General features: G+C 38.2%; 47 protein-coding genes, 1 other RNA gene and 1 pseudogene (2 of these 49 cut by a window edge). 28 read left to right on the forward strand and 21 right to left on the reverse strand.

Going from position 1 to position 57,671, the window contains the following annotated elements:
* The 13 genes from murD to ligA all read left to right on the forward strand — a co-directional run.
* Positions 1 to 20, forward strand: partial view of a UDP-N-acetylmuramoyl-L-alanine--D-glutamate ligase gene (murD, locus tag ACFIKR_RS04500; protein ID WP_375658999.1) — the final stretch only. It extends 1,375 nt beyond the left edge of the window; the window shows 20 of its 1,395 coding nt (coding positions 1,376–1,395); its start codon lies beyond the left edge, outside the window; the stop codon is at positions 18 to 20.
* A gap of 144 nt (positions 21 to 164) precedes the next feature.
* Complete coding sequence (locus ACFIKR_RS04505; RefSeq protein WP_375659000.1) at positions 165 to 1,319, forward strand: FtsW/RodA/SpoVE family cell cycle protein; 1,155 nt, start codon at positions 165 to 167, stop codon at positions 1,317 to 1,319.
* Complete coding sequence (gene murG, locus ACFIKR_RS04510; protein WP_375659001.1) at positions 1,312 to 2,448, forward strand: undecaprenyldiphospho-muramoylpentapeptide beta-N-acetylglucosaminyltransferase; 1,137 nt, start codon at positions 1,312 to 1,314, stop codon at positions 2,446 to 2,448. The genes ACFIKR_RS04505 and murG overlap by 8 nt, the downstream gene beginning before the upstream one ends.
* Positions 2,432 to 3,859: a UDP-N-acetylmuramate--L-alanine ligase gene (gene murC / locus ACFIKR_RS04515; protein WP_375659002.1), complete on the forward strand. Its 1,428-nt coding sequence runs from the start codon at positions 2,432 to 2,434 to the stop codon at positions 3,857 to 3,859. Before murG ends, murC begins: the two co-directional genes overlap by 17 nt.
* Entirely contained in the window at positions 3,837 to 4,814 is a 978-nt protein-coding gene (murB, locus tag ACFIKR_RS04520; RefSeq protein WP_375636163.1) for a UDP-N-acetylmuramate dehydrogenase, read from the forward strand. Before murC ends, murB begins: the two co-directional genes overlap by 23 nt.
* A 238-nt stretch (positions 4,815 to 5,052) precedes the next feature.
* Complete coding sequence (locus tag ACFIKR_RS04525) at positions 5,053 to 5,973, forward strand: D-alanine--D-alanine ligase (protein WP_375659003.1); 921 nt, start codon at positions 5,053 to 5,055, stop codon at positions 5,971 to 5,973.
* Positions 5,961 to 6,872: a cell division protein FtsQ/DivIB gene (locus ACFIKR_RS04530; RefSeq protein WP_375659004.1), complete on the forward strand. Its 912-nt coding sequence runs from the start codon at positions 5,961 to 5,963 to the stop codon at positions 6,870 to 6,872. Before ACFIKR_RS04525 ends, ACFIKR_RS04530 begins: the two co-directional genes overlap by 13 nt.
* The gene (gene ftsA, locus ACFIKR_RS04535; protein WP_375659005.1) at positions 6,869 to 8,170 is read left to right on the forward strand and encodes a cell division protein FtsA; all 1,302 of its coding nucleotides are present in this window, start codon (positions 6,869 to 6,871) and stop codon (positions 8,168 to 8,170) included. Before ACFIKR_RS04530 ends, ftsA begins: the two co-directional genes overlap by 4 nt.
* Before the next feature lie 63 nt (positions 8,171 to 8,233).
* Positions 8,234 to 10,006, forward strand: a complete 1,773-nt coding sequence (ftsZ, locus tag ACFIKR_RS04540) for a cell division protein FtsZ (protein WP_375659006.1) — start codon at positions 8,234 to 8,236, stop codon at positions 10,004 to 10,006.
* Positions 10,007 to 10,219: 213 nt separating this feature from the next.
* The gene (gene lpxC / locus ACFIKR_RS04545; RefSeq protein WP_375659007.1) at positions 10,220 to 11,104 is read left to right on the forward strand and encodes a UDP-3-O-acyl-N-acetylglucosamine deacetylase; all 885 of its coding nucleotides are present in this window, start codon (positions 10,220 to 10,222) and stop codon (positions 11,102 to 11,104) included.
* Positions 11,105 to 11,262: 158 nt separating this feature from the next.
* Positions 11,263 to 12,156, forward strand: a complete 894-nt coding sequence (locus ACFIKR_RS04550; protein ID WP_375659008.1) for an outer membrane protein assembly factor BamD — start codon at positions 11,263 to 11,265, stop codon at positions 12,154 to 12,156.
* 6 nt (positions 12,157 to 12,162) lie between these two features.
* On the forward strand, positions 12,163 to 13,824 hold the full coding sequence (recN, locus tag ACFIKR_RS04555) for a DNA repair protein RecN (RefSeq protein ID WP_375659009.1): 1,662 nt from the start codon (positions 12,163 to 12,165) through the stop codon (positions 13,822 to 13,824).
* A gap of 110 nt (positions 13,825 to 13,934) precedes the next feature.
* Positions 13,935 to 16,094: an NAD-dependent DNA ligase LigA gene (gene ligA, locus ACFIKR_RS04560; RefSeq protein ID WP_375659010.1), complete on the forward strand. Its 2,160-nt coding sequence runs from the start codon at positions 13,935 to 13,937 to the stop codon at positions 16,092 to 16,094.
* A 600-nt stretch (positions 16,095 to 16,694) separates the two neighbouring features.
* Here the strand turns inward: ligA and ACFIKR_RS04565 are convergent.
* Genes ACFIKR_RS04565 through ACFIKR_RS04575 form a run of 3 tightly spaced genes read right to left on the reverse strand, consistent with a single transcriptional unit; the run spans position 16,695 to position 20,021 of the window.
* Positions 16,695 to 18,521 (reverse strand): aminopeptidase P family protein, encoded by a 1,827-nt coding sequence (locus ACFIKR_RS04565; protein ID WP_375659011.1) that lies wholly within the window; start codon positions 18,519 to 18,521, stop codon positions 16,695 to 16,697.
* A 22-nt stretch (positions 18,522 to 18,543) separates the two neighbouring features.
* Positions 18,544 to 19,413 carry a 50S ribosomal protein L11 methyltransferase gene (locus tag ACFIKR_RS04570; protein WP_375659012.1) on the reverse strand — a complete coding sequence of 290 codons (870 nt, stop codon included), beginning with the start codon at positions 19,411 to 19,413 and terminating at the stop codon, positions 18,544 to 18,546.
* Positions 19,414 to 19,439: 26 nt separating this feature from the next.
* Positions 19,440 to 20,021, reverse strand: coding sequence for an SCO family protein (locus ACFIKR_RS04575; RefSeq protein ID WP_375628977.1), 582 nt, complete (start codon positions 20,019 to 20,021; stop codon positions 19,440 to 19,442).
* A 136-nt stretch (positions 20,022 to 20,157) separates the two neighbouring features.
* On the opposite strand from ACFIKR_RS04575, the gene ACFIKR_RS04580 reads away from it, so the two are divergent.
* The gene (locus ACFIKR_RS04580; RefSeq protein ID WP_375659013.1) at positions 20,158 to 20,790 is read left to right on the forward strand and encodes a DapH/DapD/GlmU-related protein; all 633 of its coding nucleotides are present in this window, start codon (positions 20,158 to 20,160) and stop codon (positions 20,788 to 20,790) included.
* A gap of 53 nt (positions 20,791 to 20,843) precedes the next feature.
* Here ACFIKR_RS04580 and ACFIKR_RS04585 read toward each other — a convergent pair whose 3' ends face one another.
* From ACFIKR_RS04585 to ssrA, 5 genes are all read right to left on the reverse strand, one after another.
* On the reverse strand, positions 20,844 to 23,183 hold the full coding sequence (locus ACFIKR_RS04585; protein ID WP_375659014.1) for an ATP-dependent helicase: 2,340 nt from the start codon (positions 23,181 to 23,183) through the stop codon (positions 20,844 to 20,846).
* Positions 23,184 to 23,304: 121 nt separating this feature from the next.
* Entirely contained in the window at positions 23,305 to 23,556 is a 252-nt protein-coding gene (locus tag ACFIKR_RS04590) for a ribbon-helix-helix domain-containing protein (RefSeq protein ID WP_273788067.1), read from the reverse strand.
* 10 nt (positions 23,557 to 23,566) lie between these two features.
* A complete protein-coding gene (locus tag ACFIKR_RS04595; RefSeq protein WP_375659015.1) occupies positions 23,567 to 23,749 on the reverse strand; it encodes a DUF4169 family protein in 183 nt (60 codons plus the stop codon).
* An 8-nt stretch (positions 23,750 to 23,757) separates the two neighbouring features.
* Positions 23,758 to 24,303 carry an SspB family protein gene (locus ACFIKR_RS04600; RefSeq protein ID WP_375659016.1) on the reverse strand — a complete coding sequence of 182 codons (546 nt, stop codon included), beginning with the start codon at positions 24,301 to 24,303 and terminating at the stop codon, positions 23,758 to 23,760.
* 181 nt (positions 24,304 to 24,484) lie between these two features.
* Positions 24,485 to 24,841, reverse strand: a transfer-messenger RNA (tmRNA) gene (ssrA, locus tag ACFIKR_RS04605).
* Positions 24,842 to 24,937: 96 nt separating this feature from the next.
* On the opposite strand from ssrA, the gene ACFIKR_RS04610 reads away from it, so the two are divergent.
* The gene (locus tag ACFIKR_RS04610) at positions 24,938 to 25,243 is read left to right on the forward strand and encodes a DUF2853 family protein (protein ID WP_375659017.1); all 306 of its coding nucleotides are present in this window, start codon (positions 24,938 to 24,940) and stop codon (positions 25,241 to 25,243) included.
* A 74-nt stretch (positions 25,244 to 25,317) separates the two neighbouring features.
* On the opposite strand, the gene ACFIKR_RS04615 is transcribed toward ACFIKR_RS04610, so the two are convergent.
* From ACFIKR_RS04615 to ACFIKR_RS04625, 3 genes are all read right to left on the reverse strand, one after another.
* Positions 25,318 to 26,625 carry an MFS family transporter gene (locus ACFIKR_RS04615; protein WP_375659018.1) on the reverse strand — a complete coding sequence of 436 codons (1,308 nt, stop codon included), beginning with the start codon at positions 26,623 to 26,625 and terminating at the stop codon, positions 25,318 to 25,320.
* Between the two features lie 675 nt (positions 26,626 to 27,300).
* Positions 27,301 to 28,611: an MFS family transporter gene (locus ACFIKR_RS04620; protein ID WP_375659019.1), complete on the reverse strand. Its 1,311-nt coding sequence runs from the start codon at positions 28,609 to 28,611 to the stop codon at positions 27,301 to 27,303.
* Between the two features lie 606 nt (positions 28,612 to 29,217).
* Entirely contained in the window at positions 29,218 to 30,525 is a 1,308-nt protein-coding gene (locus ACFIKR_RS04625) for an MFS family transporter (RefSeq protein ID WP_375659020.1), read from the reverse strand.
* A gap of 194 nt (positions 30,526 to 30,719) precedes the next feature.
* Between ACFIKR_RS04625 and ACFIKR_RS04630 the strand changes: the two genes are divergently transcribed.
* The 7 genes from ACFIKR_RS04630 (at position 30,720) to ACFIKR_RS04660 (ending at position 39,764) form a co-directional block, all read left to right on the forward strand.
* Complete coding sequence (locus ACFIKR_RS04630) at positions 30,720 to 31,514, forward strand: thymidylate synthase (RefSeq protein ID WP_375659021.1); 795 nt, start codon at positions 30,720 to 30,722, stop codon at positions 31,512 to 31,514.
* Positions 31,511 to 32,020: a dihydrofolate reductase gene (locus tag ACFIKR_RS04635; RefSeq protein WP_375659022.1), complete on the forward strand. Its 510-nt coding sequence runs from the start codon at positions 31,511 to 31,513 to the stop codon at positions 32,018 to 32,020. The genes ACFIKR_RS04630 and ACFIKR_RS04635 overlap by 4 nt, the downstream gene beginning before the upstream one ends.
* Before the next feature lie 112 nt (positions 32,021 to 32,132).
* The gene (gene hflK, locus ACFIKR_RS04640) at positions 32,133 to 33,278 is read left to right on the forward strand and encodes an FtsH protease activity modulator HflK (RefSeq protein ID WP_375659023.1); all 1,146 of its coding nucleotides are present in this window, start codon (positions 32,133 to 32,135) and stop codon (positions 33,276 to 33,278) included.
* A gap of 2 nt (positions 33,279 to 33,280) precedes the next feature.
* Positions 33,281 to 34,216 (forward strand): protease modulator HflC, encoded by a 936-nt coding sequence (hflC, locus tag ACFIKR_RS04645; RefSeq protein ID WP_375636182.1) that lies wholly within the window; start codon positions 33,281 to 33,283, stop codon positions 34,214 to 34,216.
* Between the two features lie 139 nt (positions 34,217 to 34,355).
* A complete protein-coding gene (locus ACFIKR_RS04650) occupies positions 34,356 to 35,882 on the forward strand; it encodes a Do family serine endopeptidase (RefSeq protein WP_375659024.1) in 1,527 nt (508 codons plus the stop codon).
* 939 nt (positions 35,883 to 36,821) lie between these two features.
* Positions 36,822 to 37,694, forward strand: coding sequence for a tRNA (adenosine(37)-N6)-dimethylallyltransferase MiaA (gene miaA / locus ACFIKR_RS04655; protein ID WP_375659025.1), 873 nt, complete (start codon positions 36,822 to 36,824; stop codon positions 37,692 to 37,694).
* Between the two features lie 270 nt (positions 37,695 to 37,964).
* The gene (locus ACFIKR_RS04660) at positions 37,965 to 39,764 is read left to right on the forward strand and encodes an acetolactate synthase 3 large subunit (RefSeq protein ID WP_375659026.1); all 1,800 of its coding nucleotides are present in this window, start codon (positions 37,965 to 37,967) and stop codon (positions 39,762 to 39,764) included.
* Between the two features lie 662 nt (positions 39,765 to 40,426).
* On the opposite strand, the gene ACFIKR_RS04665 is transcribed toward ACFIKR_RS04660, so the two are convergent.
* The 4 genes from ACFIKR_RS04665 to ACFIKR_RS04680 form a co-directional block, all read right to left on the reverse strand.
* The gene (locus ACFIKR_RS04665; protein ID WP_375659027.1) at positions 40,427 to 40,777 is read right to left on the reverse strand and encodes a TauD/TfdA family dioxygenase; all 351 of its coding nucleotides are present in this window, start codon (positions 40,775 to 40,777) and stop codon (positions 40,427 to 40,429) included.
* A complete protein-coding gene (locus tag ACFIKR_RS04670) occupies positions 40,774 to 41,265 on the reverse strand; it encodes a hypothetical protein (RefSeq protein ID WP_375659028.1) in 492 nt (163 codons plus the stop codon). The genes ACFIKR_RS04665 and ACFIKR_RS04670 overlap by 4 nt, the downstream gene beginning before the upstream one ends.
* Before the next feature lie 151 nt (positions 41,266 to 41,416).
* Positions 41,417 to 42,664: an MFS transporter gene (locus ACFIKR_RS04675; protein WP_375659029.1), complete on the reverse strand. Its 1,248-nt coding sequence runs from the start codon at positions 42,662 to 42,664 to the stop codon at positions 41,417 to 41,419.
* A gap of 233 nt (positions 42,665 to 42,897) precedes the next feature.
* Positions 42,898 to 43,824 carry a D-2-hydroxyacid dehydrogenase family protein gene (locus tag ACFIKR_RS04680; RefSeq protein WP_375659030.1) on the reverse strand — a complete coding sequence of 309 codons (927 nt, stop codon included), beginning with the start codon at positions 43,822 to 43,824 and terminating at the stop codon, positions 42,898 to 42,900.
* Between the two features lie 1,038 nt (positions 43,825 to 44,862).
* Between ACFIKR_RS04680 and ACFIKR_RS04685 the strand changes: the two genes are divergently transcribed.
* The 3 genes from ACFIKR_RS04685 (at position 44,863) to ilvC (ending at position 49,016) form a co-directional block, all read left to right on the forward strand.
* Complete coding sequence (locus ACFIKR_RS04685; RefSeq protein WP_375659031.1) at positions 44,863 to 45,984, forward strand: ATP-dependent RecD-like DNA helicase; 1,122 nt, start codon at positions 44,863 to 44,865, stop codon at positions 45,982 to 45,984.
* An 84-nt stretch (positions 45,985 to 46,068) separates the two neighbouring features.
* The gene (locus ACFIKR_RS04690) at positions 46,069 to 46,803 is read left to right on the forward strand and encodes a pyridoxine 5'-phosphate synthase (RefSeq protein WP_375636194.1); all 735 of its coding nucleotides are present in this window, start codon (positions 46,069 to 46,071) and stop codon (positions 46,801 to 46,803) included.
* A gap of 1,193 nt (positions 46,804 to 47,996) precedes the next feature.
* Entirely contained in the window at positions 47,997 to 49,016 is a 1,020-nt protein-coding gene (gene ilvC, locus ACFIKR_RS04695) for a ketol-acid reductoisomerase (protein WP_375659032.1), read from the forward strand.
* A 113-nt stretch (positions 49,017 to 49,129) separates the two neighbouring features.
* Here the strand turns inward: ilvC and ACFIKR_RS04700 are convergent, their stop codons facing one another.
* The 5 genes from ACFIKR_RS04700 to ACFIKR_RS04720 all read right to left on the reverse strand — a co-directional run bounded on the left by ACFIKR_RS04700 (position 49,130) and on the right by ACFIKR_RS04720 (position 54,781).
* Positions 49,130 to 50,521, reverse strand: a complete 1,392-nt coding sequence (locus ACFIKR_RS04700; protein WP_375659033.1) for an amino acid permease — start codon at positions 50,519 to 50,521, stop codon at positions 49,130 to 49,132.
* Between the two features lie 1,007 nt (positions 50,522 to 51,528).
* Positions 51,529 to 52,929, reverse strand: a complete 1,401-nt coding sequence (locus ACFIKR_RS04705) for an amino acid permease (RefSeq protein WP_375659034.1) — start codon at positions 52,927 to 52,929, stop codon at positions 51,529 to 51,531.
* 613 nt (positions 52,930 to 53,542) lie between these two features.
* Positions 53,543 to 53,947: a LysE family translocator gene (locus ACFIKR_RS04710; RefSeq protein WP_375659035.1), complete on the reverse strand. Its 405-nt coding sequence runs from the start codon at positions 53,945 to 53,947 to the stop codon at positions 53,543 to 53,545.
* Positions 53,913 to 54,176 carry a LysE family translocator gene (locus tag ACFIKR_RS04715; protein WP_375659036.1) on the reverse strand — a complete coding sequence of 88 codons (264 nt, stop codon included), beginning with the start codon at positions 54,174 to 54,176 and terminating at the stop codon, positions 53,913 to 53,915. Before ACFIKR_RS04715 ends, ACFIKR_RS04710 begins: the two co-directional genes overlap by 35 nt.
* Entirely contained in the window at positions 54,173 to 54,781 is a 609-nt protein-coding gene (locus ACFIKR_RS04720; protein WP_375659037.1) for a fumarylacetoacetate hydrolase family protein, read from the reverse strand. Before ACFIKR_RS04720 ends, ACFIKR_RS04715 begins: the two co-directional genes overlap by 4 nt.
* Positions 54,782 to 55,235: 454 nt before the next feature.
* Here ACFIKR_RS04720 and ACFIKR_RS04725 point away from each other — a divergent pair.
* Positions 55,236 to 56,360: pseudogene (locus ACFIKR_RS04725) on the forward strand (helicase-related protein); the annotation flags it as partial.
* Between the two features lie 87 nt (positions 56,361 to 56,447).
* Here ACFIKR_RS04725 and ssb read toward each other — a convergent pair.
* Entirely contained in the window at positions 56,448 to 56,891 is a 444-nt protein-coding gene (gene ssb / locus ACFIKR_RS04730; RefSeq protein ID WP_375659038.1) for a single-stranded DNA-binding protein, read from the reverse strand.
* 189 nt (positions 56,892 to 57,080) lie between these two features.
* Here ssb and ACFIKR_RS04735 point away from each other — a divergent pair, with 189 nt between their 5' ends.
* On the forward strand, positions 57,081 to 57,362 hold the full coding sequence (locus ACFIKR_RS04735; protein ID WP_252619286.1) for a type II toxin-antitoxin system RelE/ParE family toxin: 282 nt from the start codon (positions 57,081 to 57,083) through the stop codon (positions 57,360 to 57,362).
* Positions 57,363 to 57,378: 16 nt separating this feature from the next.
* Positions 57,379 to 57,671: the 5' portion of a HigA family addiction module antitoxin gene (locus tag ACFIKR_RS04740; protein WP_375659039.1), read on the forward strand. Its footprint extends 1 nt past the window's final position; only the first 293 of its 294 coding nucleotides appear in the window; the start codon lies at positions 57,379 to 57,381; only part of the stop codon is in view: it crosses the right edge, with 2 bases visible at positions 57,670 to 57,671.

Below are 57,671 nucleotides of genomic sequence, written 5' to 3' on the forward strand. Positions count from 1 at the left end.
TTGTGATGCAGTTACAATAAAAAAATCATCAGTTATAAAAAAATATTTTTGCGTTAAGACTCCAGAATCTTTTTTTGTGTAATTTAGTTTTTAAAGTGTTTGTTAAATAGGCTGGGGAACCATATCACTTTGAGATAATTTATAAAATGGATAAGGTGGATACCATGGTTACGCGTGCAGATAGAGATCCAATTGCTAATTGGTGGTGGACGATTGATCGCTCTATCTTTGCAGCTTGTTTAATTTTAATGGGAATTGGCATTATGCTGTCTTTTGCTGCCAGCCCTATTATTGCAAAAAAAATCGGAATTGCTGATAGTTTTTATTTTGTTCGGTGGCATATCATTTTTAGCATTTCAGCATTTTTTACGATGGTTACCATTTCCTTTTTTTCGCTTTCTAATATTCGTCGTTTATGTGCTCTTTTGCTCATTGTAACGCTTGCTCTTATGGTTGCAACTTTATTTTGGGGTCCAGAATTAAAGGGAGCACGGAGGTGGATTCTACTATTTGGTTTTTCTGTACAGGCTTCAGAATTTATGAAGCCAGCTTTTGTGGTTATGTCCGCTTGGCTTTTTTCAGAACAGATACGCAGGAGGGGAATTCTGGGTTATACGTTAGCGATTCTACTTTATGCCATTTGTTGTGTGCTTCTGGTTTTGCAGCCTGATATTGGACAAACAATTTTAATAAGTGCAACATGGGGGGGGCTGTTTTTTATTGCTGGTGTACCTCTAACCATTATTTTTCTCTTTCTCATTTTAGGCGTTGTAGGAATTATTTTAGCTTATCTTTTTTTGCATCATGTGCGCGAGCGTATCAATGGTTTTTTGACAGGTGAAGGGGATACGTTTCAAGTGGATGTAGGACGTGAGGCTATTTTGAATGGTGGTTGGTTTGGGCAAGGTCCTGGGGAGGGAACAGTAAAACGTATCATTCCTGATAGCCATACAGATTTTGTATTTTCCGTTGCTGCTGAAGAGTATGGTATTATTCTTTGTTTATTAATTATGATGCTTTTTGGCTTTATCGTTATGCGTTCATTGTATATAGCCATGAATACACGTGATTCCTTTATACGTCTTGGTATTACTGGCATAGCAATGATGATTGGCTTTCAATCAGCTATTAATATGGCCGTTAATCTTCACTTAATTCCTCCCAAAGGCATGACATTGCCTTTTATTTCTTATGGTGGTTCTTCGATGGTGGCGATTGCGTTTTCAATGGGCATTTTGCTCAGTTTAACACGTCGTTGGCCAGAAGCACGCCTTTCAGCTTTTTCTTCCTCTTCTGTCTTGGATACCCCTTATGAATGATAAAAAAGTTATTGTTTTGGTGGCTGGTGGTACAGGTGGACATCTTTTTCCTGCTGAAGCTCTTTCTGTTGAATTAAGGCAGCGTGGATATGATGTTCATTTAATAACAGATGAAAGAGCACGCCCTTTTGTTCGCTGCTTTGATGAAGAGCATACACATATCGTTTCATCGGCAACATTTACACGACGCCATCCTTTTGCTCTGATAAAGACGTTTTGGTCTTTGCTAAGGGGTATGGGGCAATCGTTGGCGTTGTTTTATAAATTACGTCCTGTTCTTGTTGGAGGATTTGGAGGGTATCCGAGCTTTCCTCCTCTTTTTATTGCGGCCTTAACGAGGCGTGTAACATTTATTCATGAACAAAATGCTGTTATGGGGCGTGCCAATCGGGTGTTGGCAATTTTTGTGCGTGCAATCGCTGGTGGTTTGTTGTCGCCAAATGGCGCTTATGCTCATAAAATACTTTTGACGGGGAATCCTGTTCGTGAGGCTGTGTTGAAGGCGGCCAAAATTCCTTATCATCCCTCAACTGGTGAAGAGCCATTTCATTTTTTGATTTTTGGAGGTAGCCAAGGGGCTTCTGCTTTTTCACATATTGTTCCAGAAGCTATTGCTTTATTCGATGATAAGAACCGTAAACGTTTACGAATTGTGCAGCAAGTTCGAGGTGAAGCAGAAGGGTTGATCAAAATCTATCGTGATATGGGCGTACAAGCAGAGGTAGCTCCTTTTTTTGATGATATGGCTGAACGTATGGCACATGCCCATTTTATTTTGTCGCGCGCTGGGGCTTCATCTGTTTGTGAGATAGCGGTGATTGGTAGACCTGCTTTGCTTGTTCCCTATCCCCATGCTTTAGATCATGATCAGGCTGCCAATGCAGCTCTGCTTGCTCGTGTAGGTGGTGCGCAAATTGTATCAGAAAAAGATTTAAATGCACAAAAGCTTTTTTCTCTTTTAATGCACGCTTGTTGTGCGCCCCATTTATTAGAAAAACAAGCGCTTGCTGCAAAAAAAGTTGGGCAACCTCATGCAACCCGTTGTCTTGCTGATATGGCTGAATCCTTAATTGCAGGGCGATTGTTGTCAGATATAAAAGAGGAGCTTTTTAATGAAAATGCCACTTGATATAGGCGTTATCCATTTTATCGGAATCGGGGGGATCGGTATGAGTGGAATTGCGGAGGTTTTTTATAATCTTGGCTATAAAGTTCAAGGGTCAGATCAAGTTGAGAGTGCGAATGTTGAACGTTTGCGGAGAAAAGGAATTAACGTTCATATAGATCATTGTGCTGAAAATTTAGGGAATGCAGAGGTTGTTGTTTTTTCTACTGCCGTTAAAAAAACAAATCCTGAGTATATTGCTGCAAAGGAAAGACATTTACCGCTTGTCAGACGTGCAGAAATGCTAGCGGAGCTGATGCGGTTTCGGCGTGCAATTGCGGTGGGTGGTACACATGGTAAAACAACGACCACATCAATGGTCGCAGCTCTCCTTGATGCTGGTCATTTTGATCCAGTGGTGATTAATGGCGGTATTATTAATGCTTATGGTACGAATTCTCGTACAGGAGATGGCGATTGGATGATTGTTGAAGCTGATGAAAGTGATGGTACATTTTTAAAGCTGCCTGCTGATATTGCTGTTATTACTAATATTGACGCTGAGCATTTAGATCATTATGGAAGTTTTGATGCTGTGCGTGAGGCTTTTCGGCAATTCGTAGAAAATGTTCCTTTTTATGGTTTTGCTGTTTTGTGCCTTGATCATCCAGAGGTTCAGTCATTGGCGGGCCGTATTGATGATCGTTGGGTGATCACTTATGGTGCAAATCCACAAGCGGATGTTCGTTTTCTTAATCTTTCGATGGATGGTCAAAAAACGCATTTTGATGTTCTTATTCGCTCACGCAAAACAGGAAGAAAAATTGAGTTGAAAAATTTGCTTTTGCCCATGGCAGGACAGCACAATGTTGCCAATGCAACGGCGGCGATTGCTATTGCGCATGAACTAGGCATTTCAAATGAAGCTATAAAAAGGGGCTTAGCAGAATTTGGCGGAGTAAAACGGCGTTTTACGCGAACAGGAAGTTGGCGGGGCATTGAAATATTTGATGATTATGGACATCATCCTGTTGAAATAAAGGCTGTTTTGCGTGCAGCACGTGAGAGTGCAAAAGGGCGTGTTATTGCGATTGCACAACCCCATCGTTATTCACGTTTGTATCATTTATTTGATGATTTTGCTGCTTGTTTTAATGATGCAGATACAGTGTTGATTACGCCCGTTTATGCGGCTGGTGAAGAGCCTATTGTAGGATTTGGTTCTCAAGAATTGGTAGAGCATATTAAAATGGCGGGTCATCGTGATGTGCGCTTGATACATAGTCTGGAAGATGTCGTGTCTCTTGTCTCAAAATTTGCTCAGGTAGAGGATTATGTTGTTTTTCTTGGTGCTGGCAATATCACACAATGGGCTTGTGCGTTGCCTCATGAGTTAGCGGTATTGGATGGTCATGGTAAATTTTCAGCACATTGACGGTGAGGCGCTATTGGCGCAATTGCAACCGCTGTTGGGTGGCGTGAGAGGCAAACTTACACCTAATGTTGAAATGCGTAAGGTAACGTGGTTTCGCACGGGTGGGTTGGCAGAGCTTTTTTATCAGCCTGTTGATGAACAAGATTTGGCTCTCTTTCTTCAAAATTTGCCTGAATTTGTTCCTGTAACAATTGTCGGTATCGGTTCTAATCTTCTGGTGCGTGATGGGGGCGTTCCTGGTGTTGTGATTCGTCTTTCGCCAAAAAACTTTGGGCAAGTGCAGCAAGTTTCTCCAAAAGGCTTTTTAGTTGGTGCTGGTACGGCGGATAAACATTTAGCTGTTGCCGCTTTAAAGGCAGGAATTGCAGGTTTTCATTTTTATCATGGTATTCCTGGTGCTCTTGGAGGAGCTCTCAAAATGAACGCGGGTGCGAATGGGATTGAAACCGCAGCGCGTGTTGTTGAGGTCTATGCGCTGGATCGTAAAGGGCAACGTCATATCTTGAGTTTGAAAGATATGCATTATTCCTATCGCCATTGTGATATTCCTAAAGATTTTATTTTTACAGCTGCTTTATTGGAAGGAGAACTCGGTAATAAAGATGATATTCGTGCTGCTATGGATGAAGTTTCCCTCCACAGAGAAACAGTACAACCTATTCGTGAAAAGACAGGAGGATCAACGTTCAAAAATCCTGAGAATGGATCTGCGTGGCGCGTGATTGATGAAGCAGGGTGTCGTGGTTTACGGATTGGTGGCGCTCAAATGAGTGAAATGCACTGTAATTTTATGATTAATACAGGGCAAGCAACAGGATATGATCTTGAAGCATTGGGAGAAACAGTGCGTGCGCGTGTTTTTGCAAATTCAGCCCACCTTTTACAGTGGGAAATAGAGCGTATCGGTCAATTTGAGCGTGGTCGAAGTGTTTCTCCTTTTGATCCATTTCATTGATTTATTGTTCACTAAAAAAGTGAAAATAAAAAATTGAGTCATTTCAAAGAGATAATAAAAAATTTCTATTAAGAATCAATAAATTAACAAAGAATCTCTTGCATCAGGCTTTTGAGTCTGATTCATTATGCAAAATGCTAGGTTATTGATTCGCAAGGATAAACCTTGTTTTTTCTGTATGTGGTGCTGATGTATTTTATATAGACTACATATAGTATGCGAAAGAGGGTGATTTATTATGAGAGATAAACATATAGCTGTGTTAATGGGAGGTTTTTCTTCTGAACGGTCTGTAAGTTTATCTTCAGGGGCGGCTTGTGCTGATGTTCTAGAGCTGCAGGGGTATCGCGTGAGCCGCGTGGATGTTGACGCTCATATTGCTTCTGTTCTTGAACAGTTGCAGCCCGATATTGCCTTCAATGCATTGCATGGTCCATTTGGTGAAGATGGCCGGATTCAGGGGATTCTTGAATATTTAAAAATTCCTTATACCCATTCTGGTGTGATGGCATCTGCTTTGGCAATGGATAAGGGACGTGCAAAAATTATCGTTGCAAATGTTGGGGTTTGTGTTGCTCCTTCTCGGATCATGAGTCGTTTTGCTTTGGGACAAACGCATCCCATGGAGCCTCCTTATGTAATTAAACCTGTGTGTGAAGGATCAAGTTTTGGTGTTGTCATTGTCCATGGAAATGAAGCAGCACCGCCGCATAATATTGGGGGAGCTGAGTGGGGGTATGCCGATGAGGTGATGATTGAAAAATATATTCCTGGTCGTGAATTGACTTGTGCTGTTTTGGGGAATGAAGTGCTGGATGTGTGTGAAATTCTTCCCGATAAACACTTTCCATTCTACGATTATGACTCGAAATATAAAACGGGTGGTTCTCTTCACATTTGTCCTGCACAACTTTCACTAAATATTTACCAAAGTGTGCAAAGAATGTCTTTAGCAGCCCATCAGGCGATAGGGTGTCGAGGTGTTAGCCGTTCTGATTTTCGTTTTGATGAGAAAACGGGAGAATTGGTTTGGCTTGAAATTAATACGCAACCCGGTATGACATCGACGTCTCTTCTTCCTGATATTGCAAAAGCGAGCGGCCGTACTTACGGCGATATTGTTCAATGGATGGTGGAGGACGCATCATGTATGCGTTGAATGTTAATAAAACAAATGTTCCGATGGAGGTGCTTTCAGTGCCGGCTTTGCCGCGTCTTTATCGTCGTTTTCTCCGGTTTATGTTTGAGTTTGTTTTTGTCAATATTCATATTCCACGCCATTGCGGTTCTTTTGCTGTTGTATGGTTTTTCTTTGTTACGGCTTTTTATGGACTTGCATCAAGTGGTCAGATGGCTGTGATCGTAAACACAATCATATTGGATAGTAGTTTTGTAGTTACTCAAGTCGATATAAGCGGTAATAAGCGCTTGACAAAGCAGGATATTTTTAAAATTTTAAAACTTGATGTTGCGCCTTCTATATTCACTTTTGATGTTGAAAGAGCACGTTCTCTTTTGGAAAAACAGGCTTGGGTGCAATCGGCTAATGTTCAGAAAATTTATCCCAATAGAATGCGCATTTCCATCGTGGAGCGTGAACCCTATGCTATTTGGCAACATGATAGCATAGTGGATATTGTTGATAATACAGGTCGTGTCATTGTGCCCTTTAAAGGGGAAATTGTTCGGGATTTACCTCTTGTGGTTGGGCAGGGTGCACAAAATGCTGCTAAAGTGTTTATTCAAGCGCTGTCAGTCTATCCGGAAGTATATGATCGCATTCGTGCTTTTGTGCGGGTAGGTGATCGACGTTGGGATCTTGTTTTGGATAATGGAATGCGCGTTATGTTGCCTGAAAATGGTGCCCTTGAAAGGCTTTCTTCTCTTGTTTCGTCCGGTACAATGCAAGATCTTTTATCTCGCGATATTCTCAGTGTTGATTTACGTCTTGCTGATCGAATTACTGTTTCTTTATCAGATGAAACGTTAGAGCGTTATCATGCTACTGTAGAAGAAGAAGAACGTATTTTAAAGGCACGAAAGGCAGGAAACCCATGATGTTGCTTAGATCACATCATCTGGGAGGGCGTAAAACACGTTTTTTAACGGTTCTTGATGTCGGTTCAAGTAAGATTGTTTGTCTTATTGCTTGTTTGCGTCCTTTAAAGCATGCTCACTATTTACATGGTCGTACACATTCTACGGAAATTCTAGGCTTTGGAGTGCAGCGTTCACGCGGTATTAAATCCGGTGTTGTCATGGATATGTTTGCAGCAGAACAATCAATAAGATTGGCTGTTGATGCAGCAGAAAAAATGGCTGGTTTGGTGGTGGATTCAGTGATTGTGAATTTTTCCTCAAGTCGATTACAAAGTGCTTTGATTAATGGAAAAGTTCATTTGAATGGTCGTGAAGTCACCAAGCGTGATATGCGTATGGCCTTTTCAGATGTTTCGCGTAAAGCTTTTGATGCTGAACGTCATGTTATGCACTCAGTTCCAGTTTCTTATGTATTGGATGGAGATAAAGGAATTTCTGATCCTGTCGGAATGGCAGGGGAAACATTTGGTGTTGACGTGCATGTGGTAACAGCTGAAACAGCTTCTTTGCGTAATTTAGAAACTTGTATTAATCGTGCACATTTGAGTGTTGAAGCAATGGTTGCTACTCCCTTTGCAAGTGGTCTTGCTGTCTTGATGAATGATGAGGCGCATTTAGGGGCTGCATGTATTGATTTTGGTGGTGGAACAACAACATTTTCAGTGTTTTTTGAGGGAAAATTTATTCATGCGGATGCTCTTGCTGTTGGGGGGCATCATGTCACTCTTGATGTTGCGCGTGGATTTTCTATGTCTCTAACAGAGGCGGAACGTTTAAAAGTTGTTTATGGTTCAGCACTTTTAACAAGTGCCGATGAGCGGCAAATGATTAATGTAGCAGAAATTGGGAGTGAACAGCGTGAAACTCAGTATCCTCGCGCGGTTCTTGGGCGTATCATTCGTGCGCGTGTTGAAGAAATTTTAGAAATGGTCCGTGATTGTTTAAATCGTTCTGGTTTTGGTCACATCATTGGTAAACGTGTTATTTTGACTGGGGGAGCAAGCCAGTTAACAGGATTGCCAGAAATGGCACGTACTATATTGGGAAGAAATGTTCGTGTCGGGCGGCCTTTAGGTATTTCGAGGCTTCCTTCTCTTGCAAAAGGGGCGGCGTTTACATCTGCTGTTGGGTTGTTAATTTATCCGCAATTGGTGGGTTTTGAAGAAAAAACAATGCAGGCGGCAGGAAATCATTTATCGATGAGCACGCGTGGGTATTTTCAGCGTGTTGGTCAGTGGTTGCGTGAGAGTTTTTAGTTAAGTCTAGTTGGATAAATTTCATCGCTTTGGCTTGCGGTGTCTTATGAGAAGGAAAAGAAAATGACGATTAATCTGCATCGGCCAGATATCGCGGAATTGAAGCCACGCATTACCGTTTTTGGTGTTGGAGGTGGTGGCGGGAATGCCGTGAATAATATGATAAATGCTGGTCTTCAGGGAGTTGACTTTGTTGTTGCAAATACGGATGCACAGGCTTTGGCTATGTCAAAGGCTGAACGTGTTATCCAACTTGGGGCAGCTGTGACAGAAGGTTTGGGTGCTGGTGCTTTACCGGAAGTTGGACAAGCGGCGGCAGAGGAATGTATTGATGAAATTATTGATCATCTTGCAGACTCTCATATGGTTTTCATTACTGCTGGTATGGGGGGAGGAACTGGAACAGGGGCTGCTCCCGTTGTTGCTCGAGCAGCGCGTGAAAAAGGTATTTTGACTGTTGGTGTTGTGACAAAGCCGTTTCAGTTTGAGGGCGCACGTCGTATGAAAACGGCAGAGGCTGGTATTGAAGAGTTACAAAAGTCTGTCGATACATTGATTGTTATTCCCAATCAAAATCTTTTCCGTATTGCAAATGATAAGACAACGTTTGCTGATGCTTTTGCTATGGCTGATCAAGTGCTTTATTCTGGTGTTGCTTCCATTACGGATTTGATGATTAAAGAGGGTTTGATTAACCTTGATTTTGCTGATGTTCGCTCTGTTATGCACGAAATGGGTCGAGCCATGATGGGAACGGGTGAGGCATCTGGTGACGGGCGTGCTTTGGCTGCGGCTGAAGCTGCTATTGCAAACCCATTGTTGGATGATACCTCTATGCGTGGGGCGCGTGGTTTATTGATTTCTATTACGGGTGGTCGTGATATGACTCTTTTTGAGGTTGATGAAGCTGCTAATCGTATTCGTGAAGAAGTGGATGCTGATGCGAATGTGATCTTTGGCGCTATTGATGATGAGTCATTGGAAGGTGTTATTCGTGTTTCTGTGGTTGCCACCGGTATTGATCGTGAAGTTAGTGATGTGGTTCAGTCCTCTCATCCTCAGATTCAAAGGCCTGCTTCTTCAATGCGCAAGAGCGATCCTGGAACGTCACACAGTTCTTTTCATGTTCAGTCATCGCCACTGCGTTCTGAGTCAATGGTAGAAGTGATCGAATCACTTGAAATAGAGAAGGGTAAATCAACCGGAGAACAGTTCCGTCCCAAAAGTCAAATTTTTGCACATCCTACAGAAGCAATGACGACACGAAGTGCGACGAATGCTGTTGCGTATGGTTCAAATGCTGTTCAGGAACAGAGATCAAATGTGCCTCGTATGCAAGTAAGTCGTGGTTCTCAACCGGCTATGACAGCTCCCGTGAGTATGGAGGCAACAGCGCATGTTCTTGATGAGATGACAGGAGTTATGAAGCAAAAAGAAAAGCCAGTGCAACCAAAACAAATGCAACAAATGCAAGCACGCGCTCCAATGCGTATGCCTGAGTTAAAGGATTTTCCTCCTGTTTCTCATGGACAAAGTCAAAGGACATCAGTGACTGATCAAGGTCCTCGTAATCTTTGGCAACGTTTGAAACAGAGTTTGACGCATCGTGAAGAAGCAGAGCCAGAAGCGAGGCTGGAGCCTGCTGTTAGATCGTCTCAGCAGCAAGAGTCTCATGTTTACAATAAAAATTCTCAGGCGCTTTCTCAAGATGCTTCTGTTTATGTTCCACGTCGTTCTGGTGAGCTGCACCCTCAGGTACCACAAGATCAGCGTACTTTTATAAGTGAAGAAGATCAGTTGGAAATACCAGCATTTTTACGTCGTCAGGCAAATTAATTGATGAAAAATGAGGCAAAGTAAGGAATTTTATTACCTCTTTGATGATCAGACAAAATTTATACAGTAAAATATATTGCTGTTTTTTGGATAAAATACTTTGTTTTAAAAAAACCGCTTATTATAAGCGGTTTTTTTTATTATTTACTATGAGTATTTTTTATAGTTTTATAAATTTTGTTAAAAGATGTAAAAGCAATTCAATAAAATAATATGATGAATTTGGTACCAAAATATCAGTCTACTCTTAAAAAAGCAGTAACATTTAAGGGGATTGGCGTTCACAGTGGCTGTTTGTCAGTGGTAAAGGTTTGTCCAGCGGATGTTGGGTGTGGTATTATTTTTAAGCGTTGTGGATTAGATGGAACAGAGAAAATATTTCAAGCCCATGCACCGCAAATAGGAGAAACTGAATTATCAACGGTACTTGGAGATGGAGATGTAAGGGTTGAAACAATTGAACATTTGATGGCAGCAATTACTGCTTATAATTTGGATAATCTTGTTATTGAAGTGTCACATAATGAGATTCCTATTTTGGATGGTTCAGCGTGGCTATATTGCCAAGCTTTTGAAGATGTTGGCATTGTACAGCAAAATGCGTTGCGTTCTTATTTCATCATAAAAAAGCCGTTGCGGGTTGAAGGAGCTCATGGTGTTGCAGAGCTTTTGCCATTCGATGGACGTCGTTTTGATATAACGATTTCTTTTCCTTCTTCTGCTATTGGTAAGCAACATTTCAGTTTTGATCTTACCACACGAGGGTTTAGAGATGATTTGTCACGTGCGCGCACTTTTGGTTTTATCAAAGACGTGGAAAAATTAAGGCTTTCTGGAAAGGCGAGAGGCGCTTCTTTGGAAAATTCTCTTGTTATCGATCTTAATGATAAAATTTTAAATCCCGATGGTCCTTATTGGGAGAATGAGTGTGTTCGGCACAAGATGCTTGATGCGATTGGTGATACTGCTTTGCTTGGGGGGCCTTTTATTGGATTATTTCGTTCTTATTGTAGTGGACATAGAATTAATGCGCAATTGGTGAAGGCTGTTTTGGCAGACGAATCACATTACGAAAAAAGATTTTTAGAGAAAGAGTAAAAAAATTGACAAGATTTTTTTATTGTTTATTTGATTTTTAAGGGGATGATTGACCTAAACTGCTAAATTGGTTATGTGGATTTTAAAGTGATATGGTATAAAACCTTTGGTCACTTGTTTTTGCTACAAGGTGATATTCTGTGGAGGCCGGAAAAACTATGAAAAAATCTCATGTGTGCATTGGAAATATGACATATAGAAAATTTAACATTGTACGCAAGATATTGGGGGTGGTGCTTTTGGGAAGCACCTGTATGTTGGCGGGATGCCTCTTTAAAGAGAAAAATACCCTTGATCCATCTGCTTATGTTTTGAAAATAGAGCCACCAGATGTTTTATATAATCAGGCGCTTGCTAGCCTTGAGAGTGGGAAGCTTGGGGATGCATCGAAGAAGTTTTTGAAGATTGAAAAGCAGTATGCTTATACAGACTGGGGGCGTAAATCTTTGGTCATGGGTGCTTTTACTAATTACCGACTCGGAAAGTATGATGATTCAATTAGTATGGCTCAACGCTATATTACTCTTTATCCAGGGTCGACTGACTCGGCTTATGCGTACTATATTATTGGTCTTTCTTCTTTCCGTCGGATTCCTGATGTTACGCGTGATCAACGTGATACGAAACGTGCTATTGCTGCTATGCAGCTCCTTATAGAGCGTTATCCTAATTCTGAATATGTCAAGGATGCTAAGGATAAAATACGTTTTGGGCGCGAACAGCTGGCTGGCAAAGAAATGCAGATTGGTCGTTATTATGAAGAGGGGCGGCGCTATCTTGCGGCAAGTAGACGGTTTCGTACCGTGGTTGAAGAGTATTCCGATACAAATCAAATTGAAGAAGCGCTTTTCCGCTTGACGGAAGTTAATCTTGCTCTTGGCTTAACGGCGGAAGCGCAGACGGCAGCAGCTATTTTAGGACGTAACTATCCCAAAAGTGAGTGGTATAAATATTCTTATAATCTCTTGCAGAAGAATAAAATATCGCCACGCGAGCATAAATCTTCTTGGATCTCAAATGCTTTAGGTGGTGATAAGAAGAGGGTACGTTGATTCTCTATGCTGGTACAGCTTTCGATTCATAATATTGTTTTGATCGAAACGCTCGATATTCATTTTACGGCGGGGTTGACGGTTTTAACTGGAGAAACAGGTGCGGGGAAGTCTATTCTCCTTGATGCTTTATCACTTGCTCTAGGGGGGCGGGGGGATGCTTCGCTTGTGCGTCATGGTGCTGAGCGCGGGCAGGTCACAGCTGTTTTTGATGTGTCTGTTTCACATCCTGCACGTCAACTTATTCGTGAGAATGGTCTTGATGATGAAGGTGATATTATTTTACGACGTGTGCAATCAAGTGATGGACGCAGCCGTGTTTTTATCAATGATCAGGTGTCTAGTGTTGCATTGATGCGGAGTGTTGGCCGTTTGCTGGTTGAAATCCATGGACAACATGATGATCGTGCGCTTGTTGATGTTGCTACACATCGCCAATTATTAGATGCCTTTGGTGGTCTTGAGGATGAAGTGGAAAATTTGCGTCAGTGTTATTACACATGGCGTGAATTTGAGGAGCGTTTGCAACGGCAGCGTCTTAAAGTAGAGAGTGCTGTACGTGAGGTTGATTATCTTCGTGCGTGTGTAGAAGAGCTTGAAAAGCTTGATTTTAAAGTTGGTGAAGAGGATACTCTTTCTCTTCGTCGTGCCGATATGCTTAAATTAGAAAAAATAGCGACGGATATTAAAGAAGCGGATGATCTTTTAACGGGTCAAAAATCACCGATCCCAGTGCTTTCCAATTTGGTGAGGCGTTTGGAGCGGAAAATTCCTGAAGCACAAGAGCTTATTGCACCAGTGGTGAAATCTATTGATGAGGCATTGCATGCACTTGCAACAGCACAAGAAGGTATTGAGACGGCAATACGAGCATTAGATTTTGAACCTGATGAATTGGAACGGATAGAAGAGCGTCTTTTTTCTCTTCGGGGTTTTGCTCGTAAGTATCAAGTTTCTGCGGATGAATTGGTTCAGTTACGCGATAAGATGGATGCTGAACTAGCTGATTTTGAAGAGGCTCAGACTATATTGACACGTTTTGAAGATGAAGCAAAACAAGCACAAAAAAATTACGATACGTTAGCACAAGCGTTGTCAATAAAACGTCAAGAGGTTGCAAAGCACTTGTCTGAAAGCGTGATGACTGAGTTACCGGCATTAAAATTAGAGAGGGCTGAATTTATTGTTGAAATGCAAAGCGATATCGAAAAGCGGAGTGCAGAGGGATGTGATCGTATTGAATATTGGGTGAGAACAAATCCTGGAACACGTGCTGGACCGATGCTTAGTGTGGCTTCTGGCGGTGAATTGTCTCGTTTTTTGTTGGCATTAAAAGTTGTTTTATCTGATCGAGGATCAGCACCGACGCTAATCTTTGATGAAATTGATACAGGCGTTGGGGGTGCTGTTGCAGCTGCTATTGGGCAACGGTTGCAACGCTTATCAGAACATGTCCAGGTTTTCGCTATTACGCATGCTCCACAAGTCGCATCGAAAGCGCATGGTCATTTTCTTATTTCAAAAATTGAGAGTCATGATAAAAGACGCTTTGTTACTGCTATTCATAAAATGGAAGAGCATGAGCGTGCAGAAGAAATTGCTCGTATGTTGGCAGGAGAACAGATTACTGAAGAAGCGCGTGCAGCGGCTCAAAAGCTTCTAGCATGAAGGTAATTAGTCAGCGATAAAAATACTGGAAAGCTTGTATTTACTGAGATTCACTTTATGAGGAGGCGTGGAGATCCTTGTGGCAGTGCTCGTAATTTGGAATAGATTTTATGAACAAAGATGCAGATAAAAATCTCACAGCTATTGAAGCAGAAAGTGAATTAGAGTGGTTGGCAAAAGAGATTGCACGTCATGATGTGCTTTATAATCGTGATGATCAGCCTGAAATTTCTGATGCAGAATATGATGCTTTGCGCCGCCGTAATGCAGAAATTGAAGCTCTTTTTCCAGAGCTTATTCGTGTTGATTCTCCTTCACATAAAATTGGGGCACCAATTTCTGAAAAGTTTGAAAAATCTGTTCATGCACAGCCAATGCTTTCACTTGATAATGCGTTTAGCTCTGAAGATGTTACTGAATTTGTTGAGCGTATTCGTCGTTTTTTACGGCTTCCAGAAACACAAGTGTTGGAAATAACAGCGGAGCCAAAAATTGATGGTTTATCTTTGTCTTTACGCTATGAAAAGGGGCGGCTTGTGGGGGCGGCAACGCGTGGGGATGGAACTGTCGGTGAAAATGTGACAGCAAATGCCCGAACCATTGCTGATATTCCACAAGTTTTGCAAGGTGATTTTCCTGATATAATTGAGGTGCGTGGTGAAGTTTATATGGGGCGGGAGGATTTCCAAGCACTTAATATCAGCCAACAAGAGAAGGGCAAGTTAACCTTTGCCAATCCTCGAAATGCGGCAGCTGGTTCACTCCGTCAGCTTGATTCACGGATAACCGCTAGCAGAAAGCTTCAATTTTTTGCTTATGCTTGTGGTGAGGTGAGTGAAATATTGGCAGAAAGTCAAATGGAGATGATGAAAAAGCTAAAAGAATATGGCTTTGTTATCAATCCATTAACAAAATCCTTTAAGACGTTAGAAGAAATTATTTCTTATTATCACGATATCGAAGAATGCCGTCATTCTTTAAGCTATGATATTGATGGTATTGTTTATAAGGTTAATGATTTGATGCTCCAAAAGCGCTTGGGGTTTGTTTCTCGTTCGCCGCGTTGGGCAATCGCGCATAAATTTCCAGCAGAAAAAGCGATAGCGCTTTTGAAAGATATTGACATTCAAGTTGGTCGCACGGGAGCTTTGACACCTGTTGCACGTCTTACACCTATTACTGTTGGTGGAGTCGTGGTGACCAATGCTAGTTTGCATAATGAGGATTATATTAAGGGAATTGGTCATAAAGGAGAGCCTATTCGTGAAGGACGTGACATCCGTGTAGGCGATAGCGTGATTGTACAACGTGCTGGTGATGTGATCCCTCAAGTTATTGATGTTATTATTGAAAAACGCCCGAAAGATGCTGCTGTCTTTATTTTTCCTCATTTGTGTCCAGCTTGTGGGAGTCATGCTGTTCGTGAAGTGGGAGAAGCCGTGCGTCGCTGTACAGGGGGGCTTATTTGTCCTGCACAGGCGATTGAGCGTATTCGTCATTTTGTTGCGCGTAATGCTTTTGATATTGAGGGCTTGGGTAAAAAACAGGTAGAGTTTTTTTTCTATGTTCAAGATGAAGCGCTTTGTATTCATACACCAGCCGATATTTTTACTTTAGAACGTCGCCAAGAAAAATCTTTGATACGTTTAGAAAATATAGAAGGTTTTGGTACTGTTTCAGTTCGCAAATTGTATGATGCCATTAATGCACGTCGCGAAATTCCTTTAAGCCGTTTTTTGTTTGCATTGGGGATTCGTCATGTTGGAGAGGTGAATGCACGCCGCCTTGCGCGTACTTATAAAAATTATACAGCTTTTGAAACTGCGGCTATGGGAGCACTTATGCCATGTGATAAGGAAAATGAAAAAGGCAATGAAGCTTGGATGGAGCTTACCAATATCGAAGGAATTGGACCACAGGTAGGGAGCGCAATTGTTGATTTTTATCAAGAAGCGCATAATCGTGAGGTTTTGTCTATTTTACTTGAAGAAGTAACCCCTCTTGATGATGATCCTATCATGACAGCTTCTTCCCCAATAGCGGAGAAGACAATTGTTTTTACAGGAACTTTAGCGCATATGTCACGCGATGAAGCAAAAGCATTGGCAGAGCGATTAGGGGCCAAAACATCTGGTTCACTTTCTAAAAAAACAGATCTTCTTGTTGCAGGACCTGGAGCGGGCTCCAAATTGGCTAAAGCTGAAGAATTAGGTGTTGAGGTTATCGATGAAGAGGCTTGGTTACAGTTGATTGAGGAACATAATGTTTAGAGGGCGTTTTCTAGAAGATGCGTATGCTGTTTGTATGGTTATCTCTCTTACATTTTTGGGGACTGGAATCAAAAAGGGGACAATAGGGGTTGTTTTTTTGCAAAAATAGAGCGCCATATATTTTGATATTTATTAAGTTATTAAAAAACGTTGAATTTAAATATTAAACTTAAACTCTTATGATTAAGAATATACAAGGTTATTATTAGTAAAAGATATACGGTATCACTGTGAATCAAGGTAAAAATTGTAACTAAATATGCAGAATTTTTGAATTTAAACAGTGTAATGAGCTGGTTATAATAGGCGTTTAGAAATGTGACGCGGAGGATTACAAAATATAATGAAAATTTCTATATAGCAGAATAAGGCTATAACTCATGTGAAGATGGTAGAGGATAGTTGATAAGCATTATCTGTTACAAGTATATCCGTTCTGTTTTAGTTTGGGAAAAGCTTTTATCCTATCGGCAAAAAAACTTGAAGTATTTTATAGAAGCATTTTTTGTGATTGCTGATGGTAAATATGCATTTCTCTCTTTAAAAGAGAAGGGTGTAGTGTTTTATAAGAAGCGTTAGAAGATATTTGTGTTGCCTCATTTAAAGGGGCAGTGTTGCCTCTTTTGCCCATTTTTTATCTTCTTCATTTAAGTAAGGTGCATTCATCTGATAAACGCGCGCATGGTAATCATTGAGCCATTGCCGTTCTTCTTGTGTCAAAAGCTCTGGGAGAATGAGTTTTCGATCAATAGGGCAAAGTGTAAGCGTCTCAAACGAAAGCATTTCTATATCCCCGCCATCAATTTTTTGTGCTGGCTTTACAATTATCAAATTTTCAAGACGGATACCAAAAGCACCTTCGCGATAATATCCTGGTTCGTTTGAAAGAATCATACCGGAGATGAGTTCTTGGCATCCTTTGCGGGAAATATTTTGTGGTCCTTCATGAACAGAAAGATAAGACCCAACACCATGACCGGTGCCATGAGCATAATCAAAACCAGCCTTCCACAATGCAATGCGCGCTAGAATATCAATGTCTTGTCCGCGGGTTCCTTTTGGAAAGTAAGCAGTTGAAAGAGCAATCATACCTTTGAGGACAAGCGTGAAACAGCGTTTTTCTTCTTCTCCAATATTCCCAATTGCTACTGTACGTGTGATATCTGTCGTTCCATCACGATATTGTCCACCTGAATCAACAAGATAAAGTTCACCCGCATTGAGTTGTTTATTTGTTTGTGTTGTTACACGATAATGAATAATGGCGCCATTTTCTCCTGCTGCTGAAATTGTATCAAAAGAAAGATCTTTAAGTTCTTCTCCCATTTCTTTTGCTGTATTTATGCGAAATTCTTCTAATTTTTGAGCAGCAGAAATTTCACTTATTGACCCTGGTATTTGTTTATCTAACCAGGAAAAAAAACGGGTTAGGGCAACACCATCGCGTAGATGCGCTTTGCGTGCGCCATTGAGTTCTGTGTCATTTTTAATGGCACGTGGTAGAGCGGCAGGATCGGTAAGTGTGATGAAAGAGCTCTTTTTTTCTTCAATAACAGTTCGTAATTTTTCGCATGTTAGCTGTGGATCTAAGGCAAACACTGTCCCTTTTTGAACATACTCTTTGATCTTTGGAATAAGCTGTTCTGGTTCATATAATTTTGCATAACGTTCCAGATATTGTTTCTGTTCTACACCAAGTTTTTTGCTGTTAATGAATAAGGCTGGTGTTTCTTGGATGGGAATGAAAGCAAAACAAAGGGAAAAAGGTGTGTTGGAAACATCGTTGCCACGTATATTGAATGTCCATGCAATGGAGGAAGGGTCTGTAAAAATAAAAGCATTTGCATGAGTTTTCTGTATATCTTTGTAAATCAAAGCGAGTTTTTCATCCGTATTGCACCCAGCATATTTGAGAGGGTGAATTGATAGGGCAGCTTGTGGCAATGATGGCTGATCATGCCAAAGCAGATCAATGGGATTGGAGTGAATTGCTACAAGTTTTCCACCTGCTTTCATTTCTAATGCGTTTCTCAATGCATCGGTGGCAGTGATGGTGTGGAGCCATGGATCAAAGCCAATAGAAAGTTTTTGACCATTTTTTTCAAGCCATTGTGAGGGAGGGCAAGTTATGAGATCTTCATAATCAAAAATATTAGGATCAGTTTGTTGGCGAACTTGGAGCTTATATCGCCCGTCTGTAAATATGATGGCTTTGTTTTTTAAAATCAGTGCAATCCCAGCTGATCCAGTAAAGCCGGTTAGCCAGCTAAGGCGTTGAGCATGGGGAGGGACATACTCTCCTTGATGTTCATCGCACCGCGGAACAAGAAAACCATCGAGACCAAGGCGGTCTAGTTCTTTACGAAGAGAGGCAATGCGTTCTAGAGCATGGGCTGGATTTGTTGTTGCCTCAAAAGATTGATACATAACGACGTCCTTTTCTTTTCTTTTATTTCAGATGTATCGTAACCCATCCTTGACGGTGGTATGTTTCAATGTGTTTCAGCCCTTGTTTTACATAAGCCTTTAAAACATCTGCATGTTGTTCTTCAAGAATTCCAGAGAGTATCAGTGATCCACCTTTTTGGAGTGCCTTTACCATTTCTTGTGCAAGTGCGATAAGAGGATTGGCAAGGATATTGGCAACAATAAGATCAAAGGGAGCACGTGAAGCAATTTCATCATGGACAAAATCTGTTGCTGTGACAGCTGTGATATATTTTTTTACGCCATTGAGTTGGATATTGTGTTGTGTAACTTGAATAGCGATTGGATCAATATCAGATGCAAGTATAGCAATAGGTTTGAGCATTGCGATGCCGATGGCGAGTATCCCACTGCCAGTACCGAGATCAAGTGCATTTTGGGGATTTTCGTGTTTCATCACTTTGGCAATCATTTCTAAACAACCAGCTGTTGTTCCATGATGTCCGGTGCCAAAAGCTTGATTCGCTTCAATTTCAATAGGCAAAACATTGGCTGGAATGTCGCCTCTATTATGGCTTCCATGAAGGAAAAAAGGACCGGCTTGCACAGGTTTTAGTCCTTCTAGGCTTTTTTGTACCCAATCAATGTTGGGTAAAACTTCCATATTAATTTTATCAGGATCTATAGAAAGGATTTGGGCAAAACGTTTCGAAATATGCTCGTAGTTTTCTTGGTCTACATAGAGTGAAAGTTCATATATAGCATTTTGTTCATCTATCTCTGTAAGAGCAAGAGGATAACCTTCTTCGTCACAGGCTGTTTCTATAAGGGCGTAGAACCGTTCTGCTTCATTTTTAGAAGCAGTATAATAGAGGCGAATTTGTTGCGACATGCTGTTCTTTCTTTTGATCGGCTTTTTTAGTTTAAGATGAGTTTTTTTAACCGTTCAATGGCGATTTCATCTTTTAATTCGCTATCGCTTTCTTTCGTGTCATAACGGATAACACCAGCTAATTTTCCACCTTTTTTGAGTAAAAAAATTGCTGCTGTATGGTTATATGTATAGTTTCCATCTGTTCCAGGGACTTTTTCAGCAACGATGTTAAAGGAATTGACCATTTTATGAACTTTATCAGGATCTCCACTGATCCCAATGATTTTATTGTTAAAATTACTGAGATATTCATGGAGCACTTCTGGTGTATCACGTTCAGGGTCAACAGTAACAAACCATATGCCTAATTTATCGGCATTGGGTCCAAGGGCTGTAAGCCATCGATCAAGATTCATCAATGTCGTAGGGCAGATTTCAGGACACATAGTGAAGCCGAAAAAGACTATTGAAGGCTTGCTTCGAATATCAGCCTCAGTGATATTTTTTCCATTAGAATCAGTGAGTGTAAAATTATCACCTAAAGGCTTATTTGTCAGCGCATCATAAATAAAAATACCTGCAAGAAATATGATTGTCAGCCCCAAGATGCGTATTACATTTTTCATAGTTTGACTCTCTTAGATAGATCTGGAAATTGTAACATCGGCAGGTTTGTTTTGCAATCTCTGTTTCATGGTTGATTTTATTGGCTTGATTGGTATGTCTTTCCATATCTATTGATAAAACATTGGTGAGGGATGCATGAATATTGAGAACGATCTTCGATTTCATGAAAGTGAGCCTCGTATCCATACGACAGCACGGCTGCATGGTTGTAAATTAGGGCGCTATGTGGAAATTAATGAGCGGGTGATTTTACGGGATGTAACCGTTGGAGATTTTTCTTATTTAGAACGTAATAGTGAGGCTATTTATAGCGATATTGGGCGTTTTTGTTCTATTGCATCTCATGTACGGATGAATGCGTTGGAGCATCCTATGGAGCGCGTTTCAACGCATAAAATAACCTATCGTCCAAACGAATATTTTCGTTATATGGCTCTTGATCGTTCTTTTCGCGAAAGGCGTTGTGCAAAACGTGTTATTATTGGGCATGATGTGTGGATTGGATATGGCGCGGTTATTATGCCTGGGGTGACAGTTGGACATGGAGCAATTATTGGTGCTAACGCTGTTATAACGAAAGATGTTATGCCTTATGCGGTTGTCGCTGGTGTTCCTGCTAAACGCTTGCGGATGCGTTTTCCCAATCATGTCATAGAATGCCTTTTGGAGATGGCTTGGTGGGATTGGTCGCTTGATAAAATTTATGATGCATTGCCTGATATGCAAAATTTACCCATTGAAGTCTTTGTTCGCAAATGGAAAGGATAATCAGAATAAAACAAAATGGTCTCTTGTAAAAACTGATCGTGGTTTGCTTTTAGTTAAGCTTTGTTGACAAAATTATCCAGTACACGCTTTTCTCCGGCTTTTTCAAACATTATTGTCAATTTATGATCGTCTATTGCTGTAATATGACCATAACCAAATTTTATGTGAAAAATCCGATCATTGATAGAAAAATCTGATGATGCATGAGAGATTGATTGAGCGATAATTTTCCCTTCAATCGTCTTGTTTTTTTGTGCATTCTTTTGTCTTGCTGTTGCATAGCCAGTATAACAGGAATCGTGATTTTGAAAGGAAGATTTTCCATAACCACCATAAGATGTTTCCATTGCTATGGCTTCTATATGTTCTGCTGGTAATTCATCTAGAAAGCGGGAGGGAATAGTAGATTGCCAAAGTCCATGAATTCTACGATTAGATACAAACCATATATGCAGGTGTTTTTTTGCTCTTGTGAGTCCAACATAAGCAAGACGCCGTTCTTCTTCTAATCCTGAACGTCCACCTTCATCTAATGAGCGCTGATGGGGAAAAAGTCCTTCTTCCCAGCCAGGAAGAAAAACTGTTTCAAATTCAAGCCCTTTGGCTGAATGAAGTGTCATGATGTTGACTGCATCGGTATTTTCACTGTTTTCAGCATCCATAACGAGTGCAACATGTTCCAAAAAACTTTGAAGATTTTCAAATTGTTCCATGGAACGGATCATTTCTTTAAGATTTTCTAGTCGTGTAGGAGCCTCTGGTGAGCGATCTTCTAACCACATGGTTGTATAACCAGAATCATCAAGGATAATCTCGGCAAGTTCTTTATGGGGAGTGTCTTGAAGCATATTTTGCCAGCGGCGGAAGTTTTCAATAAGGCTTCGTAACGCGCTGCGTGCCTTAGGCTTTAACTCATCTGTTTCAATGATGTCAGCGGCTGCAGAAAAGAGAGGAACAGCACGTGCTCGCGCACTCTCATAAAGAATGCGCAGGGTTGCATCGCCTATGCCGCGTTTCGGTGTATTAATAACACGCTCAAAAGCTAAATCATCAGCAGGTTGGACAACAACGCGTAAATAAGCCATAGCATCTCGTATTTCCATTCGTTCATAAAAACGAGGACCACCAATGACGCGGTAGTTAAGACCAAGCGTTACAAAGCGATCTTCAAATTCACGCATTTGGAATGATGCACGCACCAATATAGCCATATGATTTAATGCATGACCTGTTTGTTGTGCTTGTTCAATTTCTTCTCCGATGGCACGGGCCTCTTCTTGCGAATCCCATGCTGAATGAATTTTTACTTTTTCTTCCTCACTCTTTATTTGTGCAGAAAAAAGGACTTTGCCCAGTCTTTCTTCATTATGAGCAATGAGATGGGAGGCGGTTTTAAGAATATGGGATGTTGAGCGATAATTACGTTCTAGACGAATAATTTTGGCAGAAGGAAAATCTTTTTCAAAACGTAATATATTCTCGACTTTTGCACCACGCCATCCATAAATGGATTGATCATCATCGCCAACACAACAAAGATTAACATGTTGACCTTGGGGATGTTGTGCCAAAAGGCGAAGCCAAAGATATTGTGCTGTATTTGTATCTTGGTATTCATCGACAAGAATATAGCGAAATTGAGAATGGTATTCGCGAAGAATATCTGGATTATGTTGGAAGAGAGAGATAGAATGAAGAAGAAGATCGCCAAAATCACAAGCATTAAGATCTTTTAATCGATTTTGATAACTGTGATAAAGTTCGCGTCCCATGCCGTTGCCAAAGGAATGAGCATCACTTTTTGAGATATGTTCTGGTGAAAGTCCTTGATTTTTCCAAGAATCAATCATCATGGCAAGGTTTCGTGCGGGCCAACGCTTATCGTCTAGTCCTTCAGCTTGAATAAGCTGTTTTAAAAGTCGAAGAACATCATCGCTATCGAGAATTGTAAAGTTTCTTTTTAAACCAACAAGCTCTGCGTGACGGCGTAAAATTTTAGCACCAGTGGAGTGAAAAGTTCCAAGCCAAGGCATACCTTCAACAACTCCTCCAATAAGTTCACCAATACGTATTTTCATTTCACGTGCTGCTTTGTTGGTGAAAGTAACAGCAAGTATTTGCTGAGGAGAGGCAAGCCCAGAGCGTAAAATATGAGAAATACGGGTTGTTAAAACGCGCGTTTTTCCTGTACCAGCACCTGCAAGAACTAAAAGAGGTCCCTCAGTATTCATAACAGCTTGTTGCTGTTCTGGATTGAGTTGTTCTAAATAGTCTGTGTTATATGATTTTTGTTCTTTTAGAGTATGGGAGAAAAAACCAGAGCTCTTCTTATCATGGTCTGGAGGGGAATCTTCTTCAAAGAAAGGTATGTTGTGATCAGAAAAATTACTCATTATATCTCTTTTGTAGTCTTTTTTTCATTGAAGTTCTAGATTAAAAAAACTTCTCTTAAAAAAGTCACAACAGCTTCAGTTGAATAAACAAAAAGAGAACGTAAAAAAATAAGCATAAACATTAAAGGCGTTGGGTGAGAACGCTTTGAAGGGCATAAACGCGTAACGAAGCCGAAAGATTGACTTGTTGTGGTCTTTTGCTATCAATATCAGTGATAATAAAGGCTAAAGATTGTCCTTTTTTGCGGGCTATATCTTTTAGAATATCTAAAAATGGCGGTTCTAAAGAGACGCTTGTTGCATGCCCATCAACGCGAACAGATATTTTTCGTGGAATGACTTTTGACCAATCGATAGAATTATTTTCGTGCATTTTTCCACCTTTATTCGTGGTTTCGTAAACGATTTTGATCAAGAAATTTTTGCGTTTTTAAAGATTTTTGTTGCTCAAAAAATTTTTCAGTTTTTGTTCGTCCAAAACGATAACGATTTTGCTCAGCACGAAGAGATTTTTCTGTACGTTTTTTTTGTTTTCGAAATTGGCGAAGATTAATCAATTCAGTCATGAGAAAAATTATTTTTTCCGAAAAGAATCTAAAGAGACAACATCAGCACTTTGTTTTGTGTCGTTATTTGAAGATTCTTTATTTGTACTGAAATTTTGTTCTTTTGTAAGCGTATTTTCTTTTTTTTGTGTTTTTGATAAGGTAATGGGCGTAGTTGAGGTATTTTCTGAATTTTCACTTTCTCCAGAGGTAAGATTTGAGGGCAGATCAAATGCTGCTTCAAATGCTGCTATAGGATCATAAAAGACCTGAATGGAAGTAAAAGGAATCACGAGCTTTTCGGTTATTTCCCTGAAAGAGAGGGTTACTTCGAAAGCTGTTTCTGAAACACTGAGATCTCTAAACTGATGTTGTAAGACGATTGTCATTTGCTCAGGATAGCGATTTTTTAGCCGAGGAGAAATTTTAACGCCTGGAGCATTCGTCAAAAAAGTTATAAAAAAATGATGATTTCCCGGAAGACCTGCTTTGCTAACTTCCGATAAAACTTTACGGATAACTCCACGAAGCGCATCCTGAACGAGAATATCGTAACGGATTTGATCTTTAACCATCGAAGTTTATTCCTTTTATTTCACGTAGCAGAATGGAGCGTATTGATATTGTGTGATAGAATATATTTTAAAATTAGCAGTATTTTATCTACGATGCACCTCAATAAATCGAATAAAAACGAAACTCTATGGTAAATAATGTCTGATAATGTCTGAAAGATCAATCAATAACATTTAAAAAAGTGAAGGCTTCTGTTGCCAGGTGCCTCCGAACCCCGCTTAAACCTGCGACGGTTTAAGGCTTAGTTTGAAACATTCACACTGCATTAAGCAGCGAGACGTGCTTCCGCATAGTTGTCATTTGCAACTACTCATTTAGTCCGATAACGGTGGTACTATGCCGAGTAAAAGAGCAATCTTTACGCCCTTGTCGATCCTATTTCGCCCCCACCAAAGTATAATTTTTGCTTATTATATTTTGGTGGAGGCGCCGGGTACCGCCCCCGGGTCCAATGAGTTTATTTCATTGTCCATTTATTACCATAGCTGGCAAGCCAGCTCTTTAAATATAGATGAAGAACGCTCTTTAGAAAAGGGGGGGTTGTTAATATTTTAAATCCTCTAATTATTTATGAAGCTGTATAACGCGGTTGTAAAATACAGCCGCTAATTCTTGGAGAGGAGATGGAGCAAAATGACCAATGATCTAGCAGATATTAAATTATATGATAAAAATCCCGATGAGGCTGCAATAGAAAGGCTTCATCATCGCTTAGCTCTAGTGATGAAAAAACAGGATGCATCACTTGTTGCTACATCGGACCCAAAGGAGTTAGAACGCGTTGAAAAATGGGTTCAAGATGTATTAGGGGCGGATGAACAGAGGGCTAAAAGGGCTGTGTCAAAAGTTGCAGAAATGATGTCTGGAGATCGCAGAAAAAGTCGTATGACTTTCTATTATTTGGTAGCCAAACAATTAAACGCACTTGATAAAATTTAAACAATTTTAAAATTCAATTTTTGCTCAATAAAAAAAGCCCAAGTAATTGGGCTTTTTTGTTTAGCATAGAAGGTTTAATCTGTTTCGTCTTCTTGAAGATATCCTCCTTTGCTCATATCCGGTATAAAGAGAGTGGCAATGAATGCAATGATCATTATGCCGATTACGTAAAAATAAAAGAGTGATTCATGTCCCATATTTTTTAATCCAAGTGCTACGTATTCGGCAGAACCACCAAATAATGCATTGCCAATAGCATGAGAGAGACCAACTCCCAGTGCTCGTACTGAAGAGGGAAACATTGCTGATTTTACGACACCAGAGATGGATGTATACATGCTCATAATACAGAGTATTCCAATAATGGCTGATAGCGCAATCCATGGATTATGTGCGTGACCGATTATAAGGAGTCCAGGAATTGTAAAGAGAGTAGAGAGTGCACTCCAAAGGATAAGTAAATTTCTTGTCCCAATTTTATCAGCTAGGATCCCAAATATGGGTTGGAGTAATATGAAAATAAAGAGTGCCGCGGTCATTACAGTTGTAGCGGTATGTTTATCAAAACCGGTAGTTGTGATCAGATATTTCTGCATATAAGTCGTACAGGTGTAAAATGTGAGAGATCCTCCAGAGGCGAAGAGAACAATCACAAAAAATGCTTTTGTATGTTTGCTTAGAAGCTCTTTAAGACTCCCAGTGTGTTTTTGAGAGCGGCTTTCTTTAGTGGTTGTTTCATGAAGTGAACGACGTAGATAAAGTACAACAAATGCTCCCAATCCACCAATGGCAAATGGAATACGCCAGCCCCATGTTCTTAATTGGTCTTCCGTTAGATAAAGTGCCAGAATGAATATAATAAAACTGGCTAAAAGTTGACCAGTAATAAGCGTACCAGATTGGAAAGAAGCGAAGAGACCGCGGTGTTTTTTAAGGGAAATTTCGCTTATGTAAGTTGCAGCTGTACCATATTCACCACCTGCTGAAAGTCCCTGCATCATACGGATTAGGAGAAGAAGAATTGCTGCAGTTCTCCCTAAAGTTTCATAAGTGGGAAGTATGGCAATGAGAAAAGAGCCCCCACACATCATAAGAATAGATATGAGCATCGAGTTTTTGCGTCCATAACGATCAGCAATAAAGCCAAAGAGCCAACTTCCAATTGGGCGCATAAGAAAACCAATAAAGAAGATCCCTGCAGTTTTAAAAAATTGGGTAACAACATCGCCATCTGAAGGGAAAAATTGTGGTGCAAAGTAAATAGACGCAAATGAGTAAACGTAAAAATCATACCATTCTACTAGATTCCCTGATGCGCTAGATATGATAGCGAAGATACGTTTTCTTGTATCATGCTGTACTAAAGTTGTTTCATTTTTCATGAAGTGCTCCCCTTTTAAATTTATAGTTGATATTTTCTAACCATAATTGTTTATGATTTCCAGAAAAATTCAATTGTATAATGATTATTTTTATGAAAACTATTTAAAATAAAATACTTTTGCAATTTTAAACTATTTATCTATAGTATAAATAGTTTTTTAATTAATTTAAATAATAAAAATCGTTTTAATAAATTTATAATTAAATACAATAGTATTCTTGATAAGAATTGAGTAAGTTTTTATTATAAGTAATATACATTTAAGTTCATGGAAATTTGTTAAATATAAATTCTATCAATAGATTTATACATTTTTTTGTAATTTAAATATTTTGTAAAAGACTGTTTTATTCTTTTATTAAATAATTTATTTATAGCATTAACTCTGTTTCTGAGTTGCAAGAGGTATCGTTATGAGGACGTGATATAAAAAGGGTAGAAATGAAAAAATCTTATGGTATTTGGGTTTCTCAATTGAGATACAAAATGATAAACAACCATTATAAATCAATATGTTATGGAAGTAATATCTGTATGTCATAGAAAGCATTCGATGACTTTCCATTATTGAGAGTAAGATAATGAAATGGGTTTCATAAATAAAAATTAAGTTTTTGTGTAAATAATGATAAAAAAGCCCACTTTTGTGGGCTTTTTTATCCAAAAAATAAGTTTAATGAAGTTTATTGTCTTTATCGAGATATCCTCCTTTATCTATATCGGGCATAAGGAGAATAGAGATGAGTGCAATGACCATCATACCAACTATGTAAAAAAAGAAAACAGATTCGTATCCCATATTTTTTAATCCAAGCGCTACATATTCAGCAGAACCGCCAAATAGTGCATTCCCAATGGCAAAAGCAAATCCAACACCAATTGCGCGGATTGAGGCTGGGAACAATTCTGCTTTTATGATACCAGCAATGGACGTATAAAAACTCATAACACAGAGTATTCCAATGATAATTAAGAGTGCTGACCATGCATTATGGGCATTCCCAATCATTTTAAGTACAGGAATGGTGCAGATAATGGATAAGGTACTCCAACTAATGAGTGAAGCTCTTGCTCCAATTTTATCGGCTATGGAACCCAAAATGGGTTGGAGTAGCACAAAAATAAAGAGGGCGGCAGTCATTATCGTTGTTGCGGTTTGTCTATCAAAGCCCGTGGTTGTGATCAGATATTTTTGCATATAAGTGGTGTATGTATAAAATGTGAGTGATCCACCAGCTGTAAAGCCAACAACCAAAAAGAAAGCTTTTTTATGATTGCGAAAAAGTTCTCTAAGACTACCGGCATGTTGTTCAGAGCGGCTTTTGTGGGTTGTTGTTTCATGGAGCAAACTACGCAGATAAATTGCAACAATTGCTCCAAAGCCACCAATGACAAAAGGAATACGCCATCCCCACGCTTTTAACTGATCTTCGGTAAGGTAAAGGGATAAAATAAATATTATAAAACTTGCGAGAAGTTGACCTGTGATTGTTGTTGCATATTGAAAAGAAGCAAAGAGCCCACGACGATTTTTGGGTGCAACTTCGCTCATATAAGTTGCTGCTGTACCATATTCACCGCCAACGGAAAGTCCTTGAAACATGCGGACTAAAAGGAGGAGAAATGCTGCTGTTATTCCCAAGGTTTTATAAGTAGGAAGTATGGCAATGAGAAAAGAGCCACCACACATCATAAAAACAGAAATAAGCATTGAGCGTTTACGTCCATAACGATCCGCAATGAATCCAAAGAGCCATGCTCCAATTGGACGCATAAGAAAGCCAAGAAAAAAGATTCCTGCAGTTTTTAACAGTTGTGTAACGATATCTTCATCTTCAGGAAAAAATTGTGATGCAAAATAAACCGATGCAAAGGAGTAAGCATAAAAGTCGTACCATTCTACCAGATTTCCTGATGCACTGGATATGATAGCAAAAATACGTTTCCTTGTATCATGTGGATCTAAAGTTGTTTGATTATTCATGAAGTATTCCCCTTTTAGATCTATAACTTTTCTTCTCTTTGAAGTTGTTTACAGTTTAAGCCATAAAAATTCAATTATATTGCGATGTTTCTTAAAAAAAAGGGGGGTGGAAACAGCTTATTTTCATGATGTTTGCAGTTTTTATTTTTGTCATAGAACAAAACGGTGCTCATATTTATAGGAAGGTATGTTTTGATTTTTTACTGTATCTTTAACGGTGTCATTGATCATTCAGATCAGAAAGGGGTGTTGAGAGAGGATTAATTGGTGATAATAGATGCGGTTTAATTTCTATTATTAGACAAATAAGGAAGCGATGTTTTGCTTATTTTTGATAAAGAAAAGAGGACCTTAATTAAAACAGGTCTGATGTTTTTAAAGCTAAGTATACTGGATTTATTGGGATCATGAAAAATATACGGTCGTGACGTGGGATAATTTATTCATCATGATTCATATCAAAGAAGAGGGGATCGCTCCTTTATGATACGAGAGATGCTTATGATATGAAAGGCGAGTCTACAATAGATTGTAAATATTGATTTTACAGTATTATCATAATCAAGAAGCCCGAAAAATCGGGATTCTTGATTTAGTTTAGAAAATTTAATGGATACTATCACCTTGAAGATAGCCCTCTTTTCGAGCATCGGGCATTAAGAGAACAGAAATGAATGCAATAATCATCATGCCAGTTATATAAAAATAGAAGACAGATTCATATCCAAGATCTTTTAATCCAAGCGCGACATATTCAGCAGAACCGCCAAACAGTGCGTTGGCAATAGCATAAGAGAGTCCAACTCCTATTGCTCGTACTGAAGCGGGAAACATTTCTGATTTTACAATGCCAGAGATGGACGTGTAAAAGCTCATAATGCAGAGCATTCCAATAATAACTGATAAAGCAATCCATGTACTATCAGTATTACCAATCACATTAAGTCCAGGAATGGTAAAGATAATAGATAAGACACTCCAAATAAGGAGTGAAGTTCTTGTTCCAATTTTATCAGCCATAAAACCAAATGCAGGTTGAAGTAACATGAAAACAAAGAGTGCAGCAGTCATCACAGTTGTGGCTGTATGTTTATCAAAGCCGGTGGTTGTAATCAGATATTTCTGCATGTAAGTCGTATAGGTGTAGAATGTGAGCGATCCTCCAGCGGTAAAGCCGATAACTAGAAAAAAAGCTTTTCGGTGGTTGGTTAGAAGTCCCCTAATACTACCAGCTTGTGCACTAGAGCGACTTTCTTTGGTCGTTGTCTCATGGAGCGTGCGGCGTAGATAAATCGCAACAATCGCTCCTAGTCCACCAATGGCAAATGGAATACGCCAACCCCATGCTTTTAGCTGATCTTCGGTGAGGTAAAGCGCTAGAATGAATATAACAAGACTGGCTAGAAGTTGACCACCAATCAGTGTGGTGTATTGGAAAGAGCTAAAAAATCCTCGGCGATTTTTGAGGGCGATTTCGCTCATATAAGTTGCTGTTGTACCATATTCACCACCGACAGAAAGCCCTTGAAGCATTCTGAGTAAAAGTAAAAGAATTCCTGCTGCTACTCCAATGGTTTCGTAGGTAGGAAGTAGGGCGATTAAGAACGAACCACCACACATCATAAAAACAGAGATAAGCATTGAGCGTTTGCGTCCGTAACGATCGGCAATGAAGCCAAAAAGCCATCCACCGATTGGGCGCATAAGAAACCCAATAGCAAAGACACCAGCAGCCATTAAAAGTTGTGTAACGACATTGCCGTCTGAGGGAAAAAATTGTGATGCAAAGTAAATGGACGTAAAGGAATAAACATAAAAGTCATACCATTCTACTAGATTACCTGATGCACTGGACACGATAGCCCAGATACGTTTTCTTGTATCATGTGGTGCTAAAGTTGGTTCATTCTCCATAAATTTATCCCTTTTATGATCATACCTAACTTGTTTCTTTTAAAATTTATTTACGATTTGATTCATCAAAATGCAATCGTATAATAATGATTTCCTATAAAAGATGTTTGGGAGGAGGATTTTTTTGAATTGTATTTTTATAAATTTTGAAGTTTCTATTTCCTGTAACGTTAAGAATCAACCATAATATTTATATGAAAATCTATCTTGATCTTTTATCGCATGTTTTAAATAACGGCATTGATCGTACAGATCGAACCGGTGTGGGGACACGATCAATTTTTGGGTATCAAATGCGGTTTGATTTGCAGGCTGGCTTTCCTCTGTTAACAACGAAGAAATTGCATTTGCGCTCGATCATTTATGAGCTTTTGTGGTTTTTGAGAGGTGATACAAATATTGCATGGTTGAAGGAACATGGTGTATCAATTTGGGATGAGTGGGCTGATGAGAAAGGGAATCTTGGTCCTATTTATGGTTATCAGTGGCGCTCTTGGCCTGCTCCCGATGGACGGCATATTGATCAAATCAGTCATCTTTTGGCGATGATTAAAGCAACGCCTGATTCTCGTCGCTTAATTGTATCTGCTTGGAACCCCGCACTGATAGAGGAGATGGCTTTGCCTCCTTGTCATTGTTTTTTTCAATTTTATGTTGCTGATGGGAAGCTATCCTGTCAGCTTTATCAGCGTTCAGCAGATATTTTCTTAGGTGTTCCGTTTAATATTGCTTCCTATGCGTTGTTGACGATGATGATTGCCCAAGTAAGCGGACTTAAAGCAGGAGACTTTATTCATACTCTGGGAGATGCCCATCTTTATTCTAATCATTTTGAACAGGCAAAATATCAATTGTCTCGTATACCAAATGCTTTGCCATGTATGCACATAAATTCAGCGGTAACAGATCTTTTTTCTTTTCAATTTGAGGATTTTGAGTTGCTTAATTATGAAGCGCAGCCACATATCAAGGCACCGGTAGCAATATGACGATTTCCATTTGTTTAATTGCTGCTGTTGCAGAAAATGGGGTTATCGGTCGTGAAGGTGCGATGCCTTGGCATTTATCCACGGATTTGCAACGCTTTAAGGCTTTGACTTTTGGTAGCCCCATTATTATGGGGCGAAAAACTTGGGATTCTCTTGGGCGTCCTTTACCAGGGCGTACAAATATCGTCATTACGCGTGATTGTACCTTTGGTGCAGAAGGGGCTGTTGTTGTCCACTCTTTATCGCAAGCTTGTTCCATCGCAAAAAGTGTGGCTTCTCAAAATGGTGCAGATGCAGTTTTTATTATTGGGGGTGGTGAAATTTTTCAACAAGGGTTGCACATGGCTGATAAAATATTTCTTACAGAAGTTTTAGCTTCTATAGAAGGTGATAGTTTTTTTCCTGTTTTTGACAAAGAAAAGTGGACTACTGTAGAAACACAAGATATTCCAAAAGGAGAAAAAGATAGTCATCCGACACGTTTTGTGGTTTATGAACGAAAATAATCATAAGTAAAAAGAACCTGTCAGTTGTATTGTAATGAGATAAGAGAATCCCTATAAGATCCAAGTGAATGGTTGGTATTTGAATGAATGGTAGTCAGTTAAAGAGGTGATAATGCCCTGGACAAATCAAAATGGTGGTGGCCCGTGGAGTGGCGATAAAAACAAGAACAGTGGTGACAAAAAAACATCGGCTAAGAATCTTTTTGGTTCTGGTGGCAATAATGGTGGCGAAAATGGTCCCAATCTTGATGATATTTTACGTAAAGGGAAGGATCAGTTTAAACAATTTAGTAGAGGGGGGATTGTTGTTTTGTTCCTTCTACTTGCTGTGTGTTTTTTGCTCTATCAATCACTTTATATTGTCCAACAAAATGAGCAAGCAGTGGAATTGCGCTTTGGTGTGCCTAAGGCGGGAATTATCGGTGATGGATTGCATTTTCACTTTTGGCCAATTGAGACCTATATGAAAGTGCCTTTAACTGAAAAAACAATTGCAATTGGTGGACAGACTGGACAGAGACAACAAAGTGAAGGTTTGATGCTGTCTAGTGATCAAAATATTGTTAATGTCAATTTTTCTGTTTACTATCGCATTTCACATCCAGGACAATTTTTATTCAATGTGAATGATCAAGAAGGGACAGTTCGTCAGGTTGCTGAAAGTGCAATGCGCGAGGTTATTGGTTCCAGACCTGTTGATGATGTTTTACGCGATAAAAAAGAGGAAGTTGCTAACGATGTGCGAAAGATTATCCAGTTGACTGTAGATAAATATCAACTCGGTGTCGAAATAAGTCGTGTGTCTATCAGTGAAGCTGCTCCTCCGACAAAGGTTGCTGCTGCGTTTAATTCTGTTCAACAAGCGGAGCAGGAACGTGGAAGAATGATTGAAGAAGGAAATCGTGTGCGTTTTAAGAAGATTGGTTTAGCAAATGGTGAAGCTTCACGTACAAGGGAAATCGCAAAAGGTGAAAAAGCACAAATGGTTGAAGAGGCACGCGGGCGTGCTGAACGTTTTCAAGCCATAGCCCGTGAGTCGGCAATATCACCAGAGGCTGCGCGTTATCGTCTTTATATGGAAACGATGGGGCGTATTTTCTCTTCACCAAATAAATTGGTTCTTGATCAAATTAATTCTCCAGCGGTGCCTTATCTTCCTTTGAACGAATTGCTGCGTAACAATTTATCAGAAAAAGCAAAAGCGAAATCAGCACGTTCGACATCGCTCTTGGATGCTCATATTTCTGGAGGACGCTAATAATGCAGCAGTCTCGTTTTTTGTTTATTTTTAGTACCATAATGTTTCTTTTGATCATTTTGTGGATGTCACTTTTTATTGTCTATCCTCGTCAACAAGTGGCAATTAAGCGTTTTGGTCAAATCGTTAAGGTCGAATCTAATCCTGGAATTTATTCGAAAATGCCCTTTGTGGATAAGATGATTGTGGTGGATAATCGTTTGTTGCGTTATGATGTTCCTACGCAATCGGTACAAGTTCGTGGGGGTGCTTATTACGAAGTGGATGCGTTCTTTATTTATCGTATTACGGATCCTAAATTGTTTTTACAGCGTATTGCTTCAGGGCGTCCGCAAATTGCGGCACGTGAAAATCTTGCACCACGGTTTATTGACGCTTTGCGTGCTGTTTATGGTAAGCGAGAATTTAAAGCTGCCTTATCGGATGAACGAGGCGCAATGATGGCTGAGGTGCAACGGCAATTTTCTATAGATGCAGGTTCGCTGGGTATTACGATTGTTGATGTGCGTATTCGAAAAACCGATTTAACGGATGCTGTTTCAGAAGATGTTTATCGACAAATGGCTGCTGAACGGGAGGCTGTTGCGGAAAATATCCGGGCTCGTGGTCAACAAGAACGAGATCGTATTGTGGCAGAAGCAAATCGTGAATATGAGGAAATTGTGGCAGCCGCAAAGCGTGATGCTGAAATTACTCGCGGTGAAGGACAAGCCGAAAGTATTCGCATTTTATTAAATGCGCGGGAAGCTAATCCATCTTTTTACGATTTTTGGTTAGCGATGGAACAGTATAAGAATTTAGAAAGAGTTTCGATGGTTATTTCACCAAATGAGGATTTCTTTTTTTATTTTCAAAATCCCCTGCAAGTAAAGAAAAAGCTTTCATCAACAATGAGTCCTAGTTTGAGCAAAACTGATTCAAAGTCTGGTGGAGAATAGATATATACTATTTCATATGAGAAGTATGCTCTATAGCTGCTTTTTTATGATGAATGTAAATGTAAGAGAATGTTAAGCCATACTGATTTTGTATAATAAATTGAGTAAGGCTCTTTGCAGCTTTGGTTAAAGGCATGTCATGGATAGAAGTATCGTGAGTAGAAATACGTTTTTGAAGTCTTTTATCACAAGAGTTGTTTTGTGTGTGATTTTGTTTTTATCAGAATCAGTGAATTTGTCTTGGGGCGCAGAGACAAACAAGACATTGCTTTCTGTTCCTGATTTAGCTTCTGAGCTTTTGGAGACGGTTGTGAATATTTCTACGGCACAGACTGTTGAAGGAACCGAACAGGATGAACATACTTCGGTACCCGTTATTCCCAAAGATTCATTGCTGGAGGAATATTTTAATGACTTTTTTACACCCAAAGATGGTCAAAAAAATAGTCAATTTCAAAAGGTGCGTTCTTTGGGGTCTGGTTTTGTGATTGATGCACAAAAAGGGATTATTGTTACAAATTATCATGTTATTGCTGATGCTGATGATATTGAAGTTAATTTTACGGATGGTACAAAACTCAAGGCGAAGCTTCTTGGCAAGGATAGCAAAACTGATTTGGCACTACTTCAAGTGGATGCGGGACGTAAAAAATTAAAAGCTGTGCGTTTTGGCGACTCAGAAAAAGCACGTATTGGTGATTGGGTTATGGCTATTGGTAATCCTTATGGTTTTGGTGGAAGTGTAACGGTTGGTATTATTTCTGCACGTAACCGTGATCTTAATGCTGGTCCCTATGATAATTTTATTCAAACAGATGCAGCAATTAATCGGGGCAATTCTGGTGGTCCGTTATTTGATAGAAATGGTGAAGTCATTGGCATTAATACAGCAATTGTTTCACCTTCTGGAGGATCTATCGGTATTGGGTTTGCTATTCCATCGGATATGGCCCTTTCTGTTATTAATCAATTGCGTGATTTTGGAGAAATAAGGCGTGGTTGGTTGGCTATCCGTATTCAGCCGGTAACAGAGGATATTGCAAAAAGTTTAAAATTGGACAATGCTGTAGGAGCATTGGTGGCTGGTAAAATAGAACAGACAGAAGAAAATAATGTAGATAATAGCCAGTTACAAACTGGAGATGTTATTCTTTCCTTTGGTAATTTCAAAATTAAGCATGCACGTGATTTGCCGCGTTTAGTTGCAGAAAGTTCAGAAGGAAAAGTGGTGGATGTTACTGTTTTACGGAATGGGCAAGAAAAAACAGTAAAAGTTAAGCTTGGACGTTTGATTGAAACAGATGCAAATGAAGATATAGAAGAAGAAGTTGATGATAAAAAAGACAATAATCTGTCCAAAAGCGTGACAATGCAATTTATGGGAATGACGCTATCTGAATTGACAGAGGATTTGCGTCATCGTTATTCAATTTCAGATAAACTTCGAGGACTAGTGATAACATTTGTTGCACAAAATAGCGCAGCGGATAAAAAGCGTATTCGCGTTGGTGAAGTCATTATTGATATCAATCAGAGTGCTATCACAACAATCGATGAAGCTAAAAAACGTATTCATAAATTACGTGAAGCCGGACGCAAAAATGCTCTATTCATCGTAGCGCGCCCAGATGGAGAGTTACGGTTCGTAACGCTTCTAATGGATTGATACCCCAATAAATTGAGGCTTAAAAATTAATTTTTTGTTTTTTATCAGCCTTAGTATATGGGATACTTTGTAGCTCAGCTATGTGATGTCCAATATTTCTCAAGTTCATTTTACGACAAAGAGCATGGATTGTATAACATAAAATCCGTTGGGCAGCTCTATTTTTGCATTAAATAAAAGTATAGGTTGGTACCATAATAGATTTGCTAGTTCTCAATATTGCAACAGCCTAGGCTTTGAAGTGCTGCATAAGAGATCACTGTCTTGTGTTTAAGTCAATTTTTATTTCTGCTTTTGATGCACAAGTGAATGGTATTGATATGGCACTCTATGAGAAGGATAAAAATGAGAAAATCTTATGATATTGGGAGCTCTTATTCAGGTTGCAAAACGCTCAATTATTATAAATAAAGGGTGCAATTATTATTATAAATAATGTTTTATCTAGTGAGACTTTTAGCACTTTGTGATTGTGCTTTGTGTGCTATAGAGAGCGTTTTTTTCACTTCAGTTTGAAAAAAATTATCCTAGAGAAAAATCATATCAGACTAAATTCGTTATATATATTTATACCTTTCTTGGTGATGGATGAAAAAATAGTTATAAAAAAGAGAGCGTGAAGGAGACAATTTCTGAATCTCTTATTATAAATCAGAGTAGCATGCTGTTTTTATAGGAAAAAATAAAGCTGTTTGATTGTATAGGTTAAGCTCAGTATTATTTTCATAAATGATGACAAAGAATATGTTTATTTTTAATGGACTAACGGACAGGATGATTATGGCTGTAGTTTATTATTGAATTATGATAGCAGAAATGCTTGGAAATTCCTTTGGTGTCGTTATTAAGTCCATTTTTTCTTTTTTTTATAAGTTTCATAGGGGGCTCTGGGGGGGCTGTGTGTTGCAATAAGTTATTGATTGGGAGAAATTGTTATTCATGACACAGAGAACAGTTACATTAATAGCGGGACCAACGGCAAGCGGGAAGTCAGAACTTGCCTTACAAATGGCTCAAGAAAAAAATGCTCTCATTATTAACACTGATTCAATGCAGGTTTATGATGTTTTAAATATTTTAACGGCACGGCCTACGGAGGCTGATACTGCGATTGTTCCGCATTATCTTTATGGTCATGTGAGTCCTACTTTGAATTATTCAGTAAGGCAATGGTTGTGTGATGTCGAGAAGCTATTGGCTACTTTTTCTTTAAGATCAGTTATTTTTGTTGGTGGAACAGGACTTTATTTTCGTGCTCTTTTAGAGGGGATTTCGGAAATCCCTCATGTTCCGGATGTTGTGCGGCAGAAGTGGCGACTTCGGCTTGATAAAGAGGGACCTGAAAGTCTTTATCGCCAGTTGTTGCAGATTGATGCTGTTGTTGCTGAAAAAATTTCTTCGCACGATAGACAGCGTATTGTCCGTGCTTTGGAAGTTTATGATGCAACCGGTAAGACGCTCAGTTGGTGGCAAAAACAAAAAACAATACCTCTCATTGTGCCGAATTTCACCGAAAAAATTCTTCTCATGCCACCACGTCCTCTGCTTTATGAACGTATTCATAAACGCTTGGATTCTATGATTGAAAGAGGAGCTTTAGAAGAGGTGATGATCATGAAGAATCTTATGCTTTCACCTTCATTACCTGCAATGAAGGCTATTGGTATACCTGAATTTATGGCTTATTTGGATGGATATAGAAGCTTTGAAAATGCTCTTGAAGCGGTGAAAACACAAACGAGGAGATATGCAAAAAGACAAATGACATGGTTTCGTAATCAATTTGATGAAGAATGGATGCTTACTTTTTGATAAAAGAGCTAGAGCTTTGCAAAGAAACTTATCGAAAGATAAAAGATAATTCGTGAAAAAGAATTTTTTTAGAAAATATAATTTTTTATTGACGAATGGTATCAATGGAATTAGAAATCTTTCTACAAGGAAATTTTTATATATTTTATACGTTGGAATAATGGGGGTAATCATACAGTGTGTGTTGTGTAATGGGCTCCTTTGGGGTCTTTTTTTATGGGCTCCATTAGGGGCTTTTTTATTGTCCTATCAAGTAGGTGAGTGGGAAAAATGAGAAATGATCCAAGAAAGCAAGAGAGTGCAGATGGAAAAATAATGTCGGGGGCTGAAATAGTGGTTCAGGCTCTTATAGATCAAGGGGTTAAACATATTTTTGGTTATCCTGGTGGGGCTGTTCTGCCTATTTTTGATGTTCTCTATCACCAAGATACACTCCAGCATATTTTGGTGCGCCATGAACAAGCTGCAGGGCATGCTGCTGAAGGTTATGCACGCAGTACTGGAAAGGTAGGTGTTATGCTTGTGACTTCTGGTCCAGGCGCAACGAATGCTGTTACACCTTTGCAAGATGCTCTTATGGATTCTATACCTCTTGTTTGTTTTTCTGGTCAGGTAGCGACAACGATCATTGGAACAAATGGCTTTCAAGAAGCTGATACGGTTGGAATTACAAAGCCCTGTACGAAGCGTAATTGGCTGGTTAAAAACGTTAATGATCTTGCGGCTATTATTCATGAAGCTTTTTCTCTTGCTCAATCAGGTCGTCCTGGACCGGTTTTGATTGATATTCCTAAGGATGTTCAATTTGCTTCAGGAATTTATAGAGCACCTCAAGCGCCAACATTTATGCGTTCTTATTCAAAGTCGAAAGGGAATGCGCAGGCTATTGAAGAGGCTGTTTCTCTCTTAGTAGAAGCAAAGCGTCCTGTTATTTATTCTGGTGGTGGTGTTATTTCATCAGGGATGGAAGCTGTAAAGCTTTTGCGCGATTTAGTTCAACTGGGTGACTTTCCGATTACGTCAACACTCATGGGGCTTGGTGCTTATCCCGCTTCTGGCAAAAATTGGCTTGGAATGCTTGGGATGCATGGAACCTATGAAGCTAATATGGCCATGCATGATTGTGATGTCATGTTAGCTGTTGGTGCGCGTTTTGATGATCGTATCACTGGGCGATTGGATGCATTTGCACCTCATGCGCGTATTATTCATATTGATATTGACCCCTCTTCCATTAATAAGATCGTAAAAGTGAAAGTGCCACTTATTGGTGATGTGGCTTGTGTTTTAGGAGATATGACGCAACGCTTAAAGATACAGCAATCAGCGTTTAATAGTGAAGTTCGTGAGGCGTGGTGGACGCAAATTAATCGCTGGAGATCACGCAATTCATTGGCATATACGGAAAAAAAAGATGTTATCATGCCACAATATGCTCTTGAACGGCTTTATGCACTGACCAAAGATGCTCGTGCTTATATCACAACGGATGTCGGACAGCATCAGATGTGGGCTGCACAGTATTATCATTTTGATGAACCAAAACATTGGATGACTTCTGGTGGTCTTGGAACGATGGGGTATGGTCTTCCGGCGGCTATAGGTGTTCAAATTGCCTATCCTGATGCGCTTGTTGTGTGTATTTCTGGTGATGCTTCCATTCAGATGAATATTCAAGAACTTGCAACAGCTATTCAGCATGATACACCTGTAAAAATTTTCATTTTAAATAATCAGTATATGGGGATGGTTCGCCAGTGGCAGCAATTGCTGCATGGTAATCGTCTTTCTCATTCTTATACGGAATCTATGCCTGACTTTGTGAAATTGGCACAAGCTTATGGGGCCGTGGGAATTCATTGTTCAAAACCCGATGAACTTGATGATAAAATTCAGCAGATGATTGACTGTGATAAGCCTGTTCTTTTTGATTGTCGTGTTTATCATTTAGAAAATTGTTTTCCTATGATCCCATCGGGATGTGCCCATAATGAGATGTTATTACCCGATGAGGCAAGCGAGGAAGCTGTTGCAAATGCTGTTTCTTCCGAGGGAAAGATTCTTGTATAAAATGAATATGTTAACAAAATAGTGAAGGATGGTGATGATGGGTCTTCATCTCTGTCTCTTCTTTGTGGAGAGTTCCTATTATCCTTAGAGCTCATTTTATGATTTTCATTCTTTGTTTAAAGACAGGGGGTGTATTATTATTTGTTCATCTAAAAAATGTTATAAGTTGTGTGTCCAATTATGTTTGAATTTATTTGTATGCGATGTTTGTTTTTTAAATTCATATGTTCATATTAATAGCTATTTCGTTGCATTTTTTAGATAATACATTGAATTATCTGTTGTAAATTAATTATGTTGTCTCATATATGAAAAATTCCATCGTGCAAGAAAAAAAGCCACCGTGCTTGAAAGGTGCGACCATGCAAACCGTCATACTTGTGAAAACAATAGAAGAGTTTGTCACGATATTTTGGTTTCGCATTATGAAATTATTCCAAATCGCTCTTTCAAGGGTTTGATAGGAGAATCTCCCTAGCGGCTTGAAAGGAAGGGAAAAAATAACAAAGATCAAATGCAGCCATAGAAAATCAATTGGCCACCATAGCTTATAATCAGGTAGCAATCTCACCTGATTATGCGGGGGAAATCTATACATATGAGATGTGTAGTCAATATATATAAACCGGAATAATACTCAACATCGTATCATTATCAAGACATTAACATTGAAAATCAAATACTCTTTCTTTTATTTGTTTTACATATCTATGATTCCATAAATCTGCAGACACAAATACTCTTTGAATCCACCTCATTGGATTTTTATAACTATCAAATGATCCAAAAAATTTATCTCTAGAGTGTAGAGCCATTCTGTTATCAATGTATAATAATCTTCCTGGTTGTACATCAATTCCAAAAGATACAGCCTTAATAGCTTCATAAAAATGATTTAAAGCTTCCTTGGCTTTTTTTGACTGTGGCTCTAACATGCCCGGACAAAAAACAGCGCTGATATCTGGGAATTCACCGTCTCCTTGAACTAGGGGCACTTTACTTGTAGAGTTCACCCCACTTTTTCTCCTCTATAGGGAATATTAATTATATATAAATTATCCCTTAAGCTCCTCAAATCCTCTTCACTTAAAAGTTTTAAAGCTAGACGTGCATCAGATATTCTCGTTAACGGGCCATCAACATCATTGCGAACACCAGTTAAAAGTATCCCTTTAGGAGATAAATTTAAACCTCTTATAAATTTTAGTGCAGCATTTTCTATATGAAAATCTAACTCAACTTCAGATCCTAATCCTGTATAATCTTTTTTATTATCCTCTAAAGGAACTAGGTTGTTTACTATATGTTCGCCTTCAAATTTAATTGAATAAGGCTCTCCGATTAATAAAGAAAACATCATAATTAAATTTTCGCTAATATAGCCACTTTTACAAAACGCATCTAAATTATGAGGATTAGGTAACGTATTAATTTGTCTATCAATTGGAAGGTTTTCAAAGATTAAATATGGTCTCGGGGTAATAGACACCTTTTGATTCATAAGAATTGTCAATATCCTATGTGGTAGCTGCGAAAATGCTATTTTTTTAGTTCAACCGAATATTCAATATCAATCGTATGGATCATAAATAGCATGGTCTAAAGCCTCCCAAAGTTTGTCTCTTTCGCCATTGCTCAACTCAAAAGTATTTTCATTTATCATTATAATTTCTTCCCCAATTATATTTCCCTATTTTTTTTATTAAGAAAAGTGAAAAAACAATAATTAAAATTAAAATCAGCCATGTTAGTAAATAAGTGTCTGTAAAATCTTGGATTAATCCAAATAATGGTGGAGCAGTAATAATTGCGATTTGATTTACAGACATTGCTAAACCCAAAGAAAAGCCAACGCTTTCTTTTGGCGAAGAGTCTACAATATAAGCAACCCAAGGGCCATACCATCCCATTCCAAAAAAACCTAACCAAGCAGATAAAATAGTTAAATAAATTATGGATCCATTAATGCCCAAAATTAATATTAAAAATTCAAAAACGATTGCAATCATGCAAAACAAGACAGGAAAAAATCGTCCTTTTCTACAATGATCACTCCATGCTGCTAGAATAATTCTTCCTAAGGCACCAGAAGCTTGTGAAACAAAAAACAAATAAGCACTTTTATCTAAAGACAGGTGATAGATTCTATAAAAATAAATCGTTATAAAAATGGTTAAAACATATTGAACGATCACAAGTGAAACGCCTGAAAAAATAATATTCTTCATATGCGGTGCAGCCAACATCGCAAGACGATACCTTACATTTGCATAGAACGAAACCCTTGCCTTGCTTTCTGGAATGATAGCGATAACTTTTGCTGGTGAGTGATAAAAAATAATAAATATACATCCACCTAAAAAAGAAACTATAGCACCGACCAAAAACGCACTTTGTATGCCATAGACAAGCGCACTAGCAGGAAGAACTATCCCAGCTAATGCTCCGCCTAATGGTAGTCCCGCCTGCCTTATTCCCATTGCAAATCCGCGCTGCGATTGTGGAAACCATGAAGAAACAGATTTAGCGCCACCGGGTTGAGCAGAACTATAAAATCCCCCTACAATTAGCAAACAAACCAAAAGGGAAATATAGTTATCTGCGATTGCCCCCAACAAAAGAGCGACAGAAACGCCGATAGCGCCAACTCCAACAATATAGCGCTCGTTAAACTTGTCTAGTAATTCGCCAGCTACAAGTAACCCAATAATAGGTAGGAACTGCGCTGCTGAAGACAGCAAACCTATCTGAGAGTCACTAAGCGAGAAATCCTTCTTAAAAAATTCAGCTAAAGGACCAATTCCTTGAACAAAGAAGCAGGCTGATGCTTGAGCGATAGTGGCAACAAGCAATACAATCCATCTATAATAATTTTTTTCTATAAATTTATTATTGCTCACTATACTCTCCCTCCAATTAAAGGGTATTCCAATAAAGTGGCCTTTTTTTAATAATGATTGCAACAATAAATTAGGTATTTTATGCTGATTACATAAAAATCTGTCAATACGATTGGTATTAATATGAAAGTTAAGGAATATGCTTCATTTAAGGAAATAAGCTATTATGTGTCGTGAAAATTTGATAGGCTAGCGATATAAGATAAATTTTACAAACATTGGCTCAGCCGGCATTAAGTGCTCTTTATAAAAGAAGCTATATTTTGGCAAGCTTTTTCAAAATAATTCTCAAAGCTTTCTTCAGTCACATAGCCCAGATGCGGTGTGCAAAGAACTCTATCTGATTGCAATAATTTGCTCTCATATACTGGCTCGCTGTCATAAACATCCAGTGCAAAGTAAGTTGAATTTTCCAAACTTAGTATTTTTTCTATCGCCCCTTTTTCAACCAAAGCTGAACGCGCTGTGTTAACAAAAATAGCATGTGGTTTCATGCTCAATAGATCATCTAATTGAATGATTTCTCTGGTTTTATCGCTTAAACGTAAATGGACGGATATAACGTCAGGACGTGTAAAAAATTCATCTTTTGAATGCGTAAAATGATAACCTAAATTTTTTGCTTCTTGCGTTGAACGCTCGCTCCCATAAACCAAAATGGACATGCCAAAAGCTTGAGCATATTGAGCAACCATTTTACCAATACGCCCAAATCCGAATATTCCAAGAGTGGCCCCTTTCATTTGGTTGCCAAATGTTGTTTGCCATCGTCCTTTTTTCATATCAGACACAGATTTACAGAGTTTTCTACGCGCAGACATAATTAAGAGCCACGCAAATTCAGCAGCAGAAGTTGGATCTCCACCACCGTCTAATATTTCAATTCCTAAGTCTCTACAAGCTTCTATATCAATATGTGAACCTATATGGCCTGTTTGGCAGATTAATTTTAAATTTGGCAGTTTCAGGAGAAGATTTCTATCAACTATAGTCCGCTCTCTGATTAAGATAAGAATATCTATCTCTTTGAGCTTATCTTCTAAGTCACATTCTTTAGCTAAATTATTTATAATCAGCACTTCATGCGATTTCATTAATTTTGTAATAGACTGTAATGTTAGGGTGGCTTTTTGATAGTCATCTGGAATTAATATTTTCAATTTAAATCTCCCGTTTCATTCAATCAATATTTGAGCTCATTATTTCATTTCTAAAACAACCAAAAAGCAATCTTACCGCTGATGTTTTGACATAACGCCAAGCCTATTAACAAATTATACTCCTTGATTTCATTACTATTTCTAGCAATAAGAATAGCATTAATCAGTTAGTTTTTATAAACTTTAAAATATTGCGAAAAAAAAGTTTGACTCAGTAGATGGAGAATTGCACTTTTCTCATATTCTAGAGGACGGACCTGAAGTGCTACGCTGGACTGAAACCCATGTCCCAGTTTTTTTATAATAGACTACCAAGAAGGTCATACTTACGAACCAGATTTTATTATCGAAACAGAAAACGCTATATATTTGTGCGAGATAAAGCGTGCTTCATATAAGCGTGATGGCTCTCTTTATTCGTTGAGATATAACTTATTTGTAACATGAAGAGTAAATTTATTAAAATCATGATAAGAGGGAGATAGGGACTTTATAGGTGTATCACCATAGGATTAATTAGTTTTGTTGAGAGCTATTTCTATTTCTGCCAAAAGATTTTTGATATATTTAATTATTATTTCGTAACAGTGGATGTACTTTATTTTTATGTGCAAGAAAGCAGAGTGATTGTGTAAGATAGTATTCATAAAATTACATTATTCTTATCTGTTAAGGACATTTTTTCTAGCGAGGATTTTGCAATTGCAATGCTCTTTTTCTCATTCTAAATTTTGGTTAGAAAAAGCGTATATAGGTGTTATTTTAACTTTAAGATATGCATATTCCATTGTTGGTGTTATTGTTGTAAAAAATTATATTTTATTTGATAAGTATAAGGTGTTACCAAGAAGATCGATGTATAGATAAAATTTAGATTGTTACAATATCTTGAAAAAGCAATGGGTAAATAATTGATAATTGTGCTACGAAAGTTGTTAGATGGGCGTGTGTCAGCAATTCTTAATAAAAAAGTTTTTCTTGATAGTTGGTTTTTTTCAAAATACTGCTCTTTTTATGCAAATCTTATGTTGGTAAGCTATGCAATTTTCACCCGAACAGGATAATGCATTGAAGGCTGTTGCTGCGTGGTTGAAGGAGGGGCGTTCTCCTCTTTTTCGTCTTTTTGGCTATGCGGGGACGGGTAAGACAACGCTTGCGCGCTATTTTGCAGAGACAGTTGATGGTTCTGTCCAATTTGCTGCGTTTACAGGGAAGGCGGCGCAGGTTTTGCGCTCTAAAGGTGCCAGTAATGCTTGTACTATTCATTCGTTGATTTATTGTCCGCGTGGGGAAGAAGAAGTTTCCGATGAAGTTACGGGAAAGAAGTCTATTGCACCGACATTTGCATTAAATCGGAGGAGTGCGGCTGCACAAGCTAAGCTCATTATTGTCGATGAATGCTCAATGGTAGATGAAAAATTGGCGCGTGATTTAATGAGCTTTCGGACACCAATTCTTGTTCTTGGTGATCCAGGTCAATTGCCTCCCATATCAGGTGGAGGATTTTTTTCCAATGGAGAACCAGATTTTCTTCTTTCAGAAATTCATCGGCAAGCGCGGGATAATCCGATTATACGTCTTGCTATGGATGTGCGTGAAGGACGCGATATTGCTTATGGTGACTATGGAGAAGCGCGCGTTGTTAAACGTAAAGAGGTCAATCAACAATTGGTTTTGGATGCTGATCAGGTATTGGTAGGGGTTAATCGTACGCGCTACCTTTATAATCAGCGTTTGCGTGTGTTAAAAGGATTTACAGCAGATTATCCACAAGCAGGAGACAAGCTTGTGTGCTTGCGAAATGATCCTACTAAAGGTTTGTTGAATGGCTCTTTATGGAAGGTGATGACTTCACAGAAGGAAACAGTTAAACCAAGTATTAATCTTCTTGTGAAACCAGAAGAAAGTGAGCGTGGGGTAGCAAAGATTAAACTGTTAAAAGCAGCGTTTGAAAACCCTGATCAAGAAATTTCATGGCAATTAAAAAAGCGATATGATGATTTTGATTATGGGTATGCATTAACGGTTCATAAAGCGCAAGGTTCTCAATGGAATAACGTCGTTTTGTTTGATGAAAGTTTTGCATTTCGTGATATGTATGCGCGCTGGCTTTATACGGGAATTACGCGCGCAGCAGAACGTTTAATGATTGTTCGATAGAAAAAATATGTATATCATCTAAGTTTCAGATGGAAAATGCCTTTTTTCTATCTTGTTACATACTATAGAAAAATGGAAATGGGCATGGCGGTAAAACTTTCGGTTAATCTTAATGCTGTTGCTGTTTTGCGTAATCGACGTAATCTTCCGTGGCCAAGTATCACGAATATGGGGCATATAGCGCTTGCTGCTGGAGCGGCAGGTTTGACGGTTCATCCACGCCCCGATGAAAGGCATATTCGTTTTGCGGATTTGCCAGATATATACTGTTTAATCAAGAATACTTTTCCTACAGCTGAGTTTAATATTGAAGGTTATCCAAGTGATCAATTTTTGGATATCGCTGAAAAGTATGCTGATCAGATTACCCTTGTTCCTGATGATCCAGATCAGTCAACATCTGATCATGGTTGGAATTTTGCTCATGATGCAGAATTTTTAACACCTATTATTCAGCATTTGAAAAAAAGAAAGATTCGTGTATCACTTTTTGCTAATCCTACTATCGATGGTCTTGATACTGCTAAAGCAATAGGAGCTGATCGTGTGGAGTTTTACACGGGACCTTACGGTGGTGCATTTCAGGATAAGATAAAACAGGATCAAGAGCTCAATAAACTTGTTTTAGCAGCAAGAAGAGCAAAAGAGTTGCAGTTAGGTATGAACGCAGGGCATGATCTGACGCTTATGAATCTTCCTGCTCTTGTCAAAAACATTCCTTGGCTTGATGAAGTTTCTATTGGTCATGGCCTCATTGCCGATGCATTAGAGTATGGAATGCATGATACTGTTCAGCGTTTTATCCGGTTATTATCGTAATCTTTTTCTCTCTATAAAATTGAAAGAGAATTTTTTATAAAGCTTTGCCAATTTATCTTTAAAAAATAATATATGTTTAGATAAATAGCACTATTAGCGTGCATTATAAATATTCTATTGTTGCTCTGTTTATTGGTTGCTTTCTATCTTTTGTTTTGAGTGTATGCGATGTTTTTTATTTGTACTATCTATTATGAGGAAGTTTTAAAATCTTCTTACTATAATTTCTTTGAAGAGATAAGAAATAGGGTTTGGAAAGTGTCTTCCTTGTAAAGGAGTGCGTAGGATTTTAATAGATCAATACACAAATTTTCTTGATGTTTGAGCTCATTTTACGGGTTATCTGTAAATAGTATAACGTAAAATCTTCATGGATGATATGAAGTCTATTGCTATCATCATTTTATTGGCTAATTCAATGTTGTGGCAGTTTTTGGCATATAAGGGTTTTGATGATTTTATCATGAATAGATTTAAAATCAGAAAATGCTTTTTATGAATAGGCTTAGTGCAATAAGAGCTGTCAAATAGAATGATGATATCGACTTGTAGCTTTATGAAGTAAAGAGAGTGGTGTGTAATAAATCTTAGGCGATTATAGGGGATTCTTGAAAAGGGCTCGAGCACATTAAAAGTTTTTTATAAGGCGCTATCATAAATGAATAACATAATGGCAGTATGGGGCCGTTCTTTTTCGCGTGAGAAGCGCGGATATTAAAGAACGTAAAAAGTAAAAACGTCCTCTCTATTATTCTAAAGATATTGTTGTGTATGCTTTTGAAGATTGTATTAAAACAATACTTGTTATTTTGTAAATTTTCTTGCTATCCGTATTGATTTGGTTCATGTTAAAAGTTGTATATTGTATCTTAATTTTTAGAATATAGTGTTTTGTTGCACGATAGAAGAGTAAAATATTAGCAAATATATTTTCTTTAGAAATCTTGTTTTGTGTAATTATTGTTTTTGTGGAATAGCAGTTGAAGTTGATTTGGGGATCTGTATATGTTTTGGGAATGTTTGGGGACTACAGTTTTTTATGCAATATGTAAACTTTAAAATTATTCAATTGCTGTGTTCTTATAAGCGGTATTTTTTGTCTTTATAAGTGTGTGATGCACTGAAGATAATGTTTCGTATTTAAGAAAAATAATCTGAAATCCAGTTTAAATAGAAAAAGAAGGAATTTTTTTATGCGTGTTTATTATGATCGTGATGCGGATGTTAATCTTATTAAAGGGAAAAAAGTAGCCATTGTTGGTTATGGTTCTCAAGGGCGTGCGCACGCTTTAAATTTGAAAGATTCCGGTGTGCAAAATGTGCAAATTGCTTTGCGCTCAAGGTCGGCAACAGCTAAAAAGGCCACTGCGGATGGTTTTGAAGTAGTGAGTGTTGCGGAAGCAGCAAAATGGGCAGATCTCATCATGATGGCAACACCAGATGAATTGCAAGCTGATATTTATAAAGAGCATATTCATGATCATTTACGTGATGGGGCAGTGATTGCTTTTGCGCATGGTTTGAGTATTCATTTCGGCTTAATTGAACCTAAAAAAACAGTTGATGTTGTGATGATTGCTCCCAAAGGTCCAGGTCATACAGTGCGCAATGAATACCAACGTGGTCGTGGTGTTCCTTGCTTAATAGCGGTGGCACAAGATGCTTCAGGACATGCTCATAATGTAGCATTGTCTTATGCATGTGGTCTTGGTGGTGGACGTGCTGGGGTGATTGAAACAACATTTAAAGAAGAGTGCGAAACTGATCTTTTTGGTGAACAAGCGGTTCTTTGTGGTGGTCTTGTTGAGCTTATTCGCGCAGGTTATGAAACATTAACACAAGCAGGTTATGCACCGGAAATGGCTTATTTCGAGTGTTTACATGAAGTTAAACTGATTGTTGATCTCATGTATGAAGGGGGCATTGCAAATATGAATTATTCGATTTCCAATACGGCTGAATGGGGCGAATATATGTCTGGTCCACGCGTGATTACTGATGAAACAAAAGCAGAAATGAAGCGTATTTTGAAGGATATTCAGACGGGTAAATTTACGTCAAATTGGATTCAAGAGTATAAAGCTGGTGCAGCTCATTTTAAAGGCATGCGGCGTTTAAATGATAATCATCCTATTGAAGAAGTTGGTAAAAAACTTCGTTCTATGATGCCTTGGATAAAATCTAACGCTTTGGTTGATAAAGAGCGTAATTGAAGCTTCTAAAGAGATATTTTATCAATAGCTTTTATAATTTTATAGATAAATATAAAAAAGGGTAACTTTAGTTACCCTTTTTTATATGCTTTTTGCAACATAAGCTTTATTTTTTAATTTTTTGCATAATTCTTTTTTCCAAAAAGAAAGTATACAATTCCTAAAAATATGAACCACGCTGGAGTGTATTTTAAAGCTATGGCAGTATCAGCTTCTAATGATAATAAATAAATAATGAATGCAAAGAAAATAAGAAGCGCCCAACACATAACAACACCTCCTGGCATTTTATAAGGAGAGACAGTATGCTGGAGAGGACGATTGCGACGATAGACGATATAGCTGATCAAAATGATAGACCATACAAATATAAACAAAGTTGCGGCAATCGTCGTAACAATTGTAAAAGCAGCTATGAGGGTTTGAGATAACGATACAACTACATAACCAAATAAGATGCATAAACATGAAAAGAATAATGCGTTGGCTGGAACGTGGTTACGAGAAAGTTTTCCTAAAAATTTAGGAGCACCTTTTTGTGTTGCTAGCCCATATATCATACGGCTGGTAGAAAAAATTCCACTATTTGCTGAAGATGCGGCAGCTGTGAGGACAACAAAGTTCATCAAACCAGCAGCAGTTGGAATACCAATAAGTGCATACATTGTTACAAATGGGCTTTTTTCTGGACTGATTTGATCCCACGGTGTCACAGACATAATCACAAGAAGAGAGAATATATAAAAGAATACAATGCGGATTGGTATTGAATTAACAGCCTGTGGTAAAGCTTTTTGAGGTTCTTGCACTTCAGCTGCAGCTGTTCCAGCGAGTTCAATGCCAACAAAAGCAAAAATAACAATTTGGAATCCAGCAAAAAAGCCTGTAATTCCTCGCGGAAAAATATTTCCACCATTCCATATATGGCTAAGAGAAGCAACCGTGCCGTTTGGAGAGACAAAACCGGTAAAGATCATATAAAATCCTACAACAATTAAGACTAGAATTGCTACGATTTTGATAAAACCAAACCAAAACTCAAGTTCGCCAAATAGTTTTACGGCGACGAGGTTAAGAATTAAAAAGGACATAAGACCAATTATAACAGGAATCCACGAATTGAGTTCAGGCCACCAAAAGTGTGTATAAGTGACAATAGCAATAATTTCAGCAGTTCCGGTGACAATCCAACACAACCAATATGTCCAGCCGATAAAGAATCCGGCACACGGACCTAGAAGATCAGTTGAGAAGTCAATAAAAGATCGATATTGTGTATTAGAAAGCAATAACTCTCCCATAGCACGCATGACAAAGTATAGAGCACAACCAATAATTGCATAAACGAGTAGAATTGAGGGGCCTGCTACACTGATTGTTTTTCCTGATCCCATGAAGAGACCTGTTCCAATCGCTCCACCAAGGGCTATAAGTTGTATGTGTCGGTTATGTAGTCCACGTTGCAATTTCTTCTTAGGTTTTTTTTCTAAATTTTGTTTGTTCATTTTTGGGAATTTCCCCTTAGTTATTTTTAAATAAAAATTATCCTAAAAAAGGTAATCTCTTCTATCGGAACACGCTATGGTTAAGGAGTAAAGGAATTTTTTTCTATGACTATATGTGAACAAAGAAAAAACATTATAAATTAATGGAATAACTATTTTATACATAAGAAATAAAATATAAATTATATTATATTTTTTATGTTTTATATATATTATAAACATAATATACTATATATTATTTACAATAAATAATATATAGTATATTAATATAATAATTTATTATTTATATATATTTACTTGAAATTATTTTGTAATAAATCATTGCATTAAATAGTTTTTATTTCAAATTATTTATTAATAAATTACTTTATTTTACAGAAGAATATAAATAAAATTATAAATTTATTAAATATAAATATTTATATAGAAATAAAATAATTTTTAAACTATTAAAATATTATTTAAATATTAAAAATATATTTAAAATTTACATTTAAATATTTATATTTAAAATTTATTATAAATAGAAAAATATTTTCATAGAATCTTTTTTTATTGTAGATAGCTATTAAGATATATTTTGTTTAGAGCTGTATTTTTAATTTTGCTAAAAAATTGAATATAAATTTTGGGGGGCGATTTTAGATAAAATTTCATGTTTTATTAGTAAACAATATCAGTGAAGTTTATAGAGAATTCTTCACAGAATAGCGCATTTCTTATCCTATAATGCAGTAAAATACTGTTGTTTAGAGTAGTGATATAAAGCATATAAAATTTTACACATTAAGTATTTTTAGAATGTGTGGTGAGTATTTAGGGTAGGGCTAGCCCATAGAGCCTTATGTAGGTGAATCATATAAGTGGTTAGCAGCATTCCCCTTAACAAGCCGGATTGTTTACAAATCGGCGTTTGTGGGAATCATCGTTTTTTGAGGTGTGGGGAGGAGGTTAAGTAGAAAAAGGGTAACTTCAGTTACCCTTTTTTGAGATGTTTTGTATAGATTTTATTTGTTCTTTGGAGCGATTTTTTTTCTTATAAACATAAAATACATTATACCTAAGAAAATAAACCAAAAGATACTGTATTTTAAAGCTGTTAGGGTATCATGTTCTAATGTCAATAAATAGAGCATGAAAGCAAAAAAGACTAACACGATCCCGCACATAATGACACCTCCCGGCATTTTGTAGACGGATTCAGCATGTAGACGAGGGTGATTGCGACGATACACAATATAGCTAATCAAAATGACGGACCATACGAATAAAAATGCAATCGCTGAAATGCTCGTCACAATTGTAAAAGCACTTATGATGCTTGGAGATGATGATGCAATTGTGTATCCTACTAAAATACATAGGCAGGAAAAGAACAGAGCATTGGCTGGAACATGGTATTTGGAAAGCTTCCCTAAAATTGGAGGAGCACCTTTTTGTGTTGCAAGCCCGTATATCATGCGGCTAGTCGAAAAAATACCACTATTTGCTGAAGAGGCAGCCGAGGTGAGAACAACAAAATTGACCAAACCAGCAGCTATTGGAATACCTGCAAGCCAAAACATGGAGACAAAGGGACTTTTTTCTGGAACAATTTGATTCCAAGGAGTAACGGACATAATCACAGTGAGAGAAAGGATGTAAAAGAGTACAATACGCACCGGTATTGCATTAATTGCTTTAGGGAGAACTTTTTTAGGTTCTTTAACTTCAGCTGCCGTTGTTCCAGCAATTTCTATACCAACAAAAGAAAAAATAGCAATTTGAAATCCAGCAAAAAAACCTGTAATTCCTCGCGGGAAGATATTTCCATCGTTCCATACATGGTTAAGAGAGGCAACAGTACCATTTGGAGAGGTAAAGCCTGTAGCGATCATATAAAATCCAACAATAACTAATGCCAAAATTGCTACGACTTTGATAAGACCAAACCAGAATTCAAGTTCACCGAAAAATTTTACGGCAAGAAGGTTAAGGATTAAAAAGAAACCAATGCAAGCAAAAACAACAATCCATGGATTAAGTGTTGGCCACCAGAAATGCATATAGTTAATGATAGCAATAATATCTGCAGCTCCAGTTACAACCCAGCTTAACCAATAGTTCCAGCCCACAAAGAAAGCGATTCCTGGTCCTAGCATATCGGTTGAAAAATCAATAAGGGACCGGTATTGTGAATTAGAAAGCAATAATTCTCCCATAGCACGCATTACAAAGTATAGGGCACATCCAATAATAGCATAAACGAGTATGATGGAAGGGCCTGCTACACTAATTGTTTTTCCTGATCCCATGAAGAGACCTGTTCCAATAGCTCCACCGAGGGCTATAAGTTGTACGTGACGGTTATCTAGGCCACGTTGTAGTTTCATTTGAGGACCATCTTTTAAATTTTGTTTACAGTTCATTTTTTTGGGGTTCCCTTTAATTATTTTGAGATTAAATTACACTAAAAAATGCATCATTCTGTATCGAAGCATGATATAAATAAGGTGTAAAGGAAAAAAATGTTTTTTATGATTTTGTGTGGATAAAGACAAGAATATGGTTTTGAAAAAAGAGGATGTTTTCCTCTTAAATAACGTAACAGATATTTGAATAGGGAGTTTTTATTGTTATTATTCATAATGGTGAGAGTTTTAATTTTGGCTCAAATAGCGCTCAAGAGTTCTCATCTTAGTTTAAGTAACAGTTTTTAATGATAGAAAATTAAAATGATTTTTAAAATCACTTTTTTGTTTCATAAACGAAAAGAGGAATATCGTAGCTTATTTCTTCTAAAGTGATGAATAAGGATTTTGTTTAGATATTGATAACATTTTATAAAGCGTTGCGAGAAATTCACATCGTTTACACGAAAGTCCTTGAGACTATGATAAAGAAATGCAGCGTAATTCAGTTATACAAAGAAAAAACTGGGGATTGTATAAGCTCTGTTAGAGGTTGAGCTATTCATCGTGAGAGACAGAATCAGAAAAAGATTGCTCTATTAGCTTTGCAATTTGTTATCAAAAGATAAAACTATCCAAAGACAATGAAAAAAGAAAACAGAGATAAAACTGTTCCTGTCGCGATATTAATCGCGCCTTTTATCCTCTGTTTTTTTAAAGCGGAGCTGGCGAATGATATAAAAATGGTCATCACAGTAAACCATGCAAAGATGTTGAAGGAATGTATGGTTACAAGTTCAAAGCCTTTTTTAATGCCACCGCCAGAAGACAAAAATTTCGGGAAGGCCGCTATATAGAATATTGATACTTTGGGGTTTAGTATTTGTGTAAGAAAGCCGTCTCTGTAGCTTGTTAAAAGCTTTGTTTCATTCGTAGCATGCTTTTCATTCGTTGATATTCTTTCTTTTGAATTTAAGCTGTGTATTCCAGATTTAATCGATTTAAAGCCCATGTATAATAAATAGCTGCCACCCATGAGTTTTACTAAAAAAAAACAGCGTTTTGTTGTTGAGAATGAGCACTGATACACCTAATATGGAAAATGCCCCATGCACATATGTTGCTGTACACAATCCTAAAACGTTTACAAATGCGTTCTTTCTTCCTAATCTCGTTGCATTATCGATGATAAGGGCCATATTCGGCCCCGGTGAGATGACTAAAAAAAATGAAACAATGAAAAAGGTCAGTATTTGATGATTCATTTTACTTTTAGCTCTGAAATTAATTGATTTTCGAGATACAATTCTATTCTGTCAAACTGAGAAAGTTTTCCTACACCCTGTGGAGTGCCTGTGTATATGAGATCACCACGTCTTAGCTGAATGTAGTGACTTAAAAATGAGATTATCTTCTCAAAGCTAAAGATCATATTTTTCGTATTGCCAACTTGTCTTGTTTCGCCATTCAACTTCATTGCAAAGGTTATTGGCTTGTTTATTTTTTCCTTGTTTATGAAGTCAGAGACGTATGCAGCGCCTTTAAATCCTTTCGATAAAAGCCAAGGAAGCCTTTTTCCTTTCAGTTTTGTTTGCAAATCCCGCGCTGTGAGATCAAGACCTATTGCTACGGCATCATAGCATTTTTCTGCTTCTTCCTCCGTGACCATGAAAGCGTCCTTTGAGATTTTGAGTACAATTTCAGTTTCAAAATGGATTTCTTTGGAAAAATCAGGGAGATAAATTTCATTGCCTAAGATGAGTGAACTGTTTGGCTTGCTAAAGATAACAGGTTCCTCTTCAACAGTATTGCCTAGTTCATGAACATGTTCAACATAATTGCGTCCAACACAGTAAATGTCATTCATCATAGGAGCCCTCCAAATTTTTTATTTTTTCTTTGTATAGGCAAGAGAGAACTTTGCAAACAACATTTTTTCTTATCTCGTGTTGTGCGTTTTCTGAACAAGAGGCATTGTGTGGGTTGATAACTAACCACGAGGACAGCCCTTAGCATTGTCTCTCTTTTGAAGAGTGCCCAATCTTACAGTTTTTGAGAGATAAGAAACACTGCTTTCATTTTGGTTGCTAATCGCGTGAAATTCCTTTAATACTTTAAAGGTGTTTTTGGTTGTCTAGGCAGCGATTAGTAGGGTCTGAAAGCCCTAAAGTTTGATCATAAAAATGAGCCCACTCTGTGGGTGTATCGGAGTTCTGGGAGATTTTGCTATGTCCAAGTGCGATGAGCACTAAAAGCAAAGAGCTGATTCAAACTCAGTACTTTCAGGTTTCCGGAATACGAATGCGAGGACGCTTACACCTGCACAAGTCCTCTTGCTTTCCTTTGCGGTATGTTCTGATATATGAATTGGCAAGCGTCGTAAAACACAAGATGATGCTGTCGAACTCGATGTTTCAGATCTCGCTCTACCAGCTACCAACTGATGCTCAAAAACTTTGAGAAAAAGCAAATAAAGCCTTAGCACATGCAATGACCGTGGTGTTTGCTACTTACCAATCAATCCAAGTGATTGCGGATGAGCAAAAGGAATGTGATTTATCCGAATTTGATCTGATCATTTGTGATGAAGTACACCGTACGACTGGGGTTGTGTTGGGAACAGACAAACGTGAATCTGAATTTATCAAGGTTCACGATAACAGCATCATTCGGGGTAAAAAACGTCTGTACATGACAGCAATCCCCAAGATCTTTACGGATAATGCCAAAAAGCAAGCCAATGAGATCAATGCCGTTCTGGCTTCTATGGATGATGAAGAACTCTATGGAAAAGAGCTTTATATCTATACATTCTTTCAAAAGCCGTTAAGAATGAACTTTTATCTCCTTATAAGATTATTATTTTGGGTGTTGATGAAGAGGAAGTAAGTCAATCCATTCAACATCTGATAACAGATGAGAATTATGGATTTATTCTTGACGATAAAACCAAGATCATAGGCTGTTATCAAGCCCTTGCTAAAATAGATCTGAAGGTTGACTTGAGTGATAACCCAAATCTCATGCGTCGGGCTTTGGCTTTTTGTAAAGATATCAATAGGTCTAAACGTATCCGTGATACATTCAATTCTAAAGAAATACAGAAAGAATTATATGATCTTCATAAGGTCCATAAAGAGACTCCGCCTTTTGACTGTAAATTTGCTCATATTGATGGAACACAAAGTGCTAAAGAACGTAATAAAGCCCTTGATTGGCTTAAGGAAGATGCGGGGGAGAATGTTTGTCCGTGTTTGCTCACCAATGTAAGATATCTCTCTGAAGGAGTAGATGTCCCTGTTTTTGATGCGGTTATGTTTTTACATCCCCATAAAAGTCATGTAGATGTCATACAGGCGGTGGGGCGTATCATGCGTCGTGCAAGGAGAAAAAAGAGAGGCTATATCATTTTACCCGTTGGGGTACCTGCCAGTGTTTTTGCTCGTGAGATGCGTCCGTTTGGTTCTCTGATACATCCTTTAATTCGAGGACGTCCGCGTTTTGTACGGTTTTTTCTCTTTGCCATATTTTATCAGTCAGAATGGGATAGCATCATTAAGAGATGCACTATGATCAGCAGCACCTGAAACGATAGCATAATTTGGGGTAGTAATGGATGAAGGGGCAGATTGCTCTTTCTTTGCATCAAGCAAATACAACTCGCCTTTGAATTGCGGTAAAATAATCTCTGTTGTGTAACGGTCATGCCCATTTTTATCTTGCCATTTGCGTGTCTGTAATTTGCCTTCTACGTAAACCTTTGAACCTTTGTTGAGATACTGAAGCGCTATTTTTGCTAAATGTGGATTAAAAATCACAACGGAGTGCCATTCTGTTTTCTCTACTTTTTGATGAGTATTTTTATCCGTATAGCTTTCAGAAGTTGCTATACTAAAATTGACTACCTCAGCTCCAGAATTCATTGTTTTGCTTTCGGGATCAGCACCTAAACGCCCGATTAACATCACTTTATTTAGCATGTTTTTTCTTACCTTAAATTTGTATTTTAATACATACAAAATCCTAGCATAATTTGCATGTTTTTTCAATTATTTCAAAAGGATATTATTGTTTTTTAACATATAAAATTATGTCTTAAAGCGCTCTTTGATAAATAATCAATTGACATAAATGCATGGTGTATAGTATCAAGTATCAAGAGGGTATATATGGCAATCGTTAGTTTTAAGCATAAAGGGTTGAAATTATTCTTTGAAAGAGGAGTCTGCAAAGGCATACAACCCGCGCATGCTAAAAAATTAGCAAACATTTTAGTAATTTTAGATACAATATCCGCGCCTGAACAAGTTACTCTTAAATCGTATCGTCTACATGCGCTTACGGGCGATTTAAAAGGTTACTGGTCAATGCGTGTCAATGGAAATTGGCGTGTTACCTTTCGTTTCATTGGGACAGACGTTGAACTGGTTGATTATCAAGATTACCATTGAGTTTTGAGGTGTTATTATGATGTACAATCCTCCACACCCTGGCGGCATTTTGAAAGAAGAATTGCTTGATGAATTAGGGTTAACAGTAACAGAAGCTGCAAATCGTCTTGGCGTTGCACGTTTAACTTTATCCCGCGTCTTAAACTGCCATGCAGCGATTAGCATTAACTTAGCTTTACGGTTAGAAAAAGCGGGTTTAAATGATGCGGAATTCTGGCTTAAATTGCAACAAAAGCATGATTTGTGGCAAGCTCGGCATAACAGCCTAATCCCACATATTTCACCTTTAGAGCAAGTAGGGCATCTTTA

This window comes from Bartonella sp. MR30HLJHH (assembly GCF_042194195.1).
Classification (GTDB): domain Bacteria; phylum Pseudomonadota; class Alphaproteobacteria; order Rhizobiales; family Rhizobiaceae; genus Bartonella; species Bartonella grahamii.

What these genes read in the sequence shown, in the direction of transcription:
- ssb (WP_375659038.1), bottom strand. Translation starts at nt 56,891, where the DNA reads ATGCTAAATAAAGTGATGTTAATCGGGCGTTTAGGTGCTGATCCCGAA.
- ACFIKR_RS04620 (WP_375659019.1), bottom strand. Translation starts at nt 28,611, where the DNA reads ATGAATAATCAAACAACTTTAGATCCACATGATACAAGGAAACGTATT.
- ACFIKR_RS04710 (WP_375659035.1), bottom strand. Translation starts at nt 53,947, where the DNA reads ATGGGTGGCAGCTATTTATTATACATGGGCTTTAAATCGATTAAATCT.
- ACFIKR_RS04650 (WP_375659024.1), top strand. Translation starts at nt 34,356, where the DNA reads ATGGATAGAAGTATCGTGAGTAGAAATACGTTTTTGAAGTCTTTTATC.
- ACFIKR_RS04585 (WP_375659014.1), bottom strand. Translation starts at nt 23,183, where the DNA reads ATGAGTAATTTTTCTGATCACAACATACCTTTCTTTGAAGAAGATTCC.
- hflK (WP_375659023.1), top strand. Translation starts at nt 32,133, where the DNA reads ATGCCCTGGACAAATCAAAATGGTGGTGGCCCGTGGAGTGGCGATAAA.
- ACFIKR_RS04700 (WP_375659033.1), bottom strand. Translation starts at nt 50,521, where the DNA reads ATGAACAAACAAAATTTAGAAAAAAAACCTAAGAAGAAATTGCAACGT.
- ACFIKR_RS04590 (WP_273788067.1), bottom strand. Translation starts at nt 23,556, where the DNA reads ATGCACGAAAATAATTCTATCGATTGGTCAAAAGTCATTCCACGAAAA.
- ACFIKR_RS04660 (WP_375659026.1), top strand. Translation starts at nt 37,965, where the DNA reads ATGAGAAATGATCCAAGAAAGCAAGAGAGTGCAGATGGAAAAATAATG.
- ligA (WP_375659010.1), top strand. Translation starts at nt 13,935, where the DNA reads ATGAACAAAGATGCAGATAAAAATCTCACAGCTATTGAAGCAGAAAGT.
- ftsA (WP_375659005.1), top strand. Translation starts at nt 6,869, where the DNA reads ATGATGTTGCTTAGATCACATCATCTGGGAGGGCGTAAAACACGTTTT.
- ACFIKR_RS04580 (WP_375659013.1), top strand. Translation starts at nt 20,158, where the DNA reads ATGAATATTGAGAACGATCTTCGATTTCATGAAAGTGAGCCTCGTATC.
- ACFIKR_RS04615 (WP_375659018.1), bottom strand. Translation starts at nt 26,625, where the DNA reads ATGAAAAATGAAACAACTTTAGTACAGCATGATACAAGAAAACGTATC.
- ACFIKR_RS04625 (WP_375659020.1), bottom strand. Translation starts at nt 30,525, where the DNA reads ATGGAGAATGAACCAACTTTAGCACCACATGATACAAGAAAACGTATC.
- ACFIKR_RS04570 (WP_375659012.1), bottom strand. Translation starts at nt 19,413, where the DNA reads ATGTCGCAACAAATTCGCCTCTATTATACTGCTTCTAAAAATGAAGCA.
- ACFIKR_RS04525 (WP_375659003.1), top strand. Translation starts at nt 5,053, where the DNA reads ATGAGAGATAAACATATAGCTGTGTTAATGGGAGGTTTTTCTTCTGAA.
- ACFIKR_RS04690 (WP_375636194.1), top strand. Translation starts at nt 46,069, where the DNA reads ATGGCGGTAAAACTTTCGGTTAATCTTAATGCTGTTGCTGTTTTGCGT.
- recN (WP_375659009.1), top strand. Translation starts at nt 12,163, where the DNA reads ATGCTGGTACAGCTTTCGATTCATAATATTGTTTTGATCGAAACGCTC.
- ACFIKR_RS04685 (WP_375659031.1), top strand. Translation starts at nt 44,863, where the DNA reads ATGCAATTTTCACCCGAACAGGATAATGCATTGAAGGCTGTTGCTGCG.
- miaA (WP_375659025.1), top strand. Translation starts at nt 36,822, where the DNA reads ATGACACAGAGAACAGTTACATTAATAGCGGGACCAACGGCAAGCGGG.
- ACFIKR_RS04635 (WP_375659022.1), top strand. Translation starts at nt 31,511, where the DNA reads ATGACGATTTCCATTTGTTTAATTGCTGCTGTTGCAGAAAATGGGGTT.
- murG (WP_375659001.1), top strand. Translation starts at nt 1,312, where the DNA reads ATGAATGATAAAAAAGTTATTGTTTTGGTGGCTGGTGGTACAGGTGGA.
- murB (WP_375636163.1), top strand. Translation starts at nt 3,837, where the DNA reads ATGGTAAATTTTCAGCACATTGACGGTGAGGCGCTATTGGCGCAATTG.
- ACFIKR_RS04505 (WP_375659000.1), top strand. Translation starts at nt 165, where the DNA reads ATGGTTACGCGTGCAGATAGAGATCCAATTGCTAATTGGTGGTGGACG.
- ACFIKR_RS04550 (WP_375659008.1), top strand. Translation starts at nt 11,263, where the DNA reads ATGAAAAAATCTCATGTGTGCATTGGAAATATGACATATAGAAAATTT.
- ACFIKR_RS04575 (WP_375628977.1), bottom strand. Translation starts at nt 20,021, where the DNA reads ATGAAAAATGTAATACGCATCTTGGGGCTGACAATCATATTTCTTGCA.
- ACFIKR_RS04530 (WP_375659004.1), top strand. Translation starts at nt 5,961, where the DNA reads ATGTATGCGTTGAATGTTAATAAAACAAATGTTCCGATGGAGGTGCTT.
- ACFIKR_RS04565 (WP_375659011.1), bottom strand. Translation starts at nt 18,521, where the DNA reads ATGTATCAATCTTTTGAGGCAACAACAAATCCAGCCCATGCTCTAGAA.
- ACFIKR_RS04705 (WP_375659034.1), bottom strand. Translation starts at nt 52,929, where the DNA reads ATGAACTGTAAACAAAATTTAAAAGATGGTCCTCAAATGAAACTACAA.
- ACFIKR_RS04670 (WP_375659028.1), bottom strand. Translation starts at nt 41,265, where the DNA reads ATGAATCAAAAGGTGTCTATTACCCCGAGACCATATTTAATCTTTGAA.
- ACFIKR_RS04610 (WP_375659017.1), top strand. Translation starts at nt 24,938, where the DNA reads ATGACCAATGATCTAGCAGATATTAAATTATATGATAAAAATCCCGAT.
- hflC (WP_375636182.1), top strand. Translation starts at nt 33,281, where the DNA reads ATGCAGCAGTCTCGTTTTTTGTTTATTTTTAGTACCATAATGTTTCTT.
- ACFIKR_RS04715 (WP_375659036.1), bottom strand. Translation starts at nt 54,176, where the DNA reads ATGAATCATCAAATACTGACCTTTTTCATTGTTTCATTTTTTTTAGTC.
- lpxC (WP_375659007.1), top strand. Translation starts at nt 10,220, where the DNA reads ATGATGAATTTGGTACCAAAATATCAGTCTACTCTTAAAAAAGCAGTA.
- murC (WP_375659002.1), top strand. Translation starts at nt 2,432, where the DNA reads ATGAAAATGCCACTTGATATAGGCGTTATCCATTTTATCGGAATCGGG.
- ACFIKR_RS04595 (WP_375659015.1), bottom strand. Translation starts at nt 23,749, where the DNA reads ATGACTGAATTGATTAATCTTCGCCAATTTCGAAAACAAAAAAAACGT.
- ACFIKR_RS04720 (WP_375659037.1), bottom strand. Translation starts at nt 54,781, where the DNA reads ATGATGAATGACATTTACTGTGTTGGACGCAATTATGTTGAACATGTT.
- ilvC (WP_375659032.1), top strand. Translation starts at nt 47,997, where the DNA reads ATGCGTGTTTATTATGATCGTGATGCGGATGTTAATCTTATTAAAGGG.
- ftsZ (WP_375659006.1), top strand. Translation starts at nt 8,234, where the DNA reads ATGACGATTAATCTGCATCGGCCAGATATCGCGGAATTGAAGCCACGC.
- ACFIKR_RS04630 (WP_375659021.1), top strand. Translation starts at nt 30,720, where the DNA reads ATGAAAATCTATCTTGATCTTTTATCGCATGTTTTAAATAACGGCATT.
- ACFIKR_RS04600 (WP_375659016.1), bottom strand. Translation starts at nt 24,303, where the DNA reads ATGGTTAAAGATCAAATCCGTTACGATATTCTCGTTCAGGATGCGCTT.
- ACFIKR_RS04735 (WP_252619286.1), top strand. Translation starts at nt 57,081, where the DNA reads ATGGCAATCGTTAGTTTTAAGCATAAAGGGTTGAAATTATTCTTTGAA.